Source organism: Pseudomonas sp. FP2294, assembly GCF_030687625.1.
In the GTDB taxonomy this organism is placed as follows: domain Bacteria; phylum Pseudomonadota; class Gammaproteobacteria; order Pseudomonadales; family Pseudomonadaceae; genus Aquipseudomonas; species Aquipseudomonas shahriarae.
This window is the reverse complement of sequence record NZ_CP117441.1, coordinates 1885127-1940698: the sequence shown is the minus strand read 5'-3', so window position 1 is coordinate 1940698 and position 55572 is coordinate 1885127. Positions and strand designations below refer to the sequence as shown.

Below are 55572 nucleotides of genomic sequence, written 5' to 3'. Positions count from 1 at the left end.
GTGGATGCGCCCGCCGCGTTTGGCCGGCGACACCTGGCGCCGGCAATCGCGGACTTTCTGACGGTCTATCCGGGCCTGGACGTGCACCTGCATCTGATCGACAGTTTTGTCGACATGCAGGGCGAGCACCTGGGCAAGGTCGACCTGGTGCTGCGGGCCGGACATATCGTCGACACACGGCTGATCGCCACGCCTTTGGCCAGCATCGTGCGAATCGCCTGCGCCAGCCCGGCCTACCTGAAAAACCGTGGCACGCCGGCCCATCCCAGCCAACTCAACGAACACGACGGCCTGGACTGGGAAGGTCTGGCGCCGATGTTCGCCTGGCGTTTTGAACTGGATGGTCGCAAGAACACCTACCGCCCACAGCGCATCCGCATGAGCGCCAACAATGCCGAAGCCCTGCTATCGGGCGCTCTGGCCGGACTGGGCATCGCTCACCTGCCCACCTGGCTGACCAGTGAGTACCTGGTGCGCGGCGAACTGGTGCCGTTATTCTGCGAAAACGGCCTGCCGACCGCAGAAACCGCCGGCATCTACGCCCTGCGCCTGGAACAGCAAGCCAATGCTCGCAGCCGTCTGCTGCTGGAGTACCTCAAGAGCCGTTTCAGCCCCGTCCCGCCGTGGGATCTGGCGTTGCAAAGTGGTTGGGGCTGACTGCGGCTGCAGAATTGTCTGGCGCGTTAAAGATTTGGCCGCTAGATTCCAGATCAAATACGCTTTAAGGCACTGCCATGACCCACTCTTGCGACGCCCTGCTCCTCGACAACCAACTGTGCTTCGCCCTGCACTCCACCTCGTTGTTGATGACCAAGGTCTACAAACCCCTGCTGCAGGCCCTTGGCCTGACCTACCCGCAGTACTTGGCCATGATGGTGTTGTGGGAACAAGATGGTTTGACCGTGGGTGAAATCAGCAATCGCCTGCTCACCGATCCGGGCTCACTGACCCCACTGCTCAAGCGCCTGGAAGCCGAAGGCCTGTTAAGCCGCACCCGCAGCCGCGCCGATGAGCGTGTGGTCGTGGTGGAGTTGACCGAGGCTGGCCGAGCACTGCGGGACAAGGCCATGGATGTTCCTCCCTGCATCCTTGGCGCCAGCGGCTTGCAGATGGAGCAACTGCAGAAGCTGCAAGCCGACTTGCTGGAGCTGCGCAGGAATCTGCAGGCCAGCGTCTAGCCGCCCCCAAAAGGTGATCACGATCACTTCAAAAATTTATATTGCGCGCTAAACATTTGCGCGATACATTCATCTCACCACTTACTTTGCGCGCAAACTTTTAGCGCAAACACCAGCGAGGAATCCCTGATGCAAACCCTCTATACCGCAGTAGCCACCACCACCGGCGGCCGAGATGGTCGTGCCGTTTCCAGCGACAGCATCCTCGATGTCAAGCTCTCTACCCCTAAAGAGCTGGGCGGCGCGGGCGGCCAGGCCACCAACCCGGAACAACTGTTCGCTGCTGGCTATTCGGCCTGCTTTATCGGCGCCCTGAAATTCGTCGCCAGCCAGAGCAAACGCAAAATCCCCGATGATGCTTCGATCACCGCCCACGTCGGCATCGGCCAGATTCCCGGTGGTTTTGGCCTGGACATCGACCTTCACATATCCCTGCCCGGCCTGGCGCAAGATGAAGCACAGAGCCTGGTAGACGCTGCACATCAAGTCTGCCCGTACTCCAACGCTACCCGTGGCAATGTGGATGTGCGCTTGCATGTCACGGTGTGACAGGTAAACAGGCATAAAAAAACCCGACTCTTGGTCGGGTTTTTTATTGGTAACACCAGAATTACTTCTTGGCGCGACCTTTGTACGAACCACCTTCACGGGTGTCGATTTCGATCAGGTCGTCGATTTCGATGAAATCAGCAACTTGCAGTTCGGTACCGTTAGACAGCTTGGCAGGCTTCATCACTTTGCCCGAAGTGTCGCCGCGAGCGGAACCTTCGGTGTAGGCAACCTTACGCACGATGGTGGTCGGCAGCTCTACGGAAACCAGGCGCTCTTCGAAGAAAATGGCTTCGCAGACGTCTTCCATGCCTTCTTCGATGAACGGCAGAACAGCTTCGATATCTTCAGCGTTCAGCTCGTACATGGTGTAGTCGGTAGTGTCCATGAACGTGTAGGTGTCGCCGCTGATGAACGACAGGGTCGCTTCTTTGCGGTCGAGGATCACGTCATCCAGTTTGTCATCGGCGCTGTAGACGATCTCGGTCTTGTAACCGGTCAGCAGGTTCTTCAGCTTGGTCTTCATGATTGCGCTGTTACGACCAGACTTGGTGAACTCAGCTTTCTGAACCAGCCAAGGGTCGTTTTCGAGACGGATCACTGTACCGGGTTTCAGTTCTTTACCAGTTTTCATTACGAATATCCGAAATTTGGATGGGATTTACAAAAATCAAGGTCGCGTATCATATCCAATTTTCATAAAAGTGTACCAGCGCCGTCGCAAGATCGGCCTGCAAGGCCTGTTCCAGACACCATTTTTCGGCATGTGCGGTCACCTCAGGCCAATGCTCAAGGAGCATTTTCCAGTTGGCGGCCATGTCAGCGTCCGTGTTCCAGGCTTGCCAAAGGGCAATCAGTGCACCTTTGGCTGCGGGTGACAGGCCCTCGGTGTAGCGCTCAAGGAATGCATCGAGCTTGTCCAGGTGAATGTCTTCATCCTGACGGTAGATATGCCACAACAGCGGGCGCCCGGCCCATTGCGCACGGACGAAGGAATCCTCGCCGCGCACCGCATTGAAGTCGCAGCACCACAACAGGCGGTCGTACTGCTCCTGGCGCACGAACGGCAGCACCTGCACCGTCAGCGCGCCACGCAGGTGTACCTGCCCCACGCCCAGCGCCTGGACGCCCAGCCAGCGCTGCACATCACCAAGGATGCGCCCTTCCGGCACCAGCAGATGGGTGGGCTGCCCGTCGGCCGCCAACACCTCCAGCCAACTGGCCAGGCCGGCATTTTCGTAGGCAAACAGCGAGATCAATCGTGCGCCCACCACAGGAACAACGCCCAAGTCCTGTAGGAATTGTTGCTGAGCCTGGGAATCACGCTGAAACGCCTGACGCTGCTCGATCAACCCGGCCTCACGCAGCAAGCCCCCGGTGCCAGGACGGAATCCCGGAAAGAAGAAGTACTTTTGCACGCCCTTGAACTTGACCGACGGCAAGCCATGGCAGCCGACCACCCACTCCTCGGCGCTCAGGTAATCCAGGTTCATCCACAGCGGTGTGCGCTCGCGAGCGGCCATGGCTTCCATATAGTCCGGGGGCAACTGGCAGGCAAAGGCGGCGATCACCACGTCCGCCGCCGGTGTGGTGGGCCAGTGCGCCGGCCAGTGGCGCACGTCCACGCCCTCCTGCCACTGCTGCGCCGCCTGCACATCAACCTCAGGGCACATGCGCTCGAACGCCCGCAGGTCATCGACCCACAACCGCACCGCACAGCCCTGTTCCGCCACCAATTGCCGGGCCAGGCGCCAGGTCACGCCGATGTCGCCGTAGTTATCGACGACGCTGCAAAAAATATCCCAGCGGGCTTTCATTCCGGGCTCCATCAGTCAAAGGCTCGATTGTCCGCATAATTGCCGCCATGCAGAAGGGTTGATCGCGATTATTCTGCACGCCGGCTATGCGACAATCCCCAGCTCGCCGCAAACGCCCGCCAGGAGGCCACCATGTCCGATCGCCCGTTGTCGATGTTCAAACTCAGTATTGCCGTGGCCCTGGGCCTGTGGCTGGGCTTTGTCGCCATCGCCCTGACCGGCTGGCTGGCCTCGCGCTACCTGCTTGAACAACCCGTGGCCGCCGTCACCCAGGCCGTGCAGCAACTGGGCAAACCACCTGCCCTGACGCCCGAGCCGCCGAACCGGATGTTTGAGCAATACCAACAAAACCTGCACAAGCAGGAACAGCAGCAGGCGCTGGATCAGGCCCGGGACAACCCGCGCAACCTGTCCAACCCCAAATGCCAGTTCTGGCTCCAGCAGGACCAGAACGCCCCCAGCGACAAGAGCCGGGCCAACGTCCTGCAATTTTGTGATTGAGCCGAAAACCGCCCATGAATAAACACGCCGTCCTCCAGCTGATCCTGGAAAAACTCGTCGCCGATCTGGATGTGGCACAACGCGCCGCGCAAACTGCCTACGAAACCGCAACCCACGAAGAAAACATCGCCGAGAACAAGTACGACACCCTGGGCCTGGAAGCGTCTTACCTGGCTGCCGGGCAAGCCAAACGCGTCGAGGAGATCAAGCAATCACTGGCGCTGTGCCAGAACCTCAACCTGCGCCCCTACGATGAACAACGGGGTATCGAGGTGGGCGCCCTGCTCGGCCTGGAAGATGATGACGGCCGCCAGCAATGGCTGTTCCTGGCGCCGGACGCGGCAGGCCTGAAAGTCTATGTGGTGGGGCAGTTGGTGACCGTCATCACCCCCCGCTCGCCGCTGGGCAAAAGCCTGCTGGGCAAGTTCGAGGGAGATGAGGTGGAGATTACGGTGGCGGGCGCCCGGCAACAATTCGTGGTGACCGAGGCCCGCTAGGCCGATCAGTGAACCGGCAGTTCAACGCCGTCGAACAGCTCTTCCAGCTCCTGCTTGTTATGGCACTGGATCGCCTTGGCCATGATTTCACGGGTCAGGTGCGGGGCGAACTTCTCGATGAAATCGCACATGAAGCCACGCAGGAACGTGCCACGACGGAAGCCGATCTTGGTCACGCTGGACTCGAACAACTCGCTGGCATCCAGTACCACCAGGTCGCTGTCGAGCTTGGTATCGACGGCCATCTTGGCCACGATACCGACGCCCAGGCCCAGGCGCACGTAGGTCTTGATCACGTCGGCGTCAGCTGCGGTAAACACCACTTTGGGCGTGAGGCCGCGATGGCTGAAGGCTTCGTCGAGCTTGGAGCGGCCGGTGAAGCCGAACACGTAGGTGACAATCGGGTATTCCGCCAGCGCTTCCAGGGTCAGCTTCGGCAGTTTGGCCAGTGGGTGGCCCTGGGGTACCACGACGCAGCGATTCCAGCGATAGCACGGCATCATCACCAGGTCGCCGAACAGCTCCAGGGCTTCGGTGGCGATGGCGAAGTCGACGGTGCCGTCAGCTGCCATTTCAGCGATCTGCATCGGCGAACCCTGGTGCATGTGCAAGGCCACGTCCGGGTACTGCTTGATGAACGAGCTGATCACCGGCGGCAGCGCATAACGGGCCTGGGTGTGGGTGGTGGCGATCGACAGGGTGCCTTTTTTCTCGTTGGAGAATTCCTGGGCGATCTGCTTGATGCTTTCTACCTTGCGCAGGATTTCGCCGGCAGTGGTAATGATGCGCTCACCGGCAGGCGTGACGCGGGTCAGGTGCTTGCCGCTGCGGGCGAACACTTCGACGCCCAATTCGTCTTCAAGCAGGCGGATTTGCTTACTGATACCCGGTTGTGAGGTGTAGAGGCTTTGAGCCGTGGCGGAAACGTTGAGGTCGTGGTGCGCCACTTCCCAGATGTAGCGCAGTTGTTGAAGCTTCATATGTGTCCCTCAAAGCAGATAGACGCCACGGATATCAGCGACGGTATATAACTATATTAAAGGTTGGATTGATAAATCTAGAACTTTTTTATCGTTTAAGCCCCATCACACATCATCACTGCGTCGACGTTGCAGCAAAGGCACCAGATAGACCGGCACCTGGGACAACTGCAACACCCGCGCCGCCGTACGCCCCAACGGGGTCGAGGCTCCTTCGCCCTGGCTATGACTCCCTACGATCAACAAATCCACCGAGAGTTTCTGCGCCTGGTCGAGAATCACTTGGGCGGGATCCCCCTGGATCACCCGCACCGAACGAATCGCCTGCAAGTCCTGCTCACCGTCCTGCAACTCTTCACGAAAACTGTCCAGCACCCGCTGTTCGATGTTTGCCATCACTGTATTGAGGCCCTGGCTCTGCCATTCGCTCAGGGCCTGTTCATCAAGATAGGTTTGCAGCACCGATTCTGCGAACAGCCCGATCGGCTCCACCACATGAATCACATACAGCTCCGCCTTGAATGTGCGCGCCATCGCCAGCGCATGTTGCATCACGTAAGGCGCATATACACCCAGGTCTGAGGCATACAACATCGACCGAATCATAGAACCTCCTGGACTGCCAGGATGGCGGGGATTGTTTCAGCTTAGCAGCGCCTCCGCGACTGCGATGAACTTAGCTCTCGACCTGGACTTTCGGCTCATTGCTCACGCCATGGGGCACATGCCCGGTGGCCACCACCTCCCTGGCTTTCTCGCAATGGCCGGCCTGGTCGTCAAAAAACACGTCGGCGGCAAACGCTTCAAGGAACGCCGATTTTTCCAGGCCGCCAAGAAACAGCGACTCGTCCAGGCGGATATCCCACTCACGCAAGGTGCGGATCACTCGCTCATGGGACGGTGCCGAACGCGCCGTCACCAGCGCGGTGCGGATCGGGCAAGACTCATCGGGGAACTCGCGCTGCAGCAGATTGAGGGCCGCCAGGAAGCCCTTGAATGGCCCACCGCGCAACGGCTCGCGGGCCGCTTGCCGCTCGCTGGCCTGGAACGCTTCCAGGCCGCCGCTTTGGTAGACGCGCTCTGACTCGTCGGAAAACAGCACCGCGTCACCGTCGAAGGCAATCCGCAACTCAGCGCTGGAAGCCCGACGGGCGCCGCCGGACAAAATGGTCGCTGCCGCAAAACCGGCATCCAGCGCGCTGCGCACATCTTCGGCGTGGGTCGAGAGGAACAGGTGGCTGCCAAACGCCGCCAGATAAGGGTGGGGGTTACGCCCACCGACAAAGGCGGCGCGGGAAATATCCAGGCCGTAGTGCTGGATCGAATTGAACACACGCAACCCGGTGTCGGCGCTGTTGCGCGACACCAGCACCACCTCGACCCGCGCGCGGCCGAGGCTGGCATTCAGGGTCAGGAGTTTCTTGACCAAGGGGAAGGCATCCCCCGGCTCGAGGATTTCTTCCTCGTGGTCGATCTGATATTTGCGGTAGGCCTCGACGCCCTGGGCCAGATAAACCTTATGGCTTTCACCCAGGTCGAACAGGGCGCGCGAGGAAATCGCCAGCACCAGTTTGTCGCTCATCCCTTTGGCCATGTGTGCTCCTCAGTCGTTGCGTCGATCAATAAAACTCAAGGCCTGGTACAACGCCTGCATCCGCGGCAACTCGCAGCCCGCGGCCCTGGCAGCAGCCAGCGGGCGAGCGTAGATCGCGGCCAGTTCCAGGGGTCGCCGGTGCAGATGATCGTGATACATGCTGGGCCAGTAATCCGTCAAACGCTCGGTCATGCTGAACATCTGCTCGGGGTAGCCGGGCGCGATCTCATGGCCGCACGCCTGGGCGCCCTGCACCACTTCGGCCATCAGGCCCTGGATCAATTCCCGGCTGGATTCGTCGGCCATCAACTGCGAGGTATTGGCACCGAGCAGCACCGACAGGCCGTTGTACGGCACATTCCACACCAACTTATGCCAGCGTGCCTGATCCAGGTCGGGCATGGCCTGGGCGTCGATCCCGGCGTGGCGGAACAGCCCGGCGCCCTCTTCGACAATCGCCTGGCGGCGTGCAGCATCAGCGATGGCAGTGCCGCTGTGATAGCCAAGGCTGACCCGGCCCATGGCCTGGTGCTCGACGATCCCCGGCCCGGAACGGTGCACGCAGATATAACAAAGCCCGCCAAGCAGGTGCAGGGACTCGGGCAGATGCTCGCGCAGGCCGTCCTCGACGGCGAGGCCGTTTTGCAGCAATACAACCTTGGCATCGGGCGCCGCGACCTGGGCAATGGTGGGCGCCAGTTCAACGTTACCAGTGGTCTTGGTGCCCACCAGCAGCCAATCGCAAGGCGGCATGTCGGCCGCGCTGGCATAGGCCTGGACCGGGTGCAGGCGCAAGGCGCCATGCACCGCACTATTGAGCTGCAAGCCACGCTCACTGACCGCCGCAAATTCGCTGCGCAGCAGGAAATGCACATCGAAACCGGCGCGCGCCAGCATCAACCCGTAAAAACCACCAATGGCACCGGTACCGATAATCCCAATGCGTGGCCCTGGCTCAACTGCACTCGTCATGGCAACTCCTCTGGTTCTCGTTTGAGCGCTTCTTCTATAGCCTCACGTAGGTCGCCGGCATTCAGACCCGTCTGCAATGCGCCGTGGAACTGACCCTCGCACACCACAAACAGCGCCGGCAAATGAAAGATCCCGTAGCGCTGCACCGCGCCGCCATTGTGCCCGGCGTCGATCCAGCAGATGCGCGCAACCGGCAGCTCCCAGCCGGGCAACTGCTGGCGCGCCCAGCGGCAACTGGAACAGCCGACACTGGTAAACACCAGCAGCGAAGCACCCGGCAACGCCAGCAACTGCTGGTCGATATCCAAATCCGTCAATTCAAACGCTTTCACTCGATCTGCACCACACCCTTTAACCAGGCAACACACTATCAGGCCGCACGACACCGCGCGCAATTGCCCATTGTCGAGCCGGCTTGTACGCGCTAAGGTTCGGCTCCCCGCTGCATTTAAATCATGCTGTGCTCCGCCGCACGGGGTTCGCTGGCGGCCGGCACCCGTGACCCTGACGAGTAACACGATGGCTGATTTACCGATCAACGACCTAAACGTCGAATCCAACGAGACCCTGATCACGCCCGATCAGCTCAAGCGCGAAATCCCTCTGAGCGACGCTGCATTGCAGACCGTCACCAAGGGCCGCGAAGTCATTCGTGACATCCTCGACGGCACTGACCACCGCCTGTTCGTGGTGATCGGGCCCTGCTCGATCCACGACCTCAAGGCCGCCCACGAGTACGCCGAACGCCTCAAAGTGCTGGCTGCGGAAGTATCCGACACCCTGTACCTGGTGATGCGCGTGTACTTCGAGAAGCCGCGCACTACCGTGGGCTGGAAAGGTCTGATCAACGATCCGTACCTGGACGACTCGTTCAAGATCCAGGATGGTTTGCATATTGGCCGCAAGCTGCTGCTGGACCTGGCTGAAATGGGCCTGCCAACGGCCACCGAAGCCCTGGACCCGATTTCCCCGCAATACCTGCAGGACCTGATCAGTTGGTCGGCGATCGGCGCGCGCACTACCGAATCGCAAACCCACCGCGAAATGGCCTCTGGCCTGTCCTCGGCCGTGGGTTTCAAGAACGGCACCGATGGCGGCCTGACCGTGGCGATCAACGCCCTGCAGTCGGTTTCCAGCCCACACCGCTTCCTGGGGATCAACCAGGAAGGTGGCGTGTCCATCGTCACCACCAAGGGCAACGCCTATGGTCACGTGGTCCTGCGTGGCGGCAATGGCAAGCCCAACTATGATTCAGTCAGCGTGGCCCTGTGCGAACAGGCACTGACCAAGGCGAAGATCAAGCCGAACATCATGGTCGATTGCAGTCACGCCAACTCCAACAAGGATCCGGCCCTGCAACCGCTGGTGATGGAGAACGTGGCCAACCAGATCCTGGAAGGCAACCAGTCGATTATCGGCCTGATGGTCGAAAGCCACCTGAACTGGGGTTGCCAGGCGATTCCAAAGGATCTGGCCGACCTGCAATACGGTGTGTCGATCACTGACGCCTGCATCGACTGGTCCGCCACCGAGACCACCCTGCGCAGCATGCACGCCAAGCTCAAGGACGTATTGCCCAAGCGCAAACGTACCTGACGCACACAAAAACGCCGGGCTAAGCCCGGCGTTTTTTTATGCCTGCCTGTTTGCTTTCACAGCTTCGCGGCATGGCGCTGGTGGCGCTCCATGTAGCGCTCGACGTAGGAGCAGGACGGAATCACCGTGTAGCCCATGCTCTCGGCGTATTGCAGCGCTTCTTCGGTCAGCGCAGCGGCAATGCCGCGCCCACGCAGGGCATTGGGCACAAACGTGCGGTAAATATCCAGGGTCTGCTTCCCCAGGTCCATGTAGGTCAGATAGGCACGATGACCGTCCACATTGGTCTCGAACTGATGACCAGCCTGGTCATGGTGGATGGACAACGCCTCGCTCATCACTACTCCTCGCGGGTCTTGGTTTCTGACCCCTACCTTACCGATGTTTTTCCGGCGAAGGAACATCTACGCCACCCCGTGCCGGTTTCGACAACGAGAAAAGCCCTACAGCACTCACGCCCCGCACGCAGGAATAGTAGGCACCAATCCTGTCATTGCTCAAGGGACACTCGTCATCCATTTGGCTCGCGAACATAGAAAGGGCTGATCGAACATCCTGTGGTCGATAGCCTGAACATTGCCGGCAGTTGAAGCGTGAGACGAACCCGCGCTTTTAAAGTCACCTCTACATGCGCGAAAGATGCCCGGCAACCCCGGGACAATCTGAACAATAGTATGGGGCAGATATATAAATTGACATCGGCTTACAACGTTTAACACTTGCCAGGCGGCGCTTTCAGCCCGGGCCCAGTCTTTGACCAAGCGTCAAAAACTGGATGTTTTTTATACAGACCCTCTAAAGATTAGCCAAAATAGATTCAGCACAAGAATTTTTTTTGCTTCTTGCGCTACGTCAGTTTACTTACTACAAGTAATGGGTAGTATGTACGCCGGCTATTAGCTCACTCTGAGAAATTAGCCATTAATTAGAAAGTCCTTGAAGGGGAACACGATGAACAACGTTCTGAAATTCTCTGCTCTGGCTCTGGCCGCAGTTCTGGCTACCGGTTGCAGCAGCGTCTCCAAAGAAACCGAAGCCCGTCTGACTGCAACTGAAGACGCAGCAGCTCGCTCCCAGGCTCGTGCAGACGAAGCCTACCGTAAAGCTGATGAAGCTCTGGCTGCTGCTCAAAAAGCACAACAGACTGCTGACGAAGCTAACGAGCGCGCTCTGCGCATGCTTGAAAAAGCTAGCCGCAAGTAATAATCCTTCGGGGTTGTTATCTAGCCGATCCATTTTGGATCGGCTTTTTATTGCCTGGGATTCGGCTACGGATCCCAGGCAATAAAAAACCCGCCAGGGGCAATCCGTGGCGGGCTTCGATGGGAGACAGGCGTTACTGCTGCAGATCGACCGGCATGCTGCTGACCATCGGCGCCGCGCCCGGTTCGCCAATTTGCGCCGGCAAACCATCTTCGGCCGCCACCACATCACGCACTTGATCCCAATCGACCCGCAGGTTATTGGCCAGGTCTTCGCGCTTGAGCATCGCATTGATGACTGCCGTGTGCTTGTCGACCACCGACGGCGTGCCATCGTCGTTCAACGGCGCATGCGCCTCCAGATAGACCTTGCCGCCGCTGATGCCGAATTTGTAGGCTTCATTGATGATACGCACCGGCGTGCCCACCGGAACCATCTTGGCCATCTCCAGCACGTTGTTGTTGAACATGCGGAAGCAACCATGGCTGGTACGGGTACCGATACCAAACTTCTTGTTGGAGCCATGAATCAGGTAGCCCGGCGTGCCCAGGGTAAACTTGAATGGCCCCAGGGGATTGTCCGGACCTGCCGGCACTACGTTGGGCAGCGGGTCACCGTCTGCTGCGTGTTCGGCCTTGATCGACGCAGGAGGAGTCCAGGTCGGGTTGGGTGTCTTGGCAATGATGCTGGTGTGGGCAATCGGCGAACCCCAACCCTCGCGACCGATCCCCAGCGGGAAGGTGTACACCACGTCCTGGCCCTTGGGGTAGTAGTACAGACGGTACTCGGCGAGGTTGATCACGATGCCTTCGCGAGGCCCCGGCGGCAGGATGAAACGGGTCGGCAGCACAATCTCCGCGCCGGTGCCCGGTAGCCAGGCATCCACGCCGGGGTTGGCCGCGACCATCTCCGAATAGCCCAGGTCGTAAGTCACGCCCAGGTCGGCAAAGGTGTCTTCGTACTTGGCCTTGATCACCTGGACCTCGCCGACAATGTCTTCACCCGGCGGTGGCAGGGGCAGTTGCAGAGCCGCAACAGGACCAGCTGCACATAAGGCAGCGAGAGACAGGCAACGGGTGACGACAGGCAGACGCGACAACATCCGGAAAATCCTTCGCAGATCGACGGGGGTAAATGGCGATTGTAGCGTGTAGCTGCCCTTAAAGCTCGAAGCGCAGTTCGGGCCAGATAGGCGGTGTGCCACGCTTTTGCGATTCGAGAATCGCCCGGCACAAGGGGCACAGGCGCTGGTCCTGGAAGATCGAGCGATCCACCGATGACCAGCGTGGCTGGGCCGGCAGCAATGTGCCGCAGAGCGTACGGTCGATCGTGCCGCCCAGCTCCAGCTGGCGCGTGACCAGGTGCACCTTCACTTCCTGGCAGGCGAACAGATCCAGCTGCTCGTCAGGCTCGATCAGTTGGTAGGCAAATAGGGACCAGGCAGGACGCGACGACATCGGGGGCTCCAAATCGGGGGCGCCACCTTAGCCGAAAGACCGCTGCTAGAAAAGCGTCATAACAGCGGTTTTAGCGTCGGCCAGACATTTTCCAGCAACTTCGCCTGGGCGCCGACTGCCGGGTGCAGTTGATCCGCCTGCATCATCTCCGGATGCCCCCCCACCCCTTCAAGAAAAAACGGTACCAGGGGAACGTTTTTTTCCTTGGCCAGCACGCCATAGACTTCGGCAAATGCCGTGGTGTAGCGCGGGCCATAATTGGGTGGCAACTGCATCCCCAGCAGCAACACCTTGGCGCCACCGGCCTTGGACTGGTCGATCATCGACGCAAGATTTTGTTGCAATTGTGCCGGGGGCTGTCCACGCAAGCCGTCGTTGCCGCCCAACTCGATCACCACCACGTCCGGCTTATGCTCTGCAAGCGCCGCCGGCAGCCGCGCCAAGCCTCCGGCACTGGTGTCGCCGCTGATGGAGGCGTTGACCACTTTATCGTCGAAACCCTCCTGCTTGAGCCGTTGCTCCAGCAGTGCCACCCACCCTTTGCTGGTATCCAGGCCGAAACCGGCACTGATACTATCGCCAACGATCAGGACAGTACCCGCCGCTGCGTTCTGGGCCATGCACATCAGGGCCAGGCCAGCACTCAAAAACCATATTCGCATCGGATTCTCCATGGGCGCATGCATTCTCACCGCGCAGAACCTTAGCAAAGTGGTTCCCAGCGCGGAAGGTGAACTGACCATCCTGCACGAACTGAGCCTGGAACTGAACAAGGGCGATAGCCTGGCTATCGTCGGCAGCTCCGGCTCGGGAAAATCCACGCTCCTTGGCCTGCTGGCCGGGCTCGACCTGCCCAGCAGCGGTGAAGTCACCCTCGCCGGCCAGGCCCTGAGTGTCCTGGACGAAGATCAACGGGCGCGCATCCGCGCCGAACACGTCGGCTTTGTGTTCCAGTCATTCCAATTGCTCGACAGCCTCAATGCCCTGGAAAACGTCATGCTGCCCCTGGAGCTGGACGGTCGCAAAGACGCCCGCGAACGCGCCCGGCACTTGCTCGAACGGGTCGGCCTGGGCCAGCGCCTGACTCACTCGCCCCGCCAGCTCTCCGGTGGCGAGCAACAACGAGTGGCCATTGCCCGTGCGTTCGCCGCCGAGCCGGACGTACTGTTTGCCGATGAACCCACCGGCAACCTCGACAGCCACACCGGCGAGCGCATCAGCGACCTGCTGTTCGAGCTCAACAAAGAGAACGGCACCACCCTGGTACTGGTGACCCACGACGAGCGGCTGGCCCATCGCTGCCGACGCCTGATCCGCCTTGAAGCCGGCCAGATGGTCGAGCCCCTGGAGCCTTGATGGCACGTTTGCCGCTGTTGCGCCTGTTCAGCCTTGCCCTGCGCCAATTGCTGCGCGATGCCCGCGCCGGTGAGTTGCGCGTCCTATTCTTCGCCCTGCTGGTGGCCGTAGCCGCCAGCACGGCCATCGGCTACTTCGGCGCACGACTCAACGGCGCGATGCTGTTGCGCGCCACCGAGTTCCTTGGCGCCGACCTGGTGCTGGAGGGCAGTTCCCCGGCCCGGCCCGAGCAGATAACCAGTGGCACGCAACTGGGCTTGGCACATGCCAGGGTGGTGGAGTTTTCCAGCGTCATCGCCACCGACAACGGTATTCAGTTATCGAGCATCAAGGCGGTCAACGAGCAGTACCCGCTGCGCGGCCAGTTGAAAAGCGCGGCCGAACCGTTCGCCGAAGACACCCCGGGCGGCGGGCCGAAATCCGGCGAAGCCTGGGTCGAGGCCCGCCTGCTGACCGCACTGGATCTGAAAGTCGGCGACAGTATCGACGTCGGCCTGAAGACCCTGCGCCTGGCCCGCGTACTCACCTATGAGCCGGATCGGGCCGGCAATCTCTACAGCCTCACCCCGCGGGTGATGATCAACCTGGCCGACCTTGAGGCCACCGGCGTGGTGCAGCCGGGAAGCCGGGTCAGCTACCGCGAGTTGTGGCGTGCGCCGCCAGCCAGTGTCGCGCTGCAAACCTACCGCGACCAGATCACCCCGGGACTGGCCGCCAACCAGCGCCTGCAGGATGCGCGGGACGGCAACCAGCAGATCGGTGGTGCCCTGGGCAAGGCCGAGCGCTACCTGAACATGGCCAGTCTGGTCGCCGTGTTGCTCTCCGGCGTCGCCGTAGCCCTGTCGGCCAACCGCTTTGCCAGCCGCCGCTTCGACGCCAGTGCGCTGCTGCGCTGCCTGGGTCTGTCGCGACGGGAAACCATGCTGCTGTTCAGCCTGCAACTGACCGTCCTGGGCTTGCTGGCCAGCCTCGCCGGTGCAGCTCTGGGCTGGTTCGCCCAACTGGGCCTGTTTTACCTGTTGAACGACCTGTTGCCGGCAGACGTGCCACCCGGCGGATTGCTACCGGCCGTCGCCGGCATCGGTACCGGCCTGGTGGCCCTGGCCGGCTTTGCCCTGCCCCCTCTGGCGGCCCTGGGCCGAGTGCCGCCGTTGCGGGTGCTGCGACGCGACTTACTGCCAATCCCCTCCAGCACCTGGATGGTGTATGGCGCGGCGCTGTTTGCCCTGGGCCTGATCATGTGGCGCCTGAGCCTGGACCTGGTGCTGACCTTCGCCCTGCTGGGCGGCGGGGTGATCGCCGCGCTGCTCCTCGGTGGCCTGCTGCTGTTGCTCTTGCAAAGCCTGCGCCGCCTACTGGCGCGTGCTGCCCTGCCCTGGCGCCTGGGGTTGGGCCAACTGTTGCGCCACCCGCTGGCGGCGGCGGGCCAGTCCCTGGCGTTCGGCCTGATCCTGCTGTCGATGGGTTTGATCGCCCTGCTGCGTGGCGAGTTGCTGGACACCTGGCAGAACCAACTGCCCAAGGATGCCCCCAACTATTTCGCGCTTAACATCCTGCCGGCCGACAAGGACGCCTTCGGTGCCCGCCTGCTTGAACTGCAGGCACAGGCCGCGCCCTTGTATCCGGTGGTGCCGGGACGCCTGATCAGCATCAACGGCGAACCGGTGCAGGAAATTGTCAGCAAGGACTCCAGTGGCGATCGGGCGATACAGCGAGACCTGAGCCTGACCTGGGCGGCCAACCTGCCCCCTGGCAATACCCTGACATCGGGCACCTGGTGGGCGGATCAGCCGAGCGATGAAATACCGGGGGTCTCGGTCGAAACCAAGGTCGCCGAAAGCCTCAAGCTCAAGCTCAACGACCACCTGATCTTTACCGTTGGCGGGGAAAACCGTGAAGCCCGGGTCACCAGCCTGCGGGAGATCAACTGGGACAATTTCCAACCCAACTTCTTCATGATCTTCCAGCCTGGCACCCTGAAGGACCTGCCGGCCACGTACCTGACCAGCTTCTATCTGGCCGCCGGCCATGACCAGCAGATCGTCGACCTGTCCCGGGCCTTCCCGGCCGTGACCATCCTGCAGGTCGAGGCGCTGCTGGCCCAACTGCGCAGCATCCTGGCCCAGGTCACGCTGGCCGTGGAATACGTGCTGCTGTTTGTCCTCGCGGCTGGCATGGCGGTGCTGTTCTCCGGCCTGCAGGCCACCCTGGACGAACGCATCCGCCAGGGCGCCTTGTTGCGCGCCCTGGGCGCGGAGCGCAAGTTGCTGGTCAAGGCCCGGCGTATCGAGTTCGGGCTGCTGGGCGCGGTCAGCGGGTTGCTGGCGGCACTGGGTACCGAGCTGGTGACCCTGGTGCTGTATCGCTACGCATTCGACCTGGTCTGGCACCCTCACCCATGGTTGCTGGTGCTGCCAGTGATCGGTGCAGTGCTGATCGGTGGTGCCGGAGTGTTCGGTACACGCCGCGCGTTGAACGCCAGCCCACTGGCGGTACTGCGCGAAGGCTGAAACAAAAATGGCCCGCTTCCTCCTTGGGGAGCGGGCCACTCACAGTTACTTGATGTATTCGATACCTGTGATCCACCAGCACATTTCGCCATTTGGCGTCTGCACAATGGCCTCATCATCCACTTCTTTGCGCAGCAAGGCCCTGGCCATGGGGGAGTCGATGGAGATGTAGTCCATGCGCTCATAAATCTCGTCATAACCCACGATGCGAAAACGCTTGGTCTCGCCCTGCTCGTTCTCGATATCCACCCAGGCGCCGAAAAACACCTTGCCCTCCTGCTCGGGCATGTACTCCACCACCCGCATATCTTCCAGGCGTTTGCGCAGGTAACGCACCCGGCGATCGATTTCACGCAGCAGCTTCTTGTTGTACTGGTAGTCGGCGTTCTCGCTGCGGTCTCCCAGCGAAGCAGCCCACGTCACCTTGCGCGTTGTATCAGGACGTTTCTCTCGCCACAGGTAATCGAGCTCTTTTTTCAGTGCCTCATGACCTTCTTTGGTAATCAGCTTGGTACTCAAAAGCGTCACATCCCCAGGAAATATCCATTGGTTCAAACCCCCTCTGCATCAGCCAAGGATGCATTGGCTGCCTGACGGCAATCGGCCGGGTCTGATGATAAATGAACGCCAGAAAGTAGCCAGGCCTGATTCCCCGGTCAATCGGCACCAAGCAATTTACTGGATTGCTGCTCAACATTTTCCACAGGAAACAGGGTGCCATCCAGGCGATAAAGCAGTGCCTTCAAGTCGCCCCTGAAGCCCGACAACTGCCCCAGCCCGGTCGCCAGTTGCTCAGCCTGTTGCTGGGATGCCCGGTCCTGCGCCTGTAGCCTGAACGACTCATCTTCCATCTGTTGAGCCCAGCCCTCCAGGCGGCGTTGTTCTGCCTGCTGCAACTGCGCATCCCGGGCCAGGTGCTCCTCCCGGCTATTCAACGCTTCGGCTCGCTGCTGCAAAGCAAGCTCCTGCGCGGCCAACTGTTGATTGGCCTGCTCCAATGTGGCCTTTTCCCGTAGTAGCTGGTCCCTTTGCAGTTCAAGCGCCTCCTGCTGCTGGAGCACTGCGCGTTTCTGTTGCGTCAACTCATGCGCCACACGGGCAAGATTGGTCAGCGTGGTGTCTACTTCATGCAGGGACGACTGATCCGCCGCCACGACTGGCGGGACGACTGCGGGCGGTGCAACCGGCTGCGGCTCCGGGGCCTGCGGTGCAGATACCTCCTGTGCCTCCGGTTCCTTCGGCGGTGGAGGCAATGGCTCAGGCAAGACGACCACTGGCTCCTCATGGGGCTCCTGCGTCATATCCTCACGATTTGCCGTACCCGGTGGCGATACCATTTTTGACGAGAAGCGAATAGACGGCACAATCAACTCGGTGCTCTCTATCGCGGGCAGACCAATGACTGAAGTGCCCAGGGTGATCACCTTCATCACCAATGCCTTCTTGATCATCAGCGAGTGGTGATCCTCCGGTCGGGCCGTCGGTAGCTTGCTGCCCTTCAGGTCAATGAAATGATAAGGCACCTGGGGCCCGGCGGCATTGCCCCCAGATGCCGTGGCAAGGGTGATGATTTGCTTGAGGACGCTCATTGCCAGTTGCAGGCTCTCCTTGGACTCGATGCTTCCAAGAAAATACCGCTCGGACTTTTTGCGCAACGCGGCGATGTAGACCCGAGAGCTTCCGGGTTCGACCTCCTCGTCCAGACTGTAGACAAGAAAGTTGGAAGCAATTTGCGGTATCGCAAAACAACAGAGCAATGCACCGTTAACGGGGGAATCATGACCAGAGTGTTCAAGAACAAGAGTACGTAGAAGCATCATGAGTGTCGGACTCCATTACCGTAGTACTTCATATACACGCCATTTTTCAAATCAAAATCAACAATCCTGCAAAAACAACGCAATTGTTTCAGCGAGTGATTGAGGCACATGTAGGACTTACCTTATTCAAGTGCTTTAGCGTTTCCAAGCGCCCCTATTGAACGTACCATTTTTTAACAAAGCCGCACCTGAAACACTTGATCAATACTTTTCATTTTCCACCCTCGGCAATTCTCAACCTGAACACACAGGCTTATTGAGCCCCCTGCATATTCAGCATGCCCCGGCAAACAACCAAGCAGAAAAGCCTAATGATCGAAATAACCAATCTAACAAAAAAAACGGGACGAGCGATTGCCATCGACAATATGACATTCAGTGTCCGCCCTAGGGAATGCCTGGGGTTGTTCGGACACGATGGCGCTGGCAAAAGCACACTACTCAAATTGCTCTCAGGCGCAACCCCCGCAACTTCCGGCAATATAAAAATACATGACATAGATATCGCGACCCATCCGATACAGGCAAAAAAAATAATAGGCTACCAGCCTGAATTCGCCCTCAGCCACAGCAATATGAAGGTAAAAAGCTTTCTGGGTTTCATGGCCGAAGTTCGCGGACTCCGTGGCCTGGAAAAGCGCAAGATGGTTGATCGCGCCATCACCCGCCTGGAACTTTGGCGAGTACTTGACTCACCTGTCGCAGCCCTCCCCCCAGGGCACCGGCGCAAAGTCGCGCTGGCCCAGGCCATCCTGCATGACCCCAAGCTGCTGCTGCTCGATGAACCCACAGAGGGCCTGGACACCCTGCAAAAACAGAAGGTCGGCACCCTCATCCAGTCGTTGACCGAAGACATGACGGTCATTGTCGCCTCGCGCAACCCCGAAGAATTCTCCTGCATCTGCCAACGGGCGCTGGTGCTGGCCGAGGGCCGATTGCTCGCCGACGCCCCTGTCACCGAGCTGCAGCGTAGCTCGCGCCATTACCAGGCAATCACCCTGGCCGCCGATACCCCCCTGGACCTATTGGCGCTGGCCGTGCTTCCGGGGGTGGCTGGCATCGAAGAAGACCGGCACGCCTACGGCAGCGTGACGGTACTCGCGATGCCAGGGCAGGTCATCTATCCCCACATCAATGCCCTGGTCGCCAACCGTCGCTGGAAGATCAATACCTTGAGCCTTGAGCCGGGACGCCTGAGCGACGTCATCCACCACTTGAGCCAGGAGGCACCCAATTGAAACGTCTACCCGTGATATTCAAACGGCAACTCAACAACTACTTGTCGAGCCCGGCCACCTATTTTGGCGTCGCTATGTTTCTGATTACTAACACCACACTAGGTTTTTATGTAGGAAACTTCTTAAACGGAAATCCGACAGACCTTCACGCCTTCTTCCAGTTTCACCCCTGGCTTTATCTTTTTTTCATTCCATTTATTTCCACACTGCTCTGGTCGGATGAGCACAACGAAAATGCACGTTCCTTTACAAATACCTTGCCGGTCTCAGCCCTCGAACTGACATTGGGCAAGTTCCTGGCCGCTTGGACCGTTTGCGCACTCACACTAGCCTTGGACTTCCCACTGGTCATCATCATTAACTATCTGGCCATGGCGGACAACTCAACCATCCTCGGCCAATTCATAGGGAGTTGGTTACTGGCAGGCGCTTATCTCTCATTCTCCTGCCTTGTCTGTGTAGTGGCCTATAATCGCCTGATTATTTTCGGCATCACACTCGCGTTATTATTGCTCACCAGCACTTTATCGTCAGTGCTGGACATGCTGACCCATCAGGCCCCTATCTGGGTGATCGACAGCTTGATTTCACTCAACCCGCGGGTACGTTTCAGCGCGATAGACAGCGGCCTCCTGACCCTGCATGACACGTCGTACTTCATAAGCATGATCATCGCTTTCCTCACCGCAACCACCCTAACTTTAAACTTCAGAAAAGGCTGAGAAAGGAAATCCCCATGAGGAACCTTATAAACTTCGGCGTGACGTTGAGCGTCATCGCCCTGCTTTTTCTCGCCTTCAATCTGGTATGGGTACTGAAACTGCCCAACTATCGACTGGACCTTTCAGAGAAAAAAATCCACACCCTGTCACCTTCGACCGACGCCCTGCTCGCGGCACTTGAAACCCCCATGGATTTGTATTTTTTCAATGGGAGCCATCCCCGCAAAAGTGACGCCCTGAACAACCATGGCGAGTACATTGCCCTGCTGCTCAAGGCCTATGAAAGTGCGTCGAAAGGCAATGTTACGCTGCACCTGATTGATCCAGCCCCCTTTTCAGAGGACGAGTACAAGGCTGAGTTACTGGGCCTGGATAGCCAGCAAGGACTGTTTGGACTCATCGGCACCCGTGCCAACCATGAGCCGCAGAAAATCGAACGATTCGACCCCGCCCAGGCGAGTTTCCTGGAATATGAGATCAGTCGCCTGATCCACAACGTCGCCCGCGAGGAGCAACCCACCATCGGCCTGATCTACGGATTAGCCATGGACGGCAACCTGAATGGACGCACCCAGGAAGCCACGCCGCCGTGGCAGTTATTCAAGGAAATACGCAGCCAGTTCAATCTGATGACCCTGGGCAGCGACACCTCGCGCATCCCCGCTCACATCAAGACCCTGATGGTGGTCCAGCCCTCTCGGCTGCCGGAACAGGCACTTTTTGCCATTGACCAATTTGTCCTGGCAGGGGGAAAGCTGATGATGTTTGTCGACCCCTTGAACGATCAGGACTCAACCGCCGACACCACCGGCCTGCAAACCCTGCTCGCCGCCTGGGGCGTGCAGATGCCAGCGAATAAGGTATTGGCGGACAACCTCTATGCAACGCCGGTGGTCGTGACCAGCGGCCAGCCGCCCGTGCGTCATCCCGGGGCGCTCACCCTGCCCCGAGAAGCGATGGCGCAACAGGACGTCAGCACCTGGGGCGTTGACAGCGTGACACTGTTGAATCCAGGCACACTCGTGCCGCTGAAAAAAAGCCGCACCACATTCACCCCGCTGCTCCAGAGTTCCGGGCAGGCCAGTACGTTCGATGGGGTACGCTTCACTCAACCGGACGAATTCGCCTCCATGATTGGCGAGGCCGTCAGTCGTGGCCGGCCGAATGTGATCGCAGCCCGTATCGAAGGGCCCGCCTACTCCGCATTCCCTGACGGCAGCAATGGCCAGAAGGCCACACTGCAAAAGGCGACCAATATCCATGTAGTGGTGGTCGCCGATATTGACATGCTCAGCGACCGCGTCTGGCTGGCCGCACGCAATGCCAACGGACAGAAAGCGCGGCGCCCGGGCAATGCCCGGTTTGTCTTGAATACATTGGATAACCTGGCGGCGCCCGACACCCTGAGTGCTATCAGCCCTCGTGCAAGCGACCGGCAACAGCCCGGGTTGCTGGACAGGCTGCGCCACGAGGCTGCGCAATCCTACCGAAAAAAGGCTGCCCTGATGGAGCAACGGCTGGCCCAGACGGAAAAGGAATGGCGGTTGCTGAACACGCCGTCCTCCATGCTGGAGACTCAGGCCATCTCTTCAAATACGCTGTTGCAAGCGCTAAACAAAGAACGCCTGCGATTACGCATGGAGCTTCACACCCTGGAAAAAGAAGCCTACAAGAGCGTCCGCCGGTTGGAACTCGCTGTGGTGGTGCTCACGACGATCACCGTGCCACTGATAGTGAGCCTGCTGGGCCTGGGGATCTTTATCTCGCGTCGCCGTCGCCAACATCCACCTGCCGCAGCGTTCTACTGAACGTGGTTCTCTAAGCCTCGATTAACGCCGGGTAATCAAACCCTGGCGCGCCACGCGGGTCAGGTGGTGAATAAACTCGTTGGCATCCTCAGCGTTCGGCGCCTGGATTACCGCCAGGTCAAAGCCGTTTGTGGCAAAGCGCGCCAGGGACTCGCCATCTTCGACAAACTGGATCAGGAACGCCGAAGGTCGGCCAGTCCGCCGGGGCCAGCCATCCAGGTAACGCAGCAACGTCGGCTGGTGCTTGCCGCCAAGGAGAATTTTCGGATTGCGTTGAGTCAGGCCCGCAGTGATCGGGGCCAGGCGTACAAGAGGTCGTAGTGCATTCATCGTGTCGTGTCTCTGCCTCAAAAGTCTGCGGGCAGGTGAGAGGCAACACCGAACCAGCGCTTTAGCGGTATTTCGAAACCTGGAGCAGGCTTCTGTCGGGACTGCAGCGAGTCCCTGTGGCGCCCCGCAATTAGCTGTTTAAATCGGCGCATGCAGCATCCTAGAGAAGCCGGTGGGGCAGTGTCAAGAATCCCGTACAACGAAAAAGGCCCGCGCGAGGCGGGCCTTTAACAGGTGAGCTGCGCGATCAGTTGGCGATGGCGCGGTCGGCAGACAGCTTGCCAGCACCTTCAAACAGCACCGCCACTGTGCCGCCCAGCAGCGCCAGGGCGAACTCATAGCCGTTGTTGGCCATGAACAAACCGTTGCTGATATGCACCGAGAAAATCGCCACCAGCGAGACGATGGTCAACCCCAGCGCCGCCGGGCGTGCCAGCAGGCCAATGATCAGCGCCAGGCCGGCGAAGAACTCAGTACCGCCCGACAACAATGCCATCAGGGTACCCGGGGCCAGGCCGATGCTCTCCATCCACTGCGCCGTGCCCGCCAGGCCGCCGCCGCCAAACCAGCCAAAGAGTTTTTGCGAACCGTGGGCGGCAAAAATGATACCGACAAAAATCCGCAGGACGGTCAGGCCATAGCCGGCACGGGTGGACAGGAGGTTTTTGATCATTGGGCTCATATTGCTAATCCTTTTCGATGAAGGGGGTTGGTTGGCCGCTATATTAATCAGTTTAGATAATGATAAAAGCCGAAAAAAGCGCTAATCAATATCTAATAATTAGATTATTTGCGTGAGACGATCTTGGACGTCACCGGCTCCAGGGAGTCCCGTTCCCGATCAAAGGCCAAGTAGTACTTGTTCACGCTATTAACATAGCTGACGCCGCCCATTCCGACCTGCTCCATGGCGATGCGCTCGACCTGGAAGAACCACTGATTAGGGTTCAAACCCCGGCGGCGCGCCTCGGCACGCATGCCCTGCACCCGCTCCGGCCCCATGTTGTAGGCCGCCAGGACGAACGCCATACGCTCGCGCTCGTTCAGCTTGGGGCTGGCGAAGAACTTGCGGCGAATCAATGCCAGGTAACGCGCCCCCGCCTGCACATTGCTGTCCAGGGTCTGGATATTGTTGACTCCCACCCTTTGGGCCGCCGAAGGGGTGATCTGCATCAAGCCCGTCGGCCCGCTGCCGCTTTTCGCGGCGGGGTTGAGGGACGATTCCTTGAAGGCCAGGGCCGCCAGGTTCAGCCAGTCCATGCCTTGTTCCCGGGCGTGTTTCTGCAGGACCGGGCGCAGTTTCTCCAGGCGCTGGCGATCAGCCCGCGCCAAGGGGTAGCGCACCTGATAGAGACGACGATAGATGCGCTGGAAGGCCACGTCCTGGTCCGACGGAGTCTTGTAGGTTTTCAGGAAGCGGTCGATGCTCGCCCGCAGCATCGAGGCATCCTGGCGCACGAACCAGTACTCTTCGCCCGGCTCGCTGATCGCCACTTGCTTGTCGAAACGCAGCTTGGGCAGGATCTTTGACCAGCGCTCGGCAATCGGCCGCTCGACAATGGTCAGGCGGAAGATCCCCGCCTGGACCATCTCCAGCACATCTTCCACCGCCAGGCTGGGGTCTACCCATTCCACCTTGACCGGCGGCAGCTTGCGCAGTGCCAGCTTCTGATTGATCTGGTTGACCGCCTCCCCCGCTGCGCTGCCCGTGGTCAGGGCCAGGGTGCGCCCAGACAACTGCTCCAGCCGGGTAAACCGCCGCTCGCCCTTGAGGCCCACCAGCCACAGCGGCACGTCGCTGGCAATCGGATCACTGCTGCTGATCTTGTGCGCCCCCGTCGTATCCAGCAGTTCGCCGGGCGCCACCAGGTCACCCTCACCACGGGCCAACGCCCCCAGCAACTGATCCTTGGCTTTGGGAATGATCTTGAGGTTGATTTCCTGGCCGTCGCGGGCGCGGCCGTTGAGGTAGTGTTCGAAGGCGCGCAGGCGGTGGTACTCAACGCCAATCGACTGGCCCTGGACTTCACCGGAACTGTTGCGGCTCTGGTTGACCAGCACCCGCAAGGTGCGGCTGCTGCGGATTTCTGCCAGGTCACGGACTTTGCCCGACTTGGTCACTTCCAGCGGCCCGTCCAGGCGCGCAACCGCCGCCGTGGGCAGCAGCAGCGTCAGGCACACCATAAGCAATGCCGAGGGTCGGATCATCCGCTCTCCGGAAAGAACAAGGCCCCATGCACCGCGAAAAACGCCGCATTGGGGGACAGAAACAGAGCGCCAGAGGCGCAGACTTTGGGCGCAAGGGTGGCACAGCAGCAGGCCTTCGGCCAACCACGGTGTGACTTGCGACGTTCAAAGACAGCGATAACTCGTTGTAGTTCTTGGTTTTTCTTATAAATCTACAGCTCTGATAGACTTTCCGGCCGCAGGCGGAGATAGCACCATGCAACTCATTGATATTGGCGTCAACCTGACCAACTCCAGTTTCGACGACAAACACCAGGCTGTGCTCGACCGCGCCTATGCCGCCGGCGTGGGCCAATTGGTTGTCACCGGCACCAGTGTGCAAGGCAGCGAACAGGCCCTGGAGCTGTGCCAGCGTTGGGACCAAAGCGCCCGACGGCTGTTCTCCACCGCCGGTATCCACCCCCATAGCGCCAGTGATTGGAACGCCGACAGCGCCCGGCAACTGCGTGACCTGCTCAGCCAGGAGCGGGTACGTGCCGTGGGTGAATGCGGGCTGGACTTCAACCGGGACTTCTCGCCCCGCCCCCAGCAGGAAAAGGTCCTCGAAGCCCACCTGGCACTGGCCGTCGAATTGCAACTGCCAGTGTTTCTCCACGAACGGGACGCCAACCAGCGCCTGCTGGAGATCCTGCGCGATTACCGCGATCAACTGCCCGCCGCCGTGGTGCACTGCTTCACCGGCGAACAGCGCGCGCTGTTCAGTTATCTCGATCTGGACCTGCATATCGGCATCACCGGCTGGATCTGTGACGAACGGCGTGGCACGCACCTGCACCCACTGGTCAGGGAAATCCCCCGGGGCCGCTTGATGCTGGAAAGCGATGCGCCCTACCTGCTGCCACGCACCCTGCGCCCCAAACCGAAGAACGGGCGCAATGAGCCGGCCTATCTGCCGGAAGTCTTGCGCGAAGTGGCCCTGCACCGAGAAGAAAGCCTGGAAGACCTGGCCCAGCACAGCACCGCCTGCGCCCGTGCGTTTTTCGGCCTGCCTGTGCCGGATTGACGCGGTGCATTGACCCATATCAACACCCCTTTTCCGGATAGCGGCACAATACTGGCACCTTGCCAATACTGTTTCCGCTATCAGAGAAAACCTTCCATGGGTGCCTGGCTTAGCAATATCTCGCTGAAGTACAAATTCTGGGCCGTGAATGCGGTCGCTTTCATCACCACGCTGCTGCTGGTGCTGTATGCCGTGCAGCTTGAACAACAGGCCCGCAGCCATGCCGCCCAAGCCTCGGCACAAGCCCAGGGCCGCTTGCTCAGCGCCTGGCCGGCCGGGCAGCCGCTGCCCCAGGGCGAGCACTGGCTGGCGTTTGCCCGGGGCCAGGCGCCCGAGTTGGCGGACCAGGACCTGTCAGCCCTGAGCGAAGCCAACGGTTGGGTCGAGTTCAATCATATGCCGCTGTTCGGCGAAAACCCGTTGCTGGGCGCCGAAGTCATCTCCCGCGCCGGTGGCCAACAAGTCGCCGTGCTGGCCTATGCGCCGAGCCTGAGCCAGGTGTTTACCGAGCGCTTTACCAACTACGCGGTGGCGGTGCTGATCCTGATGCTCGCCATGCTCTGTGCCTCGCAACTGTTGATCCGCTTTTTGCTCGCCCAACTCAACACCTTGAAAGACGTGATGCTGCACGTTGAGAAAACCGGCGACCTCTCGGCCCGCGTGCCCCTGGCGTGCAAGGACGAGGTCGGGCAGATGGCCAGTGCCTTCAACGCCATGCAGGCCGGCTACCAGCGGGTGGTCAGTACGGTAGCGCGCACCGCCAAACTGTTGGATGACGGCGCGGCACGCCTGGCCAGCAGCATGAATGAGGTGCAGCACGGCATGCTCGGCCAGCAAAGCGAGACCGATCAGGCGGCGACCGCGATCAATGAAATGACCGCCACCGTGTATCACATCGCCCAGCATGCCGGTGCCACTCGCGATTTGTCCCAGACCGCCGACACCTTGGCCGGCAGCGGTCAGGAAGTGGTAACCCGGGTTCAGCGCTCGATTGCCGGGTTGTCCACCGGTGTGCAGCAAACCGCAGAAATGATCCAGAAGCTGGCCGAGGACAGCCAGAAAATCAATGGCGTGGTCGGCGTGATCCACAGCATTGCCGAACAGACCAACCTGCTGGCCCTCAACGCCGCCATCGAAGCGGCCCGCGCCGGGGAAATGGGGCGCGGCTTTGCGGTGGTGGCCGACGAAGTGCGCAACCTGGCCAAGCGCGTGCAAAGCTCCACCGATGAAATCACCCGCATGGTCTCGGCCCTGCAGGCCGGCACCCGGGATGCGGTGGACTTTATGCAGGAAAGCTCGTTCAAGGCTGACGACTGTGTGCAACAGGCCCAGGAAGCCGGCGCTTCACTGGCCGAAATCACCAGCGCCGTGGCGCAGATGCGCGAGAGCAACACGCAGATTGCGGTGGCTGCCGAGCAGCAGAGCCATGTGGCCGAGGAGATGAACCGCGCGGTGGTGAGTATTCGCGATGTCACGGAAAACACCGTGCAACAGACCGTGGATTCGGCGACCACCAGCAATGAACTGGCAACCCTGGCCGGCGAGTTGAGCAAGGCCATCGGCCAACTCAAACTGTGACGTTTGACCGATCAGCCAGCGCCTGCCGCTGGCGGATCGATCAAAACGCTATAACCCCCATAGCCAACCCCAATTCGCCGCCCCTGCCCGCCCGACCTAAACTCTGTCCATCGAGTTTCAATGGACAGAGGATTTATCATCATGGGCAAACGTCACCCCAATCTCCCTGCCTGGCAATGGCGCGCCTACCCGCAGAACCATCAGCACCCGACCAACCTGGTGCTGCACCTGATTGCCGTGCCGCTGTTCATCGTCGGGTTTCTGCTGATTGTGTCCGGCGTGTTCAGCCTGAGCCTGGCCAGTTTCGCCATCGGTGTGGTCGGCGTACTCGCCGGCCTGGCGCTGCAACGCCACGGTCATAGCCTGGAAGCCCAGGCCAGCGAGCCGTTCAGTGATCGTAAAGATGCAGTGCAGCGCCTGGTGGTCGAGCAGTTCGTGACCTTTCCGCGTTTTGTCCTCAGCGGTGGCTGGTGGCACGCCTGGCGTCAGCGCCACCGCCACTGAGGCCGGGTCAGGCGAAGACCACCACCGTCTGGCGGCTGATAGCGATCAACTGGCCGTCAGGCCCCCACAACATCGCGGCAGCATGACCGTAACCGTCACGGGCATGCTCGATATGGACGTGGTACTGGCACCAGTCCAGGGTCGTCAACTGTGCCAGGGGCTGGATGAATTCGATGGTCCAGGTCAGCGTGCTGCCGGGTGCCGGCCTCTTCAGGTGCGGTAAGAGCGCCGGCGGCCAGGCATCCACCAGCGCGAGGATATGGGCTTCGGTCAAAGGCTCTTCTTTCACATCCCCCCGCAAGCGCACCCAGCCACCCATTTCCCGGGATTTATTGCCGGTGAACGGCAAGCCACCGACGCTCCAGCGCATCGCCAAGTGGCGCATGAACTCAGGCGTCACGCCTTTGATATAGGGCAGTTCCTGGCACTCGTCCCAATGTTTGAAAGTCGGCGCGGGCAAGGCCGGCACGTCGATCTCTGAAGGCCGCGATGCGCCGAAGCTGGCCTGGGCCAGGGTCATCACTTCACCGTCCTGCACCACCCGCCCCAGCAACTGGCTGACGGCCTTGCCTTCGCGCAGTACTTCGACTTTATAACGGGCGGAGACGTCGGGCGCCACGGGCCCGACAAACGTCACGGCCAACGAACGCAATGGGCGATCAGCCGGCACCTGGGCGCGCAACGCTTCGTATTGCAAGGCGGCAACCAGCCCGCCAAACGTGGCGCGACCCTGGGCCCACTCGGCCGGAATAGACACGTCCAACGGGTTGTTACGGGCAGCGTCGAGCAAATCACTAAAGCGCATGGCGACCTCACATCAAGAAAACCGATGAGCGATCTTAACCAGCGCGCCAGCCCGGTACAGCACTTATTCCGGCCAAATACCCAGACAGATAAGCCGCAGGCTCAGAAACAATCCGCCGCCAGCTTGTCGAGTACCCGATCGGCTTTGCCTTCAGCTTCGGCCATGGTCCGATGCCAGACTGCAACGCAAGGTTGCAAGTCTGCCTGGAGACTGGCTTGCGCCAACCATTGCCAGCAGTCGTGCCAATCGCCCAGGGCGCCTTGGGCGGACTTGAGACGGGACATGGCCTTGGCCGGTACCTGGCCCAATTGCGGGTAGGCCTCGGCCGCGTAGCGCACGCGCTTGATCAACAAACGCAGGCGATGGCGGTCGTGGTCGGGATCGTGCAACGCCACCTCGAGAGCCTGCCATTGTTTGCCCAGGCGTTTTTCGATACGGGCGCGCAGGCGCTTGAGTAGTTTTTGATGCTGGGAGGCGCGGATAAATCGCGGAAAGGCGGCCATGATCTGCAACAGCTGCGCCAATTCCGCGCTCTGGGCCACCTGCCGATAAGTCTGCGGCTGCTGGCGCAGACGCCGGGCCGCCGCTTCGTGATGGCCATGTTGCTGCAGGTAGGCCGCCAGCACTTCGCGGTCGCGCAGTGGCGTGGTCAATTGGCCGACCGCGCTGGCGGCGGCCTCCAATTGCTCGACGCCGGGCAGCCCGCGCAAAGGGCGCAACAGGCTGCGCAGGCGGCGCACGGTGGTGCGCAGGTCGTGCAGCGCCTCGTCATCGGTCACCGCCGCCAGGCGCGCCTGACAACTCAACAATCCGACTTCCAGGCCGATGACCTGGGCGACTAACTGATCCACCAACGCCGACATGCTGTTTCCCCTGTCAAACAACCGCCATACACCCGCACAAAACAGGCGCCTGGGACCACCTTAACCACTCCAACAACGCGTTACGCTGACGCGGATCAACGGCCCGCGCGCGACTCACGAATATAGAAACGGGCTTTTTGCGCTTTGCTGGCACAGCCTTCGAACGCTTCGAATTGCTGCTGGGTCTTGGCGCCAGTCAGCAACGACAGGGCCTTGGAATAGCTGACCGTACCGGCAAAACCTTCGGCCTTGGCCAGGTCCAGCTCGTGCCACGCGGCATCCAGCTGGCTGCCGCAGCTATCGCGATAGGCCGTTTTGCCGGCACAACCGGCCAGGGCCAACACAATCACAGGCAAACACATCCAGGCTTTCATCAATGACACCTCAAGAAAAGAAAACAGTCGTGGGATGTAGACGTTGCCTACATCGAAAAGTGCCTTATCACACAGCCTGAAATGCCCAGCGCCGATAGACAAAGCATACCCGAGCAAATAGCTCGGCTTACGAAAATTATCGTTCTGCTCCGCTAGGATTGAAGCAGCCCCCTGCTTGGGTGCATTGTGGACAGCTGTTTTACGAAGGATCCAGTCATGAAAAAACGCGTTGCATTGGTCCTGGGCTCAGGCGGAGCAAGGGGTTACGCCCATATCGGGGTGATCGAAGAGATCGAAAAACGCGGCTATGAAATCGCCTGTATCGCCGGCTGCTCCATGGGGGCAGTGGTGGGCGGGATCTATGCCGCGGGCAAACTGCAGGACTACCGGAACTGGATCGAAAGCCTGGACTATCTGGACGTGCTGCGCCTGGTGGATGTGAGCTTTCGCCTGGGGGCGATACGCGGCGAAAAAGTCTTCGGGCAGATCCGCAAGATCGTCGGTGAGATCAATATCGAAGACCTGCGCATTCCCTACACGGCGGTCGCCACCGACCTGACCAACCAGCAGGAAATCTGGTTCCAGGAAGGCTGCCTGCACCAGGCGATGCGCGCCTCGGCAGCGATCCCCAGCCTGTTCACTCCGGTGATGCAAGGCAACCGCATGCTGGTGGATGGCGGCCTGCTCAACCCGCTGCCTATCGTGCCGGTGGTGTCGAGTCATTGCGACCTGATCATTGCGGTCAACCTCAACGCCACCAACCAGAAACACTACAGCCTGCCGGTGATCCAGCGCCCGCCTGCGTTCAAGAGCCGCTTCGACAACCTGGTACGTTCACTGGGTTCCCATCTGCCGTTTCGGCGCAAGCAGGCCGAACAATTATTGTTGCTGGAACAGGAAGCGCTGCAGGCGCAGGCCGCCGATATCAACCCCTGGCTCGAAGGCGCCGAGCCGGAAGCCCAGCAACCGGCCGCAGCCCCGGAAACCGCTGGCGCCCCCAAGTCGGCAACCGGTTCGTTCATCATCGACAACGTCGGGCCGGCGTCGCTGCTGGATTTGATCAACCAGAGTTTCGAGGTGATGCAGACGTCGTTGGCCCAGTACAAAATTGCCGGCTACCCGCCGGATGTGCTGATCAACGTACCCAAGCGCGTGTGCCGGTTCTTCGAGTTCTACAAGGCGCCGGAATTGATCGCGCTGGGGCGGGAGATTGCCAGCGATACGCTGGATCGGTATGAGAGTGAGCAGAGTTGAGATCTTCGCTGGGGCTTGAGGCCCTATCGCGGCATGGGTATCTACACAGCTCTTTCGTGGTTCTTGGGGTTGTGTACATATCCGTTGCTGCGGTCACGGCGGCTATTGGTTCCGCCCTTACGGCGGCTCACTTTTGGAAAAGAGCCCGGAGTGCCGGCCCAGCCAAAAGTAACCAAAAGGGCTCTTACCCCACCACTCGGCACCTCGCCTAGGCTCGGTGTGCCCGTCATCCGACATTGATTTGGGGGGCAGCGTGGTTTAACGGGGCGCCTAAGATCAAAATCACAAGCAAAGCGAGGCGGCCTGACAGCCGACCTGATCGCCGAAGCGTGCGCGTACCCTTGTGGGAGCTGGCTTGCCTGCGATGACGGTGTCTCAGCCAATACATTTATCGACTGATACACCGTCATCGCAGGCAAGCCAGCTCCCACAGGGGGAATGGAGCTTCGCGCCCCGGCTTTGGCATTGCTGTTGCTGTTGCTCTGCTTTTGATCTGGCTTTTGATCTTGATCTTGGGCGCCCCGTTAAACCACGATGGCCGCAGCCAGGTATTGCGCAGTGGGCACCCCGGCATGGATGCCGGGGTAGCCGCGACACGGCCAGGGATGGCCGATCGCGGCGGGCCCACGGAGCAATGCCTGACTGCGGGCATGCCGAGCCTAGGCGAGGCACCGAGTGGTGGGGCATGTAGCGTTTTGCTTACTTTGGCGCTTCTCCAAAGTGAGCCGCCGTAAGGGCGGAACCAATAGCCGCCGTAACCGCAAAAACGGATATGACACAACCCCAAGAACCACGAAAGAGCTGTGTAGATACCTATACCGCGATGCCGCCGGCCCAGCAACCACAATCCCTCAGCCCTCAGCAGCCCCCAACAACCGATACCCCACCCCCGCCTCGGTCACGATAAAACGCGGCTGGGTCGGGTCATCCGCCAGCTTCTGGCGCAAGTGCCCCACCACAATCCGCAGGTAGTGGCTGTCTTCGGTATGAGTCGGGCCCCAGATATCCTTGAGCAACTGCTGCTGGGTAATCACCCGCCCAGGGTGGCGCGCCAGTTGCGCCAGCACCGCGTATTCCTTGCGGGTCAGGGCCACGTCGACACCCTCCAGCAGCACCCGCCGATAAGCCAGGTCGACCATCAGCGGGCCAAACTGCAGGGCGGCCTGCTGCGCCTCGCCGGTGGGCGCCTGGCGCAACAGCGCACGTACCCGGGCGAGAAACTCCTGGATGCCAAACGGCTTGGTCACGTAATCGTTGGCCCCACCGTCCAACGCCTGGACCTTCTGCCCTTCGCCGGCACGTACCGACAATACCAGCACCGGGGCCGTCGACCATTCGCGCAACTCGCGCAGCACCTGTTGACCGTCCATGTCCGGCAGGCCCAGGTCCAGCACCAGCAGGTCCGGCTTGCTCAAGGCCGCCTGGGCCAGCCCTTCGGCGCCGGTCCCGGCCTCGATTACTTTGTAGCCCTGGGAGGCCAGGCTGATGCGCAAGAACTTGCGGATCTGCGGCTCGTCATCAATGACCAAAATCGTCGCAGTCTGGTTCATGGTGTTCCATCACAATCACTGAAAAAAGTTAAGAGTAGCGCACCGCGTCTCACGCTTCACTGTCCGGGCTCGGCTGGGTCTGCAACGGCAGGAACAGGGTGATGCACGTGCCCCGCCCGTCGATGCCATCGGTCACGCTGATATGCCCGCCGTGGGCGCCGACCATACCCTGGCAGATTGCCAGGCCGAGCCCGGTGCCCTGCCCGCCCCGGTCGCCCCGTGCGGCGGTGTAGAACATATCGAAAATCTTCGCCCGCTCTTCCTCGGGAATACCCGGACCTTCATCACTGACGGAAAAAAACACCGCCTGCTCGGCGACGCCAGCACGCAGTTGCAAGCGGCCATGGGGCGGTGAAAAACGCGCGGCGTTTTCCAGCACATTGACCAACGCCTGCTCGATCAAGGCGGCATGCACATACAGCAATGGCAACTCTGGCGGCACATCGGTACTCACCTGCAACGGCGCCAGCACTGCACGCAAACGGCCGAGGGAGCTGCCGACGATATCGCCGGGCGACACCCAGTCCCGCGCCAGCTTCAAGGCGCCATGGCCGAGGCGGGTCATGTCCAGCAGGTTCTGGATATAGCGGTCCAGGCGCTCGGCTTCGTCGCGGGTGCCTTCCAGCAACTCGCGGCGATCTTCCAGGGGAATGGCTTCGCCCAGGGCCAGCAGGCTGTCGATGCTGCCGCGCATGGAGGTCAGCGGCGTGCGCAAGTCATGGGACACCGAGGCCAGCAAGGCACTGCGCAGTTGCTCGGTCTCGCCATGCAAACGGGCGGCCTCCAGGTTCTGCGCCAACTGGGCGCGGGCCAGGGCCTGGGCCAATGGCTGGCTCAAGGCCGTGAGCAGGCGCCGACGTTGGCCACTGAGCTCCAGGCCAGCTTTGGGGCTGACGCCGAGCAGGCCCAGCGGACCGTTTTCAGCAGACAACGGCCACCACCACCAACGCCCAAACGGCAAGGTACCGGTGCCCATGCCCGCTGGCTGGTCGTGCTGCCAGGCCCAGTCGGCGGCGGCGCGCTCGGCCTCGGTAAAGATGAGTGGCCCGCCGGTCTCGACCTTCCACTCACCGGGCCCGTCGCGATTGACCAGGCACAACTGCAAATCGCTCCAGCCCTGCAGATGATGAGCCGCTGCGCTGATCACCGCCTGGCGATCAGTGGCAGCGGTGAGTTTGCGCGACAGGTCGAGCAGTTCGCTGGTTTCTTCCTGGGTGTCGCGCAGGGCCTGCAATTGCCGACGCTGGCGGGCGGCGAGGTTGCCGGTCAGCGCCGCCATCAGCAGGAAGAACAGCAAGGTCAGCACATCTTCTTCACGCTGGATAGCGAAGGAGAAATTCGGCGGAATAAACAAAAAGTCATAGGTCAGGAACGACAGCGCAGCGCAGGCCAATGCCGGACCCAGGCTGCTGCGCACCGCCACCAGCAGCACTGCGGCGAGGAACACCAGAGAGATGTTGGGCAGCGGCAGGACACTCGACACCGCCCACGCCAACGCACTGGCCAGCACCGTTGCCAGCAGCGCCAGGGCGTAATCGAACCACACTAGGCCACGCACATCGGGCAAACGCGGCGCGGCGGGTGTTCCATCGCTGTCGAGGATATTGATTTCCAGGCCCCGGGCATTGCGCAACAAACGCGCCGCCAGGCCGCCACCGAACAGCCGGCGCCGCCAGCGCGGGCGCGACTGCCCCACCAGCACCAGGCTGGCACGGCGCTCGGCAGCATGCTGGATCAGGGTCTTGGCCACCTCGCCGGCACGCAGCAACACCACTTCGCCACCCAGACGCTCGGCCAGTTGCTGGGCATTTTGCAGCCTCAACCGAGACTGTTCGTCACGCACCCGGCCGTTGTCCACATGCACCAGGCTCCAGGGCAGATGCCGGCGCTGGGCCACACGGCTGGCGTGACGCACCAGGCGTTCGGCCTCGGCGTCGCCATCCACCCCCACCAGCAAGCGCCCGCGCACCGCGGGCGCGGCCTGGCCCAATTGCCGGTAGCCCTGGGCCAGATCGTCATCGACGTGCGCGGCGGCAGTCTGCATCGCCAACTCGCGCAGGGCCATGAGGTTGGTCTGGGTAAAGAATGCGTCGATGGCCGCGCGCGCCTGCTCCGGCACATAGACCTTGCCGTCGCGCAGGCGCTCCAGCAGCTCGCGGGACGGCAGGTCGATCAGCAGTAACTCATCGGCTTCCTGCAAGACCCAGTCCGGCAGGGTTTCGCGCACCTGCACGCCGGTGATGCCACGTACCTGATCGTTGAGGCTTTCCAGATGCTGGACGTTGACCGTGGTGAATACGTTGATGCCGGCGGAGAGCAGCTCCTGAATGTCCTGCCAGCGCTTTTCGTGGCGGCTGCCGGGGGCGTTGCTGTGGGCCAGTTCGTCCACCAGCACCAGCTTGGGCTTGGTGGCGAGCAAGCCGTCGAGGTCCATTTCTTCGAGCATCACCCCACGGTATTCCGAGCGCAGCAGCGGCTGCTGGGGCAAGCCACTGAGCAAGGCCTCGGTCTCGGCACGGCCATGGGTCTCGACCACCCCGGCCACCACTTTGACGCCCTGGCGCAACTGGGTGTGGGCGGCCTGGAGCATGGCGTAGGTCTTGCCCACGCCCGGTGCGGCACCGAGGAATACCTTGAGCCGGCCACGGCCGTGCTTGGGTAGGTCGGCTAGGAGGGCGTCGGCGCGGCCGGAGTCACTCATGGGGCAGTCTTCTTTCAGTTAGGGATGTTGGGTACATGCAGCCGCCATCGCGGGCAAGCCCGCTCCCACATCCGGAATGCATTCCAAGTGTGGGAGCGGGCTTGCCCGCGATGGCGGCGCAACGGTCTACAACTTTTCCAGCGCCATATTCAGCGCCAGTACATTCACCACCGGCGGCCCCACCAGCGGCTGTTCGATATGCTCGTCCATCAAGCGCTCCAGGGTCGACACCGGCAACTGACGTGCCGCCGCCACCCGCGCCAGTTGATAGGCAATTGCCTGCGGTGGCAAGTGTGGATCAAGACCGCTGCCGGAGGTAGTCAAGAGTGCCAGGGGCACCGGGCCCTGGCCGGGGCCCTGGATTTTCGCGGCGTCGTCAAACACCCGCGTTGCCAGCGCCGGGTTGCTCGGGCCGAGGTTGCTGGCACTGCTGGACACGGTGGCAAACGCACCCGCCGAAGGCCGCGAGTGGAACCAGCGCTCGCCGGTAAATTCCTGGGCAATCAGGCTGGAACCGCGCACCTTGCCTTCGGCGTCACGCACCAGGCTGCCATTGGCCTGGTCGGGAAAGGCCACCTGGGCGACGCCGGTCACTACCAACGGATAGGCCACGCCCGTGATCAGGGTCATCAATACCAACAGGCTCAAGGCCGGACGGATCATGCTGGACATTTCATCTTCCTCAATTGATTCGTGACCTGTAGGAGCCAGCTCCTACAGGGTTGGGTCAGACCAGGTGCAGCGCTGTCAGCAGCATGTCGATCGCCTTGATCCCGGCGAACGGCACCACAAGCCCGCCCACGCCATAGATCAACAGGTTGCGTCGCAGCAGCGCCGCCGCACTCGCCGCCTGCACCCGCACACCGCGCAGGGCCAGGGGGATTAGCACCACGATGATCAGCGCGTTGAACACAATCGCCGAAAGGATCGCGCTCTGCGGGCTGTTCAGGTGCATCACGTTAAGCACCCCCAGTTGCGGGTAGATCGAGGCAAACAGCGCCGGCAGGATGGCGAAGTACTTGGCGACGTCGTTGGCAATCGAAAAGGTGGTCAGCGCACCACGGGTCACCAGCAATTCCTTGCCGACCTGCACCACGTCCAGCAGCTTGGTCGGGTCGCTGTCGAGGTCGACCATGTTCGCCGCTTCGCGCGCCGCCTGGGTGCCGTCATTCATGGCCATGCCCACGTCCGCCTGGGCCAGGGCCGGGGCGTCGTTGGCACCGTCGCCACACATGGCCACCAGGCGCCCGTCGTTCTGCTCGTGGCGGATGCGCGCCAGTTTCTTCTCCGGCGTGGCTTCCGCCAGCACATCATCCACACCCGCTTCGGCGGCAATCGCGGCGGCGGTCAATGGGTTATCGCCGGTCACCATCACCGTGCGGATCCCCAGCTTGCGCAGCTCGGCAAAGCGCTCACGGATACCCGGCTTGACCACGTCCTTGAGGTGGATCGCGCCGAGCAATTTACCGTCGGCACACACCAGCAACGGAGTGCCGCCGCTCTGGGCGATCTTGTCGACTTCCCGGGACAGCGCGGGCAGCAGGTCTTGGCGTTGCTGACCGATAAACGCCAGCAGCGAATCGACAGCGCCTTTACGGTAGACGCGGCCCTGGTAATCCACCCCAGACAAGCGCGTTTCGGCGCTGAACGGCACGCCGGTCAGCTCTTGCACGGAGGGCTCGGTGTAAGGATGCAAGGCGCGCAGGTATTCGACGATGGATTTGCCTTCTGCCGTATCGTCCGCCAGCGAGGCCAGCAGCGCGCCTTCGGCCAATTCCTTGCCATTGACGCCAGGCGCGGCATAGATGCCTGCACAGCGCCGGTTACCGAAGGTGATGGTGCCGGTCTTGTCCAGCAACAGCACATGCACGTCCCCCGCCGCTTCCACGGCGCGCCCGGACTTGGCGATCACGTTGAGGCGCACCAGGCGGTCCATGCCGGCGATGCCGATGGCCGATAACAGGCCACCGATGGTGGTGGGAATCAGCGTGACCAGCAGCGCCACCAGGAACACCAGGGGCAGGCTGCCATTGGCGAAATAGGCGAAGGGTTGCAAGGTCACGACCACCAGCAGGAAGATCATGGTCAAGCCGATCAGCAGGATATCCAGCGCCACTTCGTTGGGGGTTTTCTGGCGTTTGGCGCCTTCCACCAGGGCGATCATGCGGTCGAGTGTCGATTCACCGGGGTTGGCGGTGATACGAATCACCAGCCAGTCCGAGACCAGCCGGGTATTGCCGGTGACGGCCGAGCGGTCGCCGCCGGATTCGCGGATCACCGGTGCGGATTCACCGGTAATCGCCGCTTCATTGACCGCCGCAATACCCTCGATGACTTCGCCGTCGCCAGGGATCATTTCCCCGGCCGCAACCCGCACCACATCACCTTTGCGCAGGCTGGTGGCGGGCACTACCGTAAAGCTGCCGTCTGCCTCCTGGCGTCGTGCACTCAGGCCTTCACTGCCAGCCTTGAGGCTGTCGGCACGGGCCTTGCCACGGCCCTCGGCCAGGGCTTCGGCGAAGTTGGCGAACAGCACGGTGAACCACAGCCACAGGGCGATCTGCACTGCGACAAAAGTCGGCACGCTGCTGTCCGGCACCAGGCACAGCACCGTGGTGAGGATTGCGGTCAGCTCGACCACCAGCATCACCGGCGAACGCTTCAACTGGCGCGGGTCCAGCTTGACGAACGCCTGGATCAGCGCCGGGCGCCACAGGGCCGAGATCGCGGTCTTGGCCGACTCCTGAGTCTTGACCGGAGCAGCATTGTTTACAGGCATATTCATGTTCATACCCCTTAGAAGCCCATGCTCAGGTGTTCAGCGATAGGGCCCAGTGCCAGCGCCGGCAGGAAGGTCAGGCCGCCCACCAGCAAAATGGTCACGGTCAACAACGTCACGAACAACGGGCCGTGGGTCGGGAAACTGTCCTGGCCAATCGGTGCGCTTTTCTTCATCGCCAGGCTGCCGGCGAGGGCCAGGATCGGGAGGATGTAGCCGAAGCGCCCGATCAACATGCCCAAGCCCAGCATCAGGTTATGAAACGGGGTATTGGCGCCCAGGCCACCAAAGGCCGAACCGTTGTTGGCACTGGCCGAGGTGTAGCCATAGAGCAACTGGCTGAAGCCGTGGGGGCCGGGGTTGCTGATGGTTGCAGCAGTGGCCGGCACGCTGGTGGCAATCGCGCCGAGCACCAGTACGCCAACGGGCATCACCAACAGGGTCACCACCAGCAGTTGCACTTCCCGGGCCTGGAGTTTCTTGCCGAGGTATTCCGGAGTGCGGCCAATCATCAAGCCGGCGAGGAACACCGCGATCAGCACGTTGAGCAGCATGCCGTACATACCGGCACCGACGCCGCCGAAGATCACTTCGCCGACCATCATATTGACCAGCGCCACCATCCCGCTCAGGGGGCTGAGGCTGTCCTGCATGCCGTTGACCGAACCGTTGGACGCTGCCGTGGTGGTCACCGACCACAACACGGTGGCGGTGGTGCCGAAACGCACTTCCTTGCCTTCCAGCGGTGCAGTCTGCTCGACGGCCGGGTTGTTCAGGGTCGGATTGGGCTGGTGCTCGGACCACAGCGACACCGAGCCGCCAATCAGGAACAACGCGAGCATGCAGCCGAGAATCGCCCGGCTCTGGCGCAGATCCTTGACGTAATGGCCGAAGGTAAACACCAGAGCCGCCGGGATCAGGATGATCGCCGCCACTTCAAACAGGTTGGCCCAGGCCGTCGGATCTTCGAACGGGTGCGCCGAGTTGACCCCGAAGAAGCCACCGCCGTTGGTCCCCAGTTGCTTGATCGCAATCTGGCTGGCGGCCGGGCCGAGTGGGATCACCTGATCAACGCCTTGCATCGTCAGGGCATCAACATAGTGAGCGAAGGTCTGTGGCACGCCCTGCCAGACCAAAAACAACGCCAGCACCAGGCACAATGGCAGCAAGCCATAGAGGGTGGCGCGGGTCATATCCACCCAGAAATTGCCCAGGGTGCTGGCGGACTTGCGACCAATCCCACGGCAAAGGGCGACAAGCACCGCCAGGCCGGTGGCGGCACTGACAAAGTTCTGCACGGTCAGGCCGGCCATCTGGCTCAGGTAGCTGAGGCTGGCTTCACCGCTGTAGGACTGCCAGTTAGTGTTGGTCATAAAACTGACGGCGGTATTGAACGCCTGCGTCCACTCCTGCCCAGGCAACTGCTGCGGGTTAAGCGGCAGGTAGCCCTGAAACAACAGGATCGTAAACAACAACAAAAAGCCCGACAGGTTGAAAGCCAGCAGGGCCAGGGCGTACTTCTGCCAACTTTGCTCTTGTTGCGCATCGACCCCGGCCAAGCGATAACATACGCGCTCGACCGGCCCGAACACTGGCGTAAGCCAAGTGCGCTGCCCTTCCATCACCTTGTAGTAGAACCGCCCCAGAAATGGCGCTGGAACCAGCACCACGGCAAAGAAGGCGATGATCAGCCAATAGTCATAACTGTGCATAGCCGCTCCTAGCCCCGATCCGCGCGCAACAGCGCGACCAGCAGATAAATGAATAGCGCCACGGCCAATAGCAGTGACACCCCATCCAGAACACTCATGGAAGTTTCTCCGTCAGACGGCGACTGCCGCGTATGGAGGTATTGTCCGCAGAAGGGGCGTAAAGGAACGAGGGCGAGGGGGTGGAGGGGGCGTAAAGATGGCGTAAAGAGTGGGTTTATGTGAGCGTTATAAAGGGTTCAAAAGCTTCAGCGTGGGAAAATATCAGTGTAACCAAGATTACTGCTCATGTTGAAGCATGCTGCGACAGAGCAAATAGCCATGCTTACCGTGCTGTTATACACTTCACGAGGACTTTACAACTATTGGATAGATACGACATGTCTCCCTCTGAAATCGCTCAAATTATCGTGGCACGCCTCGATGAACTAGCACCAAAAATCAAAGAAGAATGGGCAAACCCTGTCGACACCCATACTCGGTATTTTGTAATTGACGAGCTTCTTCCTACAGAAACAGCTCAAGCCATCTATGATGCCTTTCCGCGTAATGCCGAAGGTTTTTTTGACCGTGCATCCTTCCGCGAGCAAAAGAAAACGCTGACGGACCTGTCGCAACATCCATCGATCCTGACTGCGGTTACCTACGCAATGCAAGATCCCACCGTAGTCGCAAAGGTCGCAGAACTGGTGGGTTTTCAGCATATCGTTCCCGACCCTAGCCTCTACGCTGGTGGTCTATCAATGATGTTCAAAGGGGACTTTTTGAACCCTCATATCGACAATAGCCACGGCGCAAGCCGCGACCTCTATCGTCGCCTCAACCTGCTCTATTACGTCGCGCCCGACTGGAAACTCGAAAACGGCGGAAATTTTGAGCTTTGGGATCACGAAGTCAAAAAACAAAAAACCATCGTTTCCAAATTCAATCGCTTTGTCGTAATGGAAACTAATAAAGACTCTTGGCACTCGGTCAGCAGCGTAGTGGCAGATTCCGTAAGATGCTGCGTATCAAACTACTACTTTTCAGCGCAGTCGCCGGATGAAACCGACTACTTCCATGTCACTTCCTTCAGTGGTCGCCCTGAAGAAAAAGGACGTCGGCTAATTGGATTCTTCGATAATCGCCTACGCAATATGGTCTCCAAACTACTACGCGTAGGTCGTGGCCGAAAACTCGTAAACAAACGAACTGACTAATCCAGGATGCCCTGACGGGCGTCCTAGAAAAACCTCGTCGAGTGGGTGTCATCGACACTCTATCTCTCCTCTGCGCAGGTACCGCCCAAGTACGCTGGCCGGCGGCAGGCATGGTGTAGTTCCACGCGCCCAGCAGGAAACACCACGTCGCCTGAAACTGCGGACTCTGAGACTAGCGTCTGACCACCTACTGGCTAGAAGCCACGAGACTGAAGCTCGCGGGCGTGTAGGCGCCGTGTCGAGCAACGCTCCCCAAGACTGGGGCCTGTGGAATGATAGCGATGCAGAGATGCTGCTTGGCAAAGCTTGCAAGTGTTTGCCACCTTGGGCACCTTGCATCTGTGGGGCATCACCGTGGGGCTGGTGATCTCCGGCGGATACTTTGGCTGGAGCTATGGCCGGGACGCTGGGCTTTCTGGTCACGTCATTGATGGTCGCCGCCCTGTGCACCTGTTTCAGCTTCAGCTTGACCGAACTGACCACCGCAATTCCCCACGCAGGCGGGCCGTTTGCCTACAGCCGCTGGGCGTTCGGCGAGAAAGGCGGCCTGATCTTCCTCGGGTTCATGGCCGCAGGTTTCATCTACTTCCAACTGACCGCCCAAGACCGCGCCGATGCGCCAGCGGATGCGATGTTGACCGGGCTCTAAACCAGCGAGGCAGAACGGGCCTACAATGGAACGACTGACGAAAGCCGTCACTCAAAGCTGATAGTGCCGTGGGGAATCTTCCCCACGGCAGTCGGCCTCAAGGAGAGCCCTATGCCCTGGTATGCCTGGTTGATCATGGTGGTCGCCATCGGTTCGATCGTTGGTGGCTTGCTGATGCTGCGTGACAGCGCCAACAAAGTGGAACTGACCGACGAACAACGCAAACGCGTCGCCGAGCGCAATGCTCAGGCCGACGCCAAGGATGCGCAGGATCGCTGAAACAAACGCCCCGTGCTGACCGTTACCGGCAGCACGCCAGGCGAGTCGATCTAGATTAGGGCAAATTTGTAATCGGTCCGCGAAACAGCACCAAACCTTGGTTAATATGGCCCGATGTTTCAGAGGGCCCTCTCATGCGCTACTCGCACAATCACAAAGCTCAAACCCACCAGCGCATCATTAAAGAGGCATCCGTGCGCTTTCGCCGCGACGGCATTGGCGCAACCGGCCTGCAACCCCTGATGAAAGCCTTGAACCTGACCCATGGCGGGTTCTACGCCCACTTCAAATCCAAGGACGAACTGGTGGAAAAGGCCCTGCAAGCCGCCTCCGCCGAACTGGACGCGCATTGCGCGATGCTCTTCAACCAGGAACGACCACTGGAAGCCTTTATCGACAGTTACCTGTCAGAGTGGCATCACACCTCCCCCGACCAAGGCTGCCCGTTGCCCACCATGTCCTCGGAGCTGGGACAGCGCGGGCAACAGAGCCCCACCACCGATACAGTCCTCGACGCCCGGCTCAAGCAAATCGAAACCGCATTGGGCAGCCCCAATGCCGATGAACAAAGCCTGGTGATGATGTCGACACTGGTGGGGGCATTGGTCCTGGCGCGCAGTGTCGAAAACCCGGAACTGGCGACACGCATCCTCGACGTAGTGCGAGAAAACCTGAAAACCGGGATCAATACAGCCCCGGCAGACATAAAAAAGGCCGGTCAATGACCGGCCTCCTGCCTTGATTACTTAACCTCCAGCCTGTCGCGATTCTTCTCCAGCAGCGACTTGCCAATCCCCTTCACTTCCAGCAACTCATCCACCACCGTGAACGATCCATTGGACTCGCGATAAGCAATGATCGCCTTGGCCTTGGCGGCGCCAATGCCGAACAGATCACGGCGCAGGGTTTCAGCGTCTGCTGCGTTGAGGTTGACCTTGGGGGTGGGTTGTTCGCTTGCACTCAACTGGGCCGCGAGCGGCTGCGGCGTCTCGGGCCTGGCCGATGGGGCAGCGATCGACGCGGCGGACAAGCTGGTGAGGAAGGCAAAAAGCAGGGAGGAAAAAACGGATCTACGCATTAGAGACGCTCCATGACATCAATGGGAAAAGCAGCTTTCCGAAGCTGCTTTTCAAACTTAGGCGATGTGAGGAGGGTGTCAAAAATGGAGCTATTGCAAGATGTAGCGATACCCGATTTAGCGCTCAAAAATCGACAAATGATTTCGATAATCTCCAGATTTGACTATAGATAGAACTTTTCGACTAAGACATAGGAACGTATCATGTCTATCCGGCCCTAAGCATCGTCAGCCCGAAGCAAAAATTCGAACCAGCGCCTGCAAAAAAAACATGTACCATATATTAACGCGACCAGTTAAACGGAAAAAACATGAACTTAGAATCAAAAACTGTAAGGCTGCGACTCATCGAAGAGAGCGATGCCGAATTTGTTCTGAAGCTGCGCCTCGATAACAATTACAACCAGTTCCTCTCTTCTGTAAACCCAAGTATTGAGGCTCAAAGAGAGTGGATCAACAAGTACAAGGGCGATGAGCAGAAAGGCATTCAATATTACTTCATTATTGAACGCCTTGATGGCGTACCTTGCGGCACAGTCAGACTTTATGACTTCAAAGGAAATTCATTTTGTTGGGGAAGTTGGATTCTCAACGAAGACAAGACCAGATATGCAGCCCTGGAAAGTGCGTTCCTGGTTTATCAGTTTGCCTTTGAAAATCTCGAATTTGAAAAATCACACTTTGATGTTAGAAAAGGAAATGATCGAGTCATTTCCTTTCATGAGAAAATGGGAGCAATCAAGACAGGTGAAACCGAACTCGATTTTCTCTTTGAAATCACCAAAGACGCAGTCAATAAAACCAGACTCCGTCTATCGAGCAAAATATAAAGCCAACTTGCCAGGCATTATGCCTGGCAACATTTACGCACACTATGCGCACTAAGGCTCCAGGCGACGCTGCTGGTAGATCCAGTCCACGATCTCGCCATCCGGAGCATATCCACTGACTGTATCGCGTAGCAGTTGACGGACCCTGCTGTAGTCGTCCGCGTCGACCGCCGCGAGTAGCTCTGTCAACTTCCCTTTAAGTATCTCCCAATCCAGATGATCCTCGTTGGCACTCATGATCATCGGATGCTGGGTGGCCACTACGTTGTCGCCAATCAGCAGTTCTTCGTAGAGTTTTTCACCGGGACGCAACCCGGTGAACTCAATGGCAATATCACCATGAGGGTTTCTATCCGAGCGAACACTCAAGCCAGACAGATGAATCATCTTCTCTGCCAGCTCGACGATTCTCACCGGCTCGCCCATATCGAGCACGAACACATCCCCGCCCTGCCCCATTGAGCCTGCCTGGATCACCAACTGGGCCGCTTCAGGGATAGTCATGAAGTAACGCGTGATCTTCGGGTGAGTGACCGTGAGCGGTCCACCAGATTTGATCTGCTTGTGAAACAACGGAATAACCGAGCCGGACGAACCCAGTACATTGCCAAAGCGGACCATCGTGAAACGGGTCTTGTTGACGCGGGAAATATTAGCCTTGTCGTCAAACAATACCGGTGCCAATTCACGGCTCAACGCCTGCAACGTCAATTCGGCCAAACGCTTGGTACTGCCCATCACATTGGTCGGGCGCACAGCCTTGTCCGTGGAAATCAGAACAAAGTTGGAGACCCCCGCCTGCAGCGCCGCCTGGGCGGTGTTCAATGTACCAATGACATTGTTCAGAACGCCCTCTGCAATGTTGTGCTCAACCATCGGTACATGCTTGTAAGCTGCCGCATGATAGACCGTATCAACACGCCAGGTTTTCATGATGTCGAGCAATTTTGCCTGGTTACGCACTGAACCGAGGATCGGTAGCACGCGAACAGGCAGCGACTCACGGGAGATACGCTGCTCAAGCTCGGACAGGATGCTGTAAAGATTGAATTCACTGTGTTCGAACAGCAACAAAGTAGTAGGACTCAGTGCCAGGATCTGCCGGCATAGCTCTGAACCAATGGAACCTCCCGCCCCCGTCACCAGAACGCTCTGCCCCTTTATGCAATGCTCCAGCAACTCGCCCTGGGCTGGCACGGCATCACGCCCGAGCAAGTCGGCAATGTCTACTTCCTGAATGTCATCGACCTTTACCCGGCCACTGGCAAGATCCATGAAACCCGGGACGCTGCGTACGTGCAGGGGAAACCCTTCCAACAGGCCAAGAATTTCACGACGCCGCGCACGATTGGACGACGGAATGGCCAGCAGGATTTCCTGGGCCCCCGTCGTGTCGATCATCTGTTGAATGTGCTTAGGCTTGAACACCTGGAGGCCGGAAATGACGCGATCCGAAATGCTGCTGTCGTCATCAATAAACGCCACCGGGCGCATGACACGCCCCATCCGAAGCGCAGCAACCAGTTGATTACCGGCAGCACCTGCGCCGTAGATCGCAACCTTGGTCAAGCCATCATCACGGCTGGTAAACGGTACATGCTGGGCTGCTGCAAACCAATCACCCAGAAAATACTGGCGCATGGCCAAGCGCAAACCGCCAATCATGATCAGACTGAGCCACCAGTAGTTGAACACGATAGAGCGTGGTACGACGTTTTCGTGGTTACTGTACCAATAGACGACAACCCCAAGAATCAGTGCCGACAGGCTGACCGCCTTGATAATCGCGATAAGCGCATCATTACCAAAGTACCGCATTACGGCGCGATACATGCCAAAACGGATAAACAGCGGGATCGAAACGATTGGCGCACTGATGAACAGCCATGAATGCAAGACGATCGGGTTGACCAAATCATCGATCCCGAGACGAACAACAAACGCCATCCAAAGGGCGATCCAGACCAGCACGATGTCGGCCATGACCTGGAGGATGCGCTTTTGCCTGCGTGGGAGCTTCAGCAGGAGTGTTCGTAATTTATCCATGTTTTCCTGACGACCTTACTACTCACAATTAAATTAAAACTTTCAACGGGCAGCATCTCTCCGGTATTCCTGCGATGGACAAGCCGTCCAGGTTGCAACTAAAGCTTGTCATTTCATCCAAGAAGTCCCTGATCATACAGGTTACACCCAGATGGGAAGAGAAAAGCGGTCAATGCCGCCCTTATCAAGGCCTCTATTCACGCATACCTGCCTTGTATTTTACTGCCAACAAAAGTAATGGCACATAAGCGATTACTACGCCCAGAGCACCATCCAGGCCCAACAGGGTAACGCACAGAGCCAGAGGGAACAGCCAGACAACGTTGATAACACCAACAGACACCGTTACCGGAAGGTGCTTTCCAAATTGGCGAGAGGCGAATTGGTATGCATGGCTACGATGAGCCTCATAGACCTTGTCTCCCCGAGCCAGTCTCCGCCCCAAGGTAAAGGTGGCGTCCACTACGAAGACGCCCAACATAATCAACCAGGCGAAAAAAAACTCACTGCCAACCCAGGCGGCCTGTATAGAAAGCCCGCCTAAGACAATGCCGAGAAAACCACTCCCCGCGTCCCCCATGAAAATTCGAGCGGGTGGGAAGTTCCAATACAAGAAACCTACAACAGCCATGGCCAGTAAAAGAGGCGCCCATATCAACGCCTCGTGACCGCTAAGAAAATAAATAAGCGACAATCCGCCACACGCACAAATAGCTTCCAGACTGGCGATGCCATCTATCCCGTCCATGAAGTTGTAAAGGTTCAACATCCAAACCAAGTAAAATGCGCCAAGTAAGTGGCCAAGCCACCCAAGACTCAAAGAGAAGCCAAAAAACGTGATCGCCGGCAACCCTTGCATCCAGAAAAGTGCCCAGGCGGCCGCTATGAAATGCCCCAATAGCCTCCAACGTGCTGCTATATGGCCATGATCGTCCATAAAGCCAATCACTGCGATCAGCAGGCCAGATCCAAGGAGCGCGACGCTTTCAGCAATCGACACCAGTTGCAAGAGTGCCAATACCAACAGCGACAATGCGAACGTAAGTACAATTGCTACCCCCCCTCCTCGGGGCGTTGGTACCGTATGGGAGCTACGTGCATTAGGAATATCAATAATGCTACGACGCAGCGCGTATTGACGCAGCACAGCTGTCAGTAACAGGGAAGCAAGCGCGACAATGGGAAAGATGTACCAATACTTCATTGAGTTTGCTCACTAAGGTAATGTTGCGCTGTTGCAGCGAGCCCCTCATCAAGGGTAACGACTGGCGCCCAGCCTAATAGTTGCCGGCCTTTTGTGATATCCACTTGCAGCGAACCACATAGTCGCTGCGATAGTGCCTTGCGCCCCAGCAGAGTGGCCCCTAACACCAACAACCATTCGGGAACCGGGATGAGTCTGGCAGGAGAGCCCATGGACTTGCCTAATCGAATTAACAATTGAGTGGTCGATACATCCTCACCATCACTGATCAAAAACGTCTGGTTAGCCGCGGCAGGATGGGTCACGCAGATCAAAATAAAACTGACTAGATTCTCTAGCGCCACAAGGCTTCGTTGATTAGCGATAGCACCAAATGGCAGCGGAACACCCTTTTTCAACCACTTCATCATATTCGCAAAATTGGCCTTGACGCCCGGCCCGTAAACCAGCACGGGACGAACAATGACCACTTCAAGGCCAGTTTCCGCCCCTAACGCTCTAAGCGCATTCTCGGCTTCCATTTTAGAGACGCCATACGGATCAACGGGTGAAGGAACATCCGCTTCGCTGTATGGTCTGCCGAGCGCTGTCTGCTCACCATTGACCTTGACAGAGCTGACAAAGATAAAACGCTTCACCCCCGCTGCGACAGCGCTACGGGCCAATTGCAACGTATAGCCTACATTTACTCTACGAAACGCTTCGAGAGGATCAAATTCCGTATCATTCATGACGTGCACGCGTGACGCCAAGTGAACAACAACATCAACACCCTGCAGAGCCGGATGCCCCACTGTAACCGTGGAAAAATCGGGCAGCACCGAGTAATCAACACCTGTCGCCAAAACATTGGGCAAACGGCGGACAAGGGCACGTACGTTGTATTCTGGCAGGCCCTGTAACTGTTGAATCAGTTGGCGTCCGACAAAACCACTGCTGCCAGTGACTAATAACTGCGTTTTCATTTCTTTTGCCTCAACACCACCAACACCAAACATAATCCGCTAAAAACCAGCTTATCCCGTAGGCGCCTACGGCACTTTGAGGCACTGGCAGCCAAGCGCAGCAGATCCCAACGCCCCAATCCGATCCAGCTCCGAACAAAAGGGTCATTCGCCATACCCACCATGGTGGCAATCAGAGCAGCCTGACTTAACCACCAGCCGTCAAAAACCTGAGACAAACGTTTTTTGAACGCCTTAGCACCGCTATTGACGCCAACCTGATTACCGCCATGCTGGCGATAGAGCATGTAAGGCTGGCTATCAATCACCCATTTAAAGCCTCGTGAGCGACTGTAAGCGTAACAATACCAGTCATGCAAAGTGACATGCTGCACTTGGGCAAAGTGGCTATTGATATCTCGTTGAAGCTCAGCAAACAAAGATTGAGAAAAAACATACGTGCATCCAGGTCCGGCGGCCTCGAACAAATGGTCAAATGCAACCTGCGGCTGAGACTTTACGATGATGGACTCACGACCATCGGGCCAAAATGCGGTGACATTACCGGAATAACCCTCAGATTTTTTCTCAATCATGAAATTGGTCGCGCTGATCAGCTTGTTTGGCAGCCAAATATCATCCTGATCAGCTAATGAAAAATAGTCAAAATCATCAACGGGCGCTTCGTTGATCAAACGAAAGAAATTTCGGGCCGCGCCCCCAAATTTCTCCCCATGGGCCAGGCATTTGACCCTCGAATCACGAATGCACAACTGGTCGACCCAACTCTCGGTGCCATCATCAGAGCGATCCACACTGATCAGCAATGAAACAGAGACAGCCTCCTGCCCCAGGATCGAATCGACCTGCTCCGAGATCCAACGCATACCGTTATAAGCTGCAAGTAAAACCAAGATACGTGGTTGCATAACTTTCTACCTTTATTACCTAACCCACGTACTGGAACGAGGGAACTCAATCACAGCTGAATATTAACGCAATGGGCCCAATTTTTTTTGCCAGCCATGGATCGTCCCACGCAACATCATTTTTAGGGACTGGAATTTGTTTTTGTCGATCAATAGGTTGGCAAAAAAACGCAGTACCAATGCCAGCAATAGGCGTTTTTTCCAGCATGCGGGAGTATGGTTCATCCGACACACCGCAACCGTGGCGCGGAAGAAAAAATATCGGCGCACCGGGGAATATCGAAGAAAACTCAACCCAAAAACCTTGACAGGTGGCGCATCAGATAAAGCGTGCCCCATCTCAACACTCAAACACCCGTAAAGCGTATAGCCTTGATCTCTAACCCGGAAGCACCACTCAGAATCGGTAAAGTCGACAAACAAACCCTCGTCGTATCGGTTTCCTTCAACCCAGGCTTGTGTACTGATGTACATGCCAGATGTAATCAAAATATCAACCTTTACTAACCCATGCTCATCGTCAGAGTGAAACACGGGTTTAATAACACCATTAACCGACTGGTAAAATGGAAAGTTGATTTTCTTCCCATCACGACGGTCAAAAAAAGTCGGACTGACGGCAATACAACGTGGATCTTTTGATTTTGCTTGAGTCATTGCCGTACTTAGGCTCGCAATTAACTCAGGTTCGGCATGACTGTCTTGGTCGAAGGTAACTACGTAGTCCACACCGGCATTGACCGCCAATTCGAAACCTTTATTCAAGGCAGCCCCGAGCCCCTTATTGCCCTCCATATCCACATAAACGAGAGACTGTCGCTCGACAGGGGCGCCCATCAGTACCGCTGACGAGCCTCCATTATCGAGAAAAATCACCACATCCACCTGTGACCCAAGCGAAAGCAAAAGCCTGTCCAGGACGTCTATTTCCGGCATATAGCCGACTACCACCGCAGCAACTTTAGCCACTTACACCTCTAACAGAAAACTCATTTACAGCTAAAATAGGAGGTCGGCTCCTCAGCCAGCCCATGAAATTGCGTCCAGATTAATTATAGGGGCCTCCCCCAAATAACTGATATTCGTAAAAACGTAACCCAATACAAAGATGGTCAACAACTTATAGAGCCAACTGAAGCGCATATGTACGAGGGACAAAGCTAACAAGCCAAAAAAAAGTGAAATATCCGCGACCCTAATGGCAGCAGCCGGCATTTTGCCCATCGCCAGATAAAACAACAGCAAAGCCAGCGAGTAATAAGCAAGATTCTTCGCAAGCGGCTGACTGCAAAACTGGATATATACAAATGTAAATAATATAAACAAATTCTTCAGAGATAACGGCTTGAAATCTTCTTTATATACATCAGCAGCATACTGCTGATAGTATGGCGCATACTCAAGTCCTAGAAAAACCACTAAAGCCACGCCTACAACAATAGGGTACTTCAATGACCCGAAAAATCGCTGAACAAGCCACAAGGCGACAATCAAAAAACTAACATTATGCAAAAGCACAGCAAATAAAAAATAAAAACTCGAATTGATTTTGCGCTCTTCGAGAATAGCCAACGCAACCACCGCTACCGCAGCCGCATTACGAATTTGCGTCAACTCCCAAACCGGGAAAAACACAAGCAAATAGACAACACCAAAAAAGATCCCTTCACGAATACTACGATGACTCTCTACGCGCTGAAAAAATTTAAACTTTGCATACAACGCGATAAAAGCATATGTATACAGCACCCCCAGAAAACCAATCCCTACGTGCTCAAAAAAAAGCGTCCCCAGCTTATAACCAATCTCAACTTTAGGAGGATCACCAGCAAGGATATTATTGTAGTACTCCAAGTAGGTCTGATAATCGTAATCCAACCCCATGGGGCGCAAGGCAATCAATAATGAAGCTATTACAACAAAAACAAACGCCGCAATAGCGCCTGGAGTTGTTATCCTCCACCCCCCATCAAAGTACATTCGACGAACAGGTTGATTGATTGATGGCTTCAACCGAATACTCTCCGTGCCAAATTATTTAAAACTCGCCCAGCATAACTGGAAACATAGGAGACAAGATAATATACAAAGTATGCCTTAGCACCGATTGATACACCCTTAAAAAGGCTCAGACCATCGTTGAAACGACCTAATCGAACAGCTCCTAAAAAATGCATCGCAAGCACTTTCCCCAGTGCTTTTGAATAAATCTCAGCAGGCGCCAGAAAATCCAGCATCTGCTTGATCATAAAAAATTGTCGAGATACATTTTTGTAAGCATTGGTGCCGTGCTGTCTATACTTCACCACTATTTGCACCGGCGCATACAAAAAGTCGTGACCCAGCGATGGAAACTTAGTGAACATCTTGATAAACATTGAATAGTCGTCTAAGACAATCCGTGAGTCCCACCCCCCCACCTCTTTCAAGGCGGCACGCCGAAAGACCGTCGACTGCAGAAGAATGGGCTGTGGATAGTTCAAGTACAGTGCACTCGCTCGCGAAGAAGCGCTCATAGAAAAAAAACGTTCGTGCAATTCACCATAAATAGGGGTACTTACTTCTGGATCATCGCTATTAAAGCTTACTCCTCCACCGATGCAAAACATCGCAGCAGGATGCTTTTCCAGTTGCTGAATACAGGCTGCAATCCCCTTGAAACAAAGAATATCGTCCGATGCGACAAAATAAATAAATTCGGTTTTCGCCCTTTCAAGCCCAAGAGCCAAAGACGAGACAACACCGCCATTTTCCTTGACCAAAAAAGTGACATTGCTAGGCGCTTTCTCTTGAAGAAATTGTTCTATTTTCAGTCTGGTTGCGTCAGTAGACCCATCATCAATAATGATTATTTCCGTTCCCGGCAGATCAACCGAACATGCAGCCTCAAGCCCCTCAATAACATAGTGCTCGTGGTTATAGGCAGGGATAACAATTGTCAGCATCTAATACACCTTACTCAACTACAGCGGAGGAAGTTCTGCGCATCGTTCTAAAATACCCTGCCACGCACGCGATCATGACGATCCAATAAAGTGCATAGTTTAGCGCATAGGCCATCACCACGCCTTCCAAGCCAACTTGACGAACAAAAAACCACGCCAGCAGTACATAGGATGCGGAAAAAACAATCTCCGTAACGATGTAGGTCTTGTACATCGCTTTGCCCAAAAGCAAATAGGCAAGAATCCAACTACCAATTTTCAGTGCATCACCCACCATTTGCCAGGCAAACAGTTCCCGTACCGGAGAAAAGTCCGTGGTAAACAATAAAAATATTATCAAATCCCGAGCAACGTACATCGCAACACCAGCTAAAACAGCAACCGGAAGAATAATCCTGTAGCCTTGCTTAATTTCGTAAATCAGCTCTCTGGCTGTACGGAGTTCGGACAGCCGTGGCAAATAATAAACACCCAGCGTTGTGGTAACCAATAGAAGATAGGCAGCGCTGAGCCTAAGCATTGCTTCCCAATAACCTGCTGCCTCCCAACCAAGCATTGAAACAATATCATTTCGAATAAGTATCGTGCTAATGGGCATACACACAGCAGAGGTCAATGCCATGGCAGTGAATTTCGCCAAACGCAATGCAACCGCTCGGTCTACAGCACCAAAAAACAATCCAACTTTAAACCAGACTGTTTTTCGGCAGAGAGTAACGGTAACTAAAAAACTTAATGATTGATATACCGCAAGAGCGACCAATGCGCCAAAAAGCCCAAAATTGATCGCCATTACAGAGGTAACCACCAATGAAAAAAGGCTTCCTCCTATATTCGCAAATACATAAAGAACAATTTCCTTCCGACCATTCAACACTGCGAGTAGCAAAGTATTAAAACTGAAAAATATCAACGTAGCAGCAAAACAAATAAATACGCCTGAGAACTCAGCGTCTCCAAGAACCCAAAACGCCAAGTCTTTACTAAACAATGCTATCAACAGTGAAGAAATTGTTGCACCTACCAGCACAATAGTGCCGGACGTCCTCCATAAAGCATGTAGTCGGGGTTCGTCCCCGGCATACTCTGCTGTATATTTAGTCACCCCATTATTGATGGCACCGCTGGCAAATGTGGTCAGCATCTGTACGACGTTCTGAAACTGACCGATTGCGGCATAACCACCAGGCCCGACGTAAACGGCCAGTAACTTGTTCAGCCCCAGTAGTGTCAACATTTTTATGGCAACGGCGATGCCATTTAAAAGGCTGGTTTTAACAAGATTCATCAATTTCGACCAAAACTATTACATGCTGAGACAATAGTCTGCGCCTCCACTATCGACAGCGTAGGGCCAATTGGCAAACTTAATATACGTTGATGCATACATTCCGCAACAGGATAGGAATGGCCCGCAAGTTCCGAATATGCTTGTTGTTTATGAGGGGGAATGGGGTAGTGGATCAATGTTTGTATGCCATGCTCCGCAAGATGTTTTTGAAGCTCATCTCGTTGCTCGCACAACACCGTATAAACATGCCACACATGGCTGGAGTTGCTTGACGCATCAAACGTTAACGCGACAGGCAGAGTAATCAGAGGATTCACGATTGTCGCAGTATACAACTGTGCAATTTCACGACGATAAGCGGTTTGCGCATCCAGATACTTAAGCTTGACCGAGAGGCAGGCCGCTTGAATCTCATCAAGCCGACTATTTACACCGCAATAGGTATTCTTGTACTTCTCATACGACCCATAATTACCTAACGCTCGGATCGTAGCGGCCAACTTATCATCATTGGTTGTCACGGCCCCAGCATCACCTAAAGCGCCGAGATTTTTTCCTGGATAGAAGCTGAACCCTGATGCATCCCCCCAACTGCCAGCTTTTTTTCCATCAATATGGGCACCATGAGCCTGCGCTGAATCCTCCAGCACCAATAGGCCATGTCGTTTGGCAACGTCCATAATCTTGGGCATGTCAGCCATTCGACCATAAAGGTGAACAGGAAGAATCGCCTTGGTCTTATTCGTAATCGCTGATTCGACTTTAACCGGGCAGAGATTCCGTGTGTCGGGATCCGGCTCGACCAGTACAGGAACCAATCCATTTTCGGAAATAGCCAGGACACTAGCGATATAGGTATTGGAGGGAACTATAACTTCATCCCCTTCACTCATGGCGCCGAGTTCTTTCCAAGCTCTGATAACCAAAACCAAAGCGTCAAGGCCGTTAGCCACACCAATGCAGTGTCGAGTACCGCAATAGGCCGCAAATTCGCGTTCAAAAACCTGAAGTTCAGTTCCTCCGATATACCAACCAGAGTCAACAACACGAGCGCACGCGGCGATCAACTCATCACGGCAAAGGCTGTTTATATCTTTTAACTCTAAAAACTTTATCATATCGCAATTACCTGATCATTCCGGCCAAACAACAAACTAAAAATCGACTCAACGCATTAGCTCGTAATCGTGATGCGCTCTATTGTAATCGAGAGAGTATCAGTATGACTTGGCCAGCAACTTAAAGTCGGAATAACTACGAATGTAATCTTGTTCATCGTAGAGCTCACTCGCCAACACAAGCAGGACACAATCCGGGCTGAAATGATGCATTTCACGCCAAATCATCTTCCTGATGAGAATCGCCTTGACAGGAGAATCCAGCCAAACCTCTTCTTGATTGATTCCATCATCCAATTTCATGAGGCATCGACCCGATATGCAAACCGCAACTTGCATCAGTTCTTTGTGAGCATGAAAACCACGAGCTACGTCTTCCCGGGTTTGGGTAAGGTAATAAACTCGCTTGATTTCGAAAGGAATATTCTTGTTATTCTCTAGAGCGATCAACTGGCCTCGCTCATCCCCTTTCGCCTGGATGTTCAAAATCTCGATCAAACTCATTGCTGCGCCTCCAAAAACGCATCCAACCCAGGCGCACTATCGTCTTTTTCACTGACGAGGCAATCCCCCACATCTGGCCAATTAATGCTCAGTGCCGGGTCACTCCAATGAAGCGCGCCTTCCGACTCCTTCGCGTAGTAATCAGTGGTTTTGTACAGAAAATGAGTGTCGTCTTCTAGCGCGATAAAGCCATGTGCGAACCCTTCTGGGATCCACAGCATATGGTTGTTGGTCGTATTCAGGTGCACACCGACCCATTTCAAATACGTGCCGGACTCGGGCCGAATATCCACCGCCACATCAAATGCAGCCCCCCGCACCACACGTACGAGCTTGCCTTGGGCATGGGGAGCACGCTGGAAGTGCAACCCCCTCAGCACACCCTTCGCCGAGCAGGAGTGATTATCCTGAACAAACGCTCGAGGAACGGACAGCCCTAACTCTTTAAGTGCTGTATGAAACCGCTCTTCGTTAAAGCTTTCCATAAACCAGCCGCGATCATCGCCAAAAACCTTCGGTTCAATGATTACAACGTCAGGAATAGCAGTCTGAATCAGTTTCATGCCTTTGAAGCCTCTTCCAGAAGTTTCTGTAAGTACTGGCCATAGCCTGTCTTTTTCAGCTTTTCCGCCTGAGCCCCCAGTTGCTCTGGGGTGATCCAGCCTTTATGGAAAGCAATTTCTTCAAGGCAGGCGACTTTCAACCCCTGGCGGTGCTCAATGGTATGGACGAAATGACTCGCCTCCAGGAGCGACTCATGAGTACCCGTGTCCAGCCAGGCAAAACCACGGCCCAGCATCTCGACGGTTAACGACTTGTCATCCAGATAGGCGCGGTTGACGTCAGTGATCTCAAGCTCGCCACGGGGAGATGGCTTGATGCTTTTAGCAATTTCCACGACTCGGTTGTCGTAGAAGTACAAGCCTGTTACTGCATAGTTGGACTTCGGCTTGGCAGGTTTTTCTTCGATACTCAGCGCCCGGCCGTTGGCGTCAAACTCAACAACACCAAAACGCTCAGGATCTGATACATGATAGCCAAAGACTGTCGCACCAGACGCC

At 57.8% G+C, this 55572-nt stretch carries 58 protein-coding genes and 1 pseudogene (2 of these 59 only partly in view); 21 read left to right on the top strand and 38 right to left on the bottom strand.

Features of this window, described 5'->3' with window-relative positions:
- From PSH73_RS08780 to PSH73_RS08770, 3 genes are all read left to right on the top strand, one after another.
- Window positions 1–657, top strand: the 3' portion of a protein-coding gene (locus PSH73_RS08780) for a LysR family transcriptional regulator (RefSeq protein ID WP_305462256.1). 294 nt of this gene lie to the left of the window's left edge; the window shows 657 of its 951 coding nt (coding positions 295–951); its start codon lies off the left edge, out of view; the stop codon is at window positions 655–657.
- Between the two features lie 77 nt (window positions 658–734).
- Window positions 735–1178: a MarR family winged helix-turn-helix transcriptional regulator gene (locus tag PSH73_RS08775; protein ID WP_057439182.1), complete on the top strand. Its 444-nt coding sequence runs from the start codon at window positions 735–737 to the stop codon at window positions 1176–1178.
- 129 nt (window positions 1179–1307) lie between these two features.
- Entirely contained in the window at window positions 1308–1727 is a 420-nt protein-coding gene (locus tag PSH73_RS08770; protein WP_305462254.1) for an organic hydroperoxide resistance protein, read from the top strand.
- A 61-nt stretch (window positions 1728–1788) separates the two neighbouring features.
- Here the strand turns inward: PSH73_RS08770 and PSH73_RS08765 are convergent, their stop codons facing one another.
- Both PSH73_RS08765 and earP read right to left on the bottom strand, forming a co-directional pair.
- Window positions 1789–2361: an elongation factor P gene (locus PSH73_RS08765; RefSeq protein WP_003172723.1), complete on the bottom strand. Its 573-nt coding sequence runs from the start codon at window positions 2359–2361 to the stop codon at window positions 1789–1791.
- 49 nt (window positions 2362–2410) lie between these two features.
- Window positions 2411–3544 (bottom strand): elongation factor P maturation arginine rhamnosyltransferase EarP, encoded by a 1134-nt coding sequence (gene earP / locus PSH73_RS08760; RefSeq protein ID WP_305462252.1) that lies wholly within the window; start codon window positions 3542–3544, stop codon window positions 2411–2413.
- A gap of 132 nt (window positions 3545–3676) precedes the next feature.
- Between earP and PSH73_RS08755 the strand changes: the two genes are divergently transcribed.
- Both PSH73_RS08755 and PSH73_RS08750 read left to right on the top strand, forming a co-directional pair.
- On the top strand, window positions 3677–4045 hold the full coding sequence (locus PSH73_RS08755; protein ID WP_200656589.1) for a hypothetical protein: 369 nt from the start codon (window positions 3677–3679) through the stop codon (window positions 4043–4045).
- Between the two features lie 14 nt (window positions 4046–4059).
- Window positions 4060–4542, top strand: a complete 483-nt coding sequence (locus tag PSH73_RS08750) for a GreA/GreB family elongation factor (protein ID WP_057444675.1) — start codon at window positions 4060–4062, stop codon at window positions 4540–4542.
- Window positions 4543–4547: 5 nt separating this feature from the next.
- Here PSH73_RS08750 and cysB read toward each other — a convergent pair whose 3' ends face one another.
- From cysB to PSH73_RS08725, 5 genes are all read right to left on the bottom strand, one after another.
- Window positions 4548–5522, bottom strand: coding sequence for an HTH-type transcriptional regulator CysB (gene cysB / locus PSH73_RS08745; RefSeq protein WP_115127848.1), 975 nt, complete (start codon window positions 5520–5522; stop codon window positions 4548–4550).
- A gap of 105 nt (window positions 5523–5627) precedes the next feature.
- Complete coding sequence (locus PSH73_RS08740; protein ID WP_057439186.1) at window positions 5628–6128, bottom strand: universal stress protein; 501 nt, start codon at window positions 6126–6128, stop codon at window positions 5628–5630.
- Window positions 6129–6198: 70 nt separating this feature from the next.
- Window positions 6199–7116, bottom strand: coding sequence for a 5'-nucleotidase (locus PSH73_RS08735; protein WP_038447487.1), 918 nt, complete (start codon window positions 7114–7116; stop codon window positions 6199–6201).
- A gap of 9 nt (window positions 7117–7125) precedes the next feature.
- On the bottom strand, window positions 7126–8088 hold the full coding sequence (locus PSH73_RS08730) for a putative 2-dehydropantoate 2-reductase (RefSeq protein WP_305462248.1): 963 nt from the start codon (window positions 8086–8088) through the stop codon (window positions 7126–7128).
- Window positions 8085–8420 carry a co-chaperone YbbN gene (locus tag PSH73_RS08725; RefSeq protein ID WP_115127847.1) on the bottom strand — a complete coding sequence of 112 codons (336 nt, stop codon included), beginning with the start codon at window positions 8418–8420 and terminating at the stop codon, window positions 8085–8087. The genes PSH73_RS08730 and PSH73_RS08725 overlap by 4 nt, the downstream gene beginning before the upstream one ends.
- Before the next feature lie 187 nt (window positions 8421–8607).
- Between PSH73_RS08725 and PSH73_RS08720 the strand changes: the two genes are divergently transcribed.
- Entirely contained in the window at window positions 8608–9684 is a 1077-nt protein-coding gene (locus PSH73_RS08720; RefSeq protein ID WP_029297994.1) for a 3-deoxy-7-phosphoheptulonate synthase, read from the top strand.
- Window positions 9685–9740: 56 nt separating this feature from the next.
- Here the strand turns inward: PSH73_RS08720 and PSH73_RS08715 are convergent, their stop codons facing one another.
- Window positions 9741–10022, bottom strand: coding sequence for a GNAT family N-acetyltransferase (locus PSH73_RS08715; RefSeq protein ID WP_029297992.1), 282 nt, complete (start codon window positions 10020–10022; stop codon window positions 9741–9743).
- A 613-nt stretch (window positions 10023–10635) separates the two neighbouring features.
- On the opposite strand from PSH73_RS08715, the gene oprI reads away from it, so the two are divergent.
- Entirely contained in the window at window positions 10636–10887 is a 252-nt protein-coding gene (oprI, locus tag PSH73_RS08710) for an outer membrane lipoprotei OprI (protein WP_003172710.1), read from the top strand.
- A gap of 133 nt (window positions 10888–11020) precedes the next feature.
- Here the strand turns inward: oprI and PSH73_RS08705 are convergent, their stop codons facing one another.
- From PSH73_RS08705 to PSH73_RS08695, 3 genes are read right to left on the bottom strand one after another with little or no spacing between them, the layout of a single operon-like run.
- Window positions 11021–11989: a L,D-transpeptidase family protein gene (locus PSH73_RS08705; RefSeq protein WP_120732382.1), complete on the bottom strand. Its 969-nt coding sequence runs from the start codon at window positions 11987–11989 to the stop codon at window positions 11021–11023.
- A 58-nt stretch (window positions 11990–12047) separates the two neighbouring features.
- Window positions 12048–12344, bottom strand: a complete 297-nt coding sequence (locus PSH73_RS08700; protein ID WP_029297976.1) for a hypothetical protein — start codon at window positions 12342–12344, stop codon at window positions 12048–12050.
- A 56-nt stretch (window positions 12345–12400) separates the two neighbouring features.
- Window positions 12401–13006, bottom strand: coding sequence for an arylesterase (locus PSH73_RS08695; protein WP_115127846.1), 606 nt, complete (start codon window positions 13004–13006; stop codon window positions 12401–12403).
- 10 nt (window positions 13007–13016) lie between these two features.
- On the opposite strand from PSH73_RS08695, the gene PSH73_RS08690 reads away from it, so the two are divergent.
- Window positions 13017–13700: an ABC transporter ATP-binding protein gene (locus PSH73_RS08690; RefSeq protein ID WP_057439231.1), complete on the top strand. Its 684-nt coding sequence runs from the start codon at window positions 13017–13019 to the stop codon at window positions 13698–13700.
- Window positions 13700–16210, top strand: a complete 2511-nt coding sequence (locus PSH73_RS08685; RefSeq protein ID WP_057958927.1) for an ABC transporter permease — start codon at window positions 13700–13702, stop codon at window positions 16208–16210. Before PSH73_RS08690 ends, PSH73_RS08685 begins: the two co-directional genes overlap by 1 nt.
- Before the next feature lie 45 nt (window positions 16211–16255).
- Here the strand turns inward: PSH73_RS08685 and greB are convergent, their stop codons facing one another.
- Together greB and PSH73_RS08675 are read right to left on the bottom strand one after the other, a co-directional pair.
- On the bottom strand, window positions 16256–16729 hold the full coding sequence (greB, locus tag PSH73_RS08680; RefSeq protein WP_057439191.1) for a transcription elongation factor GreB: 474 nt from the start codon (window positions 16727–16729) through the stop codon (window positions 16256–16258).
- Window positions 16730–16866: 137 nt separating this feature from the next.
- Window positions 16867–18030, bottom strand: a complete 1164-nt coding sequence (locus PSH73_RS08675; protein WP_057958926.1) for a hypothetical protein — start codon at window positions 18028–18030, stop codon at window positions 16867–16869.
- Between the two features lie 311 nt (window positions 18031–18341).
- Between PSH73_RS08675 and PSH73_RS08670 the strand changes: the two genes are divergently transcribed.
- Genes PSH73_RS08670 through PSH73_RS08660 form a run of 3 tightly spaced genes read left to right on the top strand, consistent with a single transcriptional unit; the run spans window position 18342 to window position 21798 of the window.
- On the top strand, window positions 18342–19268 hold the full coding sequence (locus PSH73_RS08670; RefSeq protein WP_305462244.1) for an ABC transporter ATP-binding protein: 927 nt from the start codon (window positions 18342–18344) through the stop codon (window positions 19266–19268).
- Complete coding sequence (locus tag PSH73_RS08665) at window positions 19265–19990, top strand: ABC transporter permease (protein ID WP_057439193.1); 726 nt, start codon at window positions 19265–19267, stop codon at window positions 19988–19990. Before PSH73_RS08670 ends, PSH73_RS08665 begins: the two co-directional genes overlap by 4 nt.
- A 14-nt stretch (window positions 19991–20004) precedes the next feature.
- On the top strand, window positions 20005–21798 hold the full coding sequence (locus tag PSH73_RS08660; protein ID WP_120732378.1) for a Gldg family protein: 1794 nt from the start codon (window positions 20005–20007) through the stop codon (window positions 21796–21798).
- A 21-nt stretch (window positions 21799–21819) separates the two neighbouring features.
- On the opposite strand, the gene PSH73_RS08655 is transcribed toward PSH73_RS08660, so the two are convergent.
- The 3 genes from PSH73_RS08655 to PSH73_RS08645 form a co-directional block, all read right to left on the bottom strand.
- Complete coding sequence (locus PSH73_RS08655; RefSeq protein ID WP_120732376.1) at window positions 21820–22128, bottom strand: class I SAM-dependent methyltransferase; 309 nt, start codon at window positions 22126–22128, stop codon at window positions 21820–21822.
- A 247-nt stretch (window positions 22129–22375) separates the two neighbouring features.
- Entirely contained in the window at window positions 22376–22810 is a 435-nt protein-coding gene (locus tag PSH73_RS08650; protein WP_057439195.1) for a DoxX family protein, read from the bottom strand.
- Between the two features lie 104 nt (window positions 22811–22914).
- Complete coding sequence (locus PSH73_RS08645) at window positions 22915–24336, bottom strand: transglycosylase SLT domain-containing protein (RefSeq protein ID WP_057958921.1); 1422 nt, start codon at window positions 24334–24336, stop codon at window positions 22915–22917.
- 235 nt (window positions 24337–24571) lie between these two features.
- On the opposite strand from PSH73_RS08645, the gene PSH73_RS08640 reads away from it, so the two are divergent.
- From PSH73_RS08640 to PSH73_RS08630, 3 genes are all read left to right on the top strand, one after another.
- Window positions 24572–25378: a TatD family hydrolase gene (locus PSH73_RS08640; RefSeq protein WP_057958920.1), complete on the top strand. Its 807-nt coding sequence runs from the start codon at window positions 24572–24574 to the stop codon at window positions 25376–25378.
- A 96-nt stretch (window positions 25379–25474) separates the two neighbouring features.
- A complete protein-coding gene (locus PSH73_RS08635) occupies window positions 25475–26956 on the top strand; it encodes a methyl-accepting chemotaxis protein (RefSeq protein ID WP_198792389.1) in 1482 nt (493 codons plus the stop codon).
- A gap of 141 nt (window positions 26957–27097) precedes the next feature.
- Window positions 27098–27460 (top strand): Mpo1-like protein, encoded by a 363-nt coding sequence (locus PSH73_RS08630; protein WP_057439198.1) that lies wholly within the window; start codon window positions 27098–27100, stop codon window positions 27458–27460.
- 7 nt (window positions 27461–27467) lie between these two features.
- Here PSH73_RS08630 and PSH73_RS08625 read toward each other — a convergent pair whose 3' ends face one another.
- From PSH73_RS08625 to PSH73_RS08615, 3 genes are all read right to left on the bottom strand, one after another.
- Window positions 27468–28265 carry an acyl-CoA thioesterase II gene (locus tag PSH73_RS08625; protein WP_305462239.1) on the bottom strand — a complete coding sequence of 266 codons (798 nt, stop codon included), beginning with the start codon at window positions 28263–28265 and terminating at the stop codon, window positions 27468–27470.
- Window positions 28266–28366: 101 nt separating this feature from the next.
- Window positions 28367–29128 (bottom strand): CHAD domain-containing protein, encoded by a 762-nt coding sequence (locus tag PSH73_RS08620; protein ID WP_305462237.1) that lies wholly within the window; start codon window positions 29126–29128, stop codon window positions 28367–28369.
- A 95-nt stretch (window positions 29129–29223) separates the two neighbouring features.
- A complete protein-coding gene (locus PSH73_RS08615; RefSeq protein WP_057958916.1) occupies window positions 29224–29502 on the bottom strand; it encodes a hypothetical protein in 279 nt (92 codons plus the stop codon).
- Between the two features lie 216 nt (window positions 29503–29718).
- On the opposite strand from PSH73_RS08615, the gene PSH73_RS08610 reads away from it, so the two are divergent.
- Window positions 29719–30756, top strand: a complete 1038-nt coding sequence (locus tag PSH73_RS08610) for a patatin-like phospholipase family protein (RefSeq protein ID WP_057958915.1) — start codon at window positions 29719–29721, stop codon at window positions 30754–30756.
- Between the two features lie 851 nt (window positions 30757–31607).
- Here the strand turns inward: PSH73_RS08610 and PSH73_RS08605 are convergent.
- The 6 genes from PSH73_RS08605 to kdpF all read right to left on the bottom strand — a co-directional run bounded on the left by PSH73_RS08605 (window position 31608) and on the right by kdpF (window position 39596).
- A complete protein-coding gene (locus tag PSH73_RS08605; RefSeq protein ID WP_057439201.1) occupies window positions 31608–32306 on the bottom strand; it encodes a response regulator in 699 nt (232 codons plus the stop codon).
- Between the two features lie 49 nt (window positions 32307–32355).
- A complete protein-coding gene (locus tag PSH73_RS08600; protein WP_057958913.1) occupies window positions 32356–35007 on the bottom strand; it encodes a sensor histidine kinase KdpD in 2652 nt (883 codons plus the stop codon).
- Between the two features lie 126 nt (window positions 35008–35133).
- Window positions 35134–35679: a potassium-transporting ATPase subunit KdpC gene (kdpC, locus tag PSH73_RS08595; RefSeq protein WP_057439203.1), complete on the bottom strand. Its 546-nt coding sequence runs from the start codon at window positions 35677–35679 to the stop codon at window positions 35134–35136.
- Window positions 35680–35734: 55 nt separating this feature from the next.
- Window positions 35735–37798 (bottom strand): potassium-transporting ATPase subunit KdpB, encoded by a 2064-nt coding sequence (gene kdpB, locus PSH73_RS08590; RefSeq protein ID WP_120732371.1) that lies wholly within the window; start codon window positions 37796–37798, stop codon window positions 35735–35737.
- A gap of 5 nt (window positions 37799–37803) precedes the next feature.
- Entirely contained in the window at window positions 37804–39498 is a 1695-nt protein-coding gene (kdpA, locus tag PSH73_RS08585) for a potassium-transporting ATPase subunit KdpA (RefSeq protein WP_120732369.1), read from the bottom strand.
- Window positions 39499–39506: 8 nt separating this feature from the next.
- Complete coding sequence (kdpF, locus tag PSH73_RS08580; protein ID WP_032863112.1) at window positions 39507–39596, bottom strand: K(+)-transporting ATPase subunit F; 90 nt, start codon at window positions 39594–39596, stop codon at window positions 39507–39509.
- A 279-nt stretch (window positions 39597–39875) separates the two neighbouring features.
- Between kdpF and PSH73_RS08575 the strand changes: the two genes are divergently transcribed.
- From PSH73_RS08575 to PSH73_RS08560, 4 genes and pseudogenes are all read left to right on the top strand, one after another.
- Window positions 39876–40694: a 2OG-Fe(II) oxygenase gene (locus tag PSH73_RS08575; RefSeq protein ID WP_120732367.1), complete on the top strand. Its 819-nt coding sequence runs from the start codon at window positions 39876–39878 to the stop codon at window positions 40692–40694.
- Between the two features lie 306 nt (window positions 40695–41000).
- A pseudogene (locus tag PSH73_RS08570) lies at window positions 41001–41247 on the top strand (ethanolamine permease); the annotation flags it as partial.
- Between the two features lie 207 nt (window positions 41248–41454).
- A complete protein-coding gene (locus PSH73_RS08565) occupies window positions 41455–41622 on the top strand; it encodes a DUF2897 family protein (RefSeq protein ID WP_081044204.1) in 168 nt (55 codons plus the stop codon).
- Between the two features lie 134 nt (window positions 41623–41756).
- A complete protein-coding gene (locus PSH73_RS08560; RefSeq protein WP_120732366.1) occupies window positions 41757–42347 on the top strand; it encodes a TetR/AcrR family transcriptional regulator in 591 nt (196 codons plus the stop codon).
- Window positions 42348–42364: 17 nt separating this feature from the next.
- On the opposite strand, the gene PSH73_RS08555 is transcribed toward PSH73_RS08560, so the two are convergent.
- Window positions 42365–42700, bottom strand: a complete 336-nt coding sequence (locus tag PSH73_RS08555) for a helix-hairpin-helix domain-containing protein (RefSeq protein ID WP_120732365.1) — start codon at window positions 42698–42700, stop codon at window positions 42365–42367.
- 311 nt (window positions 42701–43011) lie between these two features.
- On the opposite strand from PSH73_RS08555, the gene PSH73_RS08550 reads away from it, so the two are divergent.
- Entirely contained in the window at window positions 43012–43530 is a 519-nt protein-coding gene (locus tag PSH73_RS08550) for a GNAT family N-acetyltransferase (RefSeq protein ID WP_120732364.1), read from the top strand.
- A 51-nt stretch (window positions 43531–43581) separates the two neighbouring features.
- On the opposite strand, the gene PSH73_RS08545 is transcribed toward PSH73_RS08550, so the two are convergent.
- From PSH73_RS08545 to rfbA, 12 genes are all read right to left on the bottom strand, one after another.
- Window positions 43582–45576 carry a nucleoside-diphosphate sugar epimerase/dehydratase gene (locus PSH73_RS08545; protein WP_120732363.1) on the bottom strand — a complete coding sequence of 665 codons (1995 nt, stop codon included), beginning with the start codon at window positions 45574–45576 and terminating at the stop codon, window positions 43582–43584.
- A gap of 193 nt (window positions 45577–45769) precedes the next feature.
- Entirely contained in the window at window positions 45770–46780 is a 1011-nt protein-coding gene (locus PSH73_RS08540; RefSeq protein WP_120732362.1) for a glycosyltransferase family 4 protein, read from the bottom strand.
- Window positions 46777–47745, bottom strand: coding sequence for an SDR family oxidoreductase (locus tag PSH73_RS08535; protein WP_198792386.1), 969 nt, complete (start codon window positions 47743–47745; stop codon window positions 46777–46779). The genes PSH73_RS08540 and PSH73_RS08535 overlap by 4 nt, the downstream gene beginning before the upstream one ends.
- On the bottom strand, window positions 47742–48653 hold the full coding sequence (locus tag PSH73_RS08530) for a glycosyltransferase (RefSeq protein WP_120732360.1): 912 nt from the start codon (window positions 48651–48653) through the stop codon (window positions 47742–47744). Before PSH73_RS08530 ends, PSH73_RS08535 begins: the two co-directional genes overlap by 4 nt.
- Before the next feature lie 63 nt (window positions 48654–48716).
- On the bottom strand, window positions 48717–49622 hold the full coding sequence (locus PSH73_RS08525; protein WP_120732358.1) for a glycosyltransferase family 2 protein: 906 nt from the start codon (window positions 49620–49622) through the stop codon (window positions 48717–48719).
- A gap of 51 nt (window positions 49623–49673) precedes the next feature.
- Window positions 49674–50666: an EpsG family protein gene (locus PSH73_RS08520; RefSeq protein WP_162947717.1), complete on the bottom strand. Its 993-nt coding sequence runs from the start codon at window positions 50664–50666 to the stop codon at window positions 49674–49676.
- Window positions 50663–51598 carry a glycosyltransferase family A protein gene (locus PSH73_RS08515; RefSeq protein ID WP_198792385.1) on the bottom strand — a complete coding sequence of 312 codons (936 nt, stop codon included), beginning with the start codon at window positions 51596–51598 and terminating at the stop codon, window positions 50663–50665. Before PSH73_RS08515 ends, PSH73_RS08520 begins: the two co-directional genes overlap by 4 nt.
- A 10-nt stretch (window positions 51599–51608) precedes the next feature.
- Entirely contained in the window at window positions 51609–52886 is a 1278-nt protein-coding gene (locus PSH73_RS08510) for an O-antigen translocase (RefSeq protein ID WP_120732351.1), read from the bottom strand.
- Window positions 52886–54007, bottom strand: a complete 1122-nt coding sequence (locus tag PSH73_RS08505) for a DegT/DnrJ/EryC1/StrS aminotransferase family protein (RefSeq protein ID WP_120732349.1) — start codon at window positions 54005–54007, stop codon at window positions 52886–52888. The genes PSH73_RS08510 and PSH73_RS08505 overlap by 1 nt, the downstream gene beginning before the upstream one ends.
- A 99-nt stretch (window positions 54008–54106) precedes the next feature.
- Window positions 54107–54511, bottom strand: coding sequence for an FdtA/QdtA family cupin domain-containing protein (locus PSH73_RS08500; RefSeq protein ID WP_120732347.1), 405 nt, complete (start codon window positions 54509–54511; stop codon window positions 54107–54109).
- Window positions 54508–55074, bottom strand: coding sequence for a dTDP-4-dehydrorhamnose 3,5-epimerase (gene rfbC, locus PSH73_RS08495; RefSeq protein WP_120732345.1), 567 nt, complete (start codon window positions 55072–55074; stop codon window positions 54508–54510). Before rfbC ends, PSH73_RS08500 begins: the two co-directional genes overlap by 4 nt.
- Window positions 55071–55572: the 3' portion of a glucose-1-phosphate thymidylyltransferase RfbA gene (gene rfbA, locus PSH73_RS08490; protein WP_120732343.1), read on the bottom strand. Its footprint extends 392 nt past the window's final position; 502 of the gene's 894 nt are visible here — the last part of the coding sequence; its start codon lies off the right edge, out of view — the gene reads right to left on this strand; it ends in the stop codon at window positions 55071–55073. The genes rfbC and rfbA overlap by 4 nt, the downstream gene beginning before the upstream one ends.

Excerpts from the sequence above, each read along its gene's own strand:
- PSH73_RS08705 (WP_120732382.1), bottom strand. The coding sequence starts at position 11,989 with ATGTTGTCGCGTCTGCCTGTCGTCACCCGTTGCCTGTCTCTCGCTGCC.
- PSH73_RS08610 (WP_057958915.1), top strand. The coding sequence starts at position 29,719 with ATGAAAAAACGCGTTGCATTGGTCCTGGGCTCAGGCGGAGCAAGGGGT.
- PSH73_RS08600 (WP_057958913.1), bottom strand. The coding sequence starts at position 35,007 with ATGAGTGACTCCGGCCGCGCCGACGCCCTCCTAGCCGACCTACCCAAG.
- cysB (WP_115127848.1), bottom strand. The coding sequence starts at position 5,522 with ATGAAGCTTCAACAACTGCGCTACATCTGGGAAGTGGCGCACCACGAC.
- PSH73_RS08775 (WP_057439182.1), top strand. The coding sequence starts at position 735 with ATGACCCACTCTTGCGACGCCCTGCTCCTCGACAACCAACTGTGCTTC.
- PSH73_RS08670 (WP_305462244.1), top strand. The coding sequence starts at position 18,342 with ATGATCGAAATAACCAATCTAACAAAAAAAACGGGACGAGCGATTGCC.
- PSH73_RS08565 (WP_081044204.1), top strand. The coding sequence starts at position 41,455 with ATGCCCTGGTATGCCTGGTTGATCATGGTGGTCGCCATCGGTTCGATC.
- oprI (WP_003172710.1), top strand. The coding sequence starts at position 10,636 with ATGAACAACGTTCTGAAATTCTCTGCTCTGGCTCTGGCCGCAGTTCTG.
- rfbC (WP_120732345.1), bottom strand. The coding sequence starts at position 55,074 with ATGAAACTGATTCAGACTGCTATTCCTGACGTTGTAATCATTGAACCG.
- PSH73_RS08630 (WP_057439198.1), top strand. The coding sequence starts at position 27,098 with ATGGGCAAACGTCACCCCAATCTCCCTGCCTGGCAATGGCGCGCCTAC.
- PSH73_RS08755 (WP_200656589.1), top strand. The coding sequence starts at position 3,677 with ATGTCCGATCGCCCGTTGTCGATGTTCAAACTCAGTATTGCCGTGGCC.
- PSH73_RS08550 (WP_120732364.1), top strand. The coding sequence starts at position 43,012 with ATGAACTTAGAATCAAAAACTGTAAGGCTGCGACTCATCGAAGAGAGC.
- PSH73_RS08765 (WP_003172723.1), bottom strand. The coding sequence starts at position 2,361 with ATGAAAACTGGTAAAGAACTGAAACCCGGTACAGTGATCCGTCTCGAA.
- PSH73_RS08685 (WP_057958927.1), top strand. The coding sequence starts at position 13,700 with ATGGCACGTTTGCCGCTGTTGCGCCTGTTCAGCCTTGCCCTGCGCCAA.
- PSH73_RS08535 (WP_198792386.1), bottom strand. The coding sequence starts at position 47,745 with ATGAAAACGCAGTTATTAGTCACTGGCAGCAGTGGTTTTGTCGGACGC.
- PSH73_RS08735 (WP_038447487.1), bottom strand. The coding sequence starts at position 7,116 with ATGGCCAAAGGGATGAGCGACAAACTGGTGCTGGCGATTTCCTCGCGC.
- PSH73_RS08695 (WP_115127846.1), bottom strand. The coding sequence starts at position 13,006 with ATGCGAATATGGTTTTTGAGTGCTGGCCTGGCCCTGATGTGCATGGCC.
- PSH73_RS08645 (WP_057958921.1), bottom strand. The coding sequence starts at position 24,336 with ATGATCCGACCCTCGGCATTGCTTATGGTGTGCCTGACGCTGCTGCTG.
- PSH73_RS08605 (WP_057439201.1), bottom strand. The coding sequence starts at position 32,306 with ATGAACCAGACTGCGACGATTTTGGTCATTGATGACGAGCCGCAGATC.
- PSH73_RS08575 (WP_120732367.1), top strand. The coding sequence starts at position 39,876 with ATGTCTCCCTCTGAAATCGCTCAAATTATCGTGGCACGCCTCGATGAA.
- PSH73_RS08635 (WP_198792389.1), top strand. The coding sequence starts at position 25,475 with ATGGGTGCCTGGCTTAGCAATATCTCGCTGAAGTACAAATTCTGGGCC.
- PSH73_RS08660 (WP_120732378.1), top strand. The coding sequence starts at position 20,005 with ATGAGGAACCTTATAAACTTCGGCGTGACGTTGAGCGTCATCGCCCTG.
- PSH73_RS08750 (WP_057444675.1), top strand. The coding sequence starts at position 4,060 with ATGAATAAACACGCCGTCCTCCAGCTGATCCTGGAAAAACTCGTCGCC.
- kdpF (WP_032863112.1), bottom strand. The coding sequence starts at position 39,596 with ATGAGTGTTCTGGATGGGGTGTCACTGCTATTGGCCGTGGCGCTATTC.
- PSH73_RS08555 (WP_120732365.1), bottom strand. The coding sequence starts at position 42,700 with ATGCGTAGATCCGTTTTTTCCTCCCTGCTTTTTGCCTTCCTCACCAGC.
- PSH73_RS08720 (WP_029297994.1), top strand. The coding sequence starts at position 8,608 with ATGGCTGATTTACCGATCAACGACCTAAACGTCGAATCCAACGAGACC.
- kdpC (WP_057439203.1), bottom strand. The coding sequence starts at position 35,679 with ATGTCCAGCATGATCCGTCCGGCCTTGAGCCTGTTGGTATTGATGACC.
- PSH73_RS08740 (WP_057439186.1), bottom strand. The coding sequence starts at position 6,128 with ATGATTCGGTCGATGTTGTATGCCTCAGACCTGGGTGTATATGCGCCT.
- PSH73_RS08770 (WP_305462254.1), top strand. The coding sequence starts at position 1,308 with ATGCAAACCCTCTATACCGCAGTAGCCACCACCACCGGCGGCCGAGAT.
- PSH73_RS08730 (WP_305462248.1), bottom strand. The coding sequence starts at position 8,088 with ATGACGAGTGCAGTTGAGCCAGGGCCACGCATTGGGATTATCGGTACC.
- PSH73_RS08650 (WP_057439195.1), bottom strand. The coding sequence starts at position 22,810 with ATGAGCCCAATGATCAAAAACCTCCTGTCCACCCGTGCCGGCTATGGC.
- PSH73_RS08625 (WP_305462239.1), bottom strand. The coding sequence starts at position 28,265 with ATGCGCTTTAGTGATTTGCTCGACGCTGCCCGTAACAACCCGTTGGAC.
- PSH73_RS08690 (WP_057439231.1), top strand. The coding sequence starts at position 13,017 with ATGGGCGCATGCATTCTCACCGCGCAGAACCTTAGCAAAGTGGTTCCC.
- kdpB (WP_120732371.1), bottom strand. The coding sequence starts at position 37,798 with ATGAACATGAATATGCCTGTAAACAATGCTGCTCCGGTCAAGACTCAG.
- PSH73_RS08615 (WP_057958916.1), bottom strand. The coding sequence starts at position 29,502 with ATGAAAGCCTGGATGTGTTTGCCTGTGATTGTGTTGGCCCTGGCCGGT.
- kdpA (WP_120732369.1), bottom strand. The coding sequence starts at position 39,498 with ATGCACAGTTATGACTATTGGCTGATCATCGCCTTCTTTGCCGTGGTG.
- PSH73_RS08700 (WP_029297976.1), bottom strand. The coding sequence starts at position 12,344 with ATGTCGTCGCGTCCTGCCTGGTCCCTATTTGCCTACCAACTGATCGAG.
- PSH73_RS08640 (WP_057958920.1), top strand. The coding sequence starts at position 24,572 with ATGCAACTCATTGATATTGGCGTCAACCTGACCAACTCCAGTTTCGAC.
- PSH73_RS08505 (WP_120732349.1), bottom strand. The coding sequence starts at position 54,007 with ATGATAAAGTTTTTAGAGTTAAAAGATATAAACAGCCTTTGCCGTGAT.
- PSH73_RS08715 (WP_029297992.1), bottom strand. The coding sequence starts at position 10,022 with ATGAGCGAGGCGTTGTCCATCCACCATGACCAGGCTGGTCATCAGTTC.
- PSH73_RS08620 (WP_305462237.1), bottom strand. The coding sequence starts at position 29,128 with ATGTCGGCGTTGGTGGATCAGTTAGTCGCCCAGGTCATCGGCCTGGAA.
- PSH73_RS08655 (WP_120732376.1), bottom strand. The coding sequence starts at position 22,128 with ATGAATGCACTACGACCTCTTGTACGCCTGGCCCCGATCACTGCGGGC.
- PSH73_RS08545 (WP_120732363.1), bottom strand. The coding sequence starts at position 45,576 with ATGGATAAATTACGAACACTCCTGCTGAAGCTCCCACGCAGGCAAAAG.
- PSH73_RS08500 (WP_120732347.1), bottom strand. The coding sequence starts at position 54,511 with ATGAGTTTGATCGAGATTTTGAACATCCAGGCGAAAGGGGATGAGCGA.
- PSH73_RS08675 (WP_057958926.1), bottom strand. The coding sequence starts at position 18,030 with ATGATGCTTCTACGTACTCTTGTTCTTGAACACTCTGGTCATGATTCC.
- PSH73_RS08530 (WP_120732360.1), bottom strand. The coding sequence starts at position 48,653 with ATGCAACCACGTATCTTGGTTTTACTTGCAGCTTATAACGGTATGCGT.
- PSH73_RS08560 (WP_120732366.1), top strand. The coding sequence starts at position 41,757 with ATGCGCTACTCGCACAATCACAAAGCTCAAACCCACCAGCGCATCATT.
- PSH73_RS08510 (WP_120732351.1), bottom strand. The coding sequence starts at position 52,886 with ATGAATCTTGTTAAAACCAGCCTTTTAAATGGCATCGCCGTTGCCATA.
- PSH73_RS08515 (WP_198792385.1), bottom strand. The coding sequence starts at position 51,598 with ATGCTGACAATTGTTATCCCTGCCTATAACCACGAGCACTATGTTATT.
- earP (WP_305462252.1), bottom strand. The coding sequence starts at position 3,544 with ATGAAAGCCCGCTGGGATATTTTTTGCAGCGTCGTCGATAACTACGGC.
- PSH73_RS08540 (WP_120732362.1), bottom strand. The coding sequence starts at position 46,780 with ATGAAGTATTGGTACATCTTTCCCATTGTCGCGCTTGCTTCCCTGTTA.